Here is a 56,351-nt window from a genome sequence, read left to right as displayed (position 1 = left end):
AAAGCCGTCCTCGCCAAGACCCACGCCGGGACTCGCGCTGCGCTGCTGGCCAGGGTGGCTGGGACTGGTTGATGTACGTAAGGACAGGTAGTAGTCGGGTTGGCGGACGAGGGCTGAGCGGGGCTGAGTCGGACCTGGGTCGGATCCGGGGCCGGTGGGCGGACTACTACCTGTCCTTAGGTACGGCAATACTGTCTGGATGGCGTTGACGGATGAGGCGATCGTCAAGATCAAGGGGATGATCACCTCGGGGGAACTGGGTCCAGGGGATCGACTGCCCAAGGAGGCGGATCTCGCGGCGCGCCTCGGCCTGTCGCGGAACTCGCTGCGGGAGGCGGTGAAGGCACTGACACTGGTGAACGTGCTGGACGTCAAGCACGGCGACGGTACGTACGTCACCAGTCTCGACTCGGCGCATCTGCTCGACGCGCTGAACTTCATGGTCGATCTGCATCGCGACGACTCCGTGCTGCAGTTCTTCGAGGTACGCCGCCTGCTCGAGCCGGGGGTGGCTGCGTTGGCCGCCGTCCGGATCAGCAGGGAGCAGCTGACCGAGCTGCGGCTGCTCTGCAGTGACCTGACCCCGGACGCGGAGGTCGAGGCACTGGTCGCGAACGATCTCAGGTTCCACCGCGCGATCGCCGAGGCGACCGGCAACCAGGTCGTCTGCTCGCTGCTCGACGGCATCTCCGGCGCGACCCAGCGGGCGCGGATCTGGCGCGGCGTCACCCAGGCCGGTGCGGTCGAGCGGACCCTGGCCGAGCACGCCGCGATCCTGGACGCGATCGAGATCGGCGACGCCGAGGCGGCCCGGGCCTGGATGACCGCCCACATCGCCGGCGTCGAGACCTGGCTCCGGAAGGCGCCATGATCGTTGCCTGACGCAAGGGATCGGAAAATAGTTGATGCCGTGAACCGCAGGCTCTACTCTGTTTGACGTCCCATTCCCGACGTCAGGGGTCCGCGTTGTAGCTCCGAGATCTTCTTTCTGCCGTTGATCGCCACCTGTCTTGGTGTGCGGTCTGGTTCGAGATCTCGTCTGGAGCACACGCATATGTCTATTTCCCTGTCCTGTACGGACCTCTACTTCGCCTGGCCCGACGGCGACGTCCTGTTCGACGGGCTCAGCTTCGTCGCCGGGCCGACGCGCTCCGGGCTGGTCGGCCGCAACGGCGCCGGCAAGTCGACGCTGCTCCGGCTCATCGCCGGCCGGCTCAACCCGCAACGCGGCACGATCCGGGTGAGCGGCGAGCTCGGGTACCTGCCGCAGGACCTGACCCTCGACACCGGTCTGCGGGTCGATCAGGCGCTCGGTATCGAGGCCGTCCGCCGGGCCATCACCGCGATCGAGTCCGGCGACGCGTCCGAGGAGAACTTCGCGATCGTCGGCGACGACTGGGATGTCGACGAACGGGCCGAGGCCCTGCTCGGCAAACTCGGTCTCGGCGCGATCGACCTCGACCGCAACGTCGGCGCGCTGTCCGGCGGCGAGACGATCCTGCTCGGCCTGGCCGCGGAGCTGTTGCGGCGTCCCGACGTCCTGCTGCTGGATGAGCCGACCAACAACCTCGACCTGCGGGCACGGCGGCATCTGTACGACGCCGTCGACCAGTTCCGTGGTGCGCTGGTGATCGTCAGCCACGACCGGGAGTTGCTGGACCGGGTGGACCAGATCGGCGACCTGCGCAAGGGCGACGTCACTTGGTACGGCGGCAACCTGACCGCGTACGAGGAAGCGGTCGCGGTCGAGCAGGAGGCGGCCGAGCGAATGCTGCGGGCGGCCGAGGCCGACGTCAAGAAGCAGAAGAAGGACCTGGTCGAGGCGCGGATGAAGATGGATCAGCGCCGGGCCCGGGGGCAGAAGGCCTTCGAGCAGGGCGGGATCCCGAAGATCGTCGCCGGCAACCTGAAACGGAACGCGCAGGTGTCCGCGGGCAAGCACCTCGGGATGCAGTCCGAGCGGCTCGACTCGGCGCGGGACGCGCTGGCCGATGCGGAGGAGCTGGTCCACGACGACGACGCGATCCGGGTCGACCTGCCGAAGACCGCCGTACCCGCGGGACGCGTCGTACTGCGGCTGGAGGACCAGGTGCTGCGGACCGGGGCGCACGTCGATTTCGAGATCCGGGGGCCGGAGCGGATCGCGTTGACCGGACCGAACGGTGCGGGCAAGACGACGCTGTTGCAGGCGATCACGGGTGGCGAGTTGCCGGAGGTGCCGTTCCGGTATCTGCCGCAGCGGTTGGACCTGCTGCGCGATGACCTGTCGATCGTCGACAACCTCGCGTTGCTGGCGCCGGGTACGGAGAACCAGGAGCGGCGGTCGCGGTTGGCCCGGTTCCTGTTCCGTGGGCGGGCGGCCGATCAGTTCGTCAGCACCTTGTCGGGTGGTGAACGGTTCCGGGCGACGCTGGCCGCGTTGTTGCTGGCGGAGCCGCCGCCGCAGTTGCTGATGCTGGACGAGCCGACCAACAACCTGGACCTGGCCAGCGTGGCGCAGCTTCGCGACGCGCTTGCCTCGTACAACGGTGCGCTGATCATCGCCAGCCACGATCTGCCGTTCCTCCGGGAGATCGGGATCACCCGCTGGGTCGAGCTGACGCCGGAGACGCTGACCGAGATCGATCCGCTGTAGTCCGGCCCGTCGTGAGCCCCGTCACCCACCCGGGTGGCGGGGCTTTCGCATGCCTTGGCATTTATACCCCTAGGGGGTATCTTCCAGGGTATGGACGAGCATCACGGCGGTCATGGGGATCATGCGGCGCAGTTCAAGGACCGGTTCTGGATCAGCCTCGCGCTGGCTGTGCCGGTGGTGTTCTTCAGCGAGATGTTCGCCGACCTGCTCGGCTACACCCGGCCGGAGTTCCCCGGCTCGGAGCTGATCGCGCCGATCCTCGGCACGGTGATCTTCGGGTACGGCGGCCGGCCGTTCCTGACCGGTGGATGGAGCGAGCTGAAGTCCCGCCGGCCCGGGATGATGCTGCTGATCTCGATGGCGATCACGGTCGCGTTCGTGGCGTCGTGGATCACCACCCTCGGCATCGGCGGGTTCGACCTGGACTTCTGGTGGGAGCTCGCGCTGCTGATCGTGATCATGCTGCTCGGGCACTGGCTGGAGATGCGCGCACTCGGTGCCGCCTCCGGTGCGCTCGATGCCTTGGCCGCGCTCTTGCCGGACACGGCCGAGAAGGTGACCGACGAGGGTGTCGTCGAGGTGCCGCTGCACGCGCTGGAGGCGGGCGACGTCGTACTGGTCCGGTCGGGTGGGCGGGTGCCCGCGGACGGGACCGTGGTGGAAGGGCAGGCCGAGGTCGACGAGTCGATGATCACCGGTGAATCCCGTCCGGTATCGCGGGCGGTCGGAGATCCGGTGGTCGCCGGGACTGTTGCCACCGACAACGCTTTGCGGGTCGAGATCACCGCGGTCGGGGACGACACCGCGCTGGCCGGGATCCAGCGGTTGGTGGCGGAGGCGCAGGCGTCGTCGTCTCGCGCGCAGGCATTGGCCGACCGGGCGGCGGCGTTCCTGTTCTACTTCGCGTCGATCGCCGGGCTGATCACGTTCATTGTGTGGGCGCTCCTGGGGGAGTTCGACGAGGCTGTGACGCGGACCGTGACCGTGTTGGTGATCGCCTGCCCGCACGCCCTCGGGCTGGCCATCCCGCTGGTGATCGCGATCTCGACCGAACGTGCCGCGAGGGCCGGTGTGCTGGTGAAGAACCGGCTGGCCCTGGAGCGGATGCGCACCATCGACGTCGTCCTGTTCGACAAGACCGGCACGCTGACCAAGGGCGAGCCGGCGGTCACCGGGGTCGCCGCGGTCGGGTCGGTCTCGACCGACGAGCTGCTCGAACTGGCTGCTGCGGTTGAGTCCGACAGCGAACACCCGTTGGCGAAGGCGATCGTCCGGGCGCACTCGGATCGGGTTCCTGCCGGTCGTCCGCGTGCTGTGGTTGCGTCGGAGTTCCAGTCGCTGACCGGGCGCGGCGTACGGGCTGTGGTGGATGGTGCGCCGGTTGCCGTCGGTGGGCCTGCGCTGCTGCGGGAATACGACTTGGTCGAGCCGGCCGAGCTGGAGTCGGACGTTGAGTCGTGGAAGTCGCGGGGAGCCGCTGTGCTGCACGTGGTCCGAGATGGGCAGGTGGTCGGGGCGATCGCGTTGGAGGACGCGGTACGCACGGAGTCCAAGCAGGCCGTGGACGCGTTGCACCGGCGCGGCGTGAAGGTCGCGATGGTCACCGGCGACGCGCATCAGGTCGCGGCGGCGGTCGCCGCCGAACTCGGTATCGACGAGGTCTTCGCGGAGGTGCTGCCGCAGGACAAGGACGCCAAGGTTGCCGAGCTCCAGACTCGCGGTCTCAAGGTCGCCATGGTCGGTGACGGCGTCAACGACGCACCCGCGTTGGCGCGGGCGGAGGTCGGGATCGCGATCGGTGCCGGGACCGATGTCGCGATCGAATCGGCCGGCGTGGTGCTGGCCGCCGACGATCCGCGCGCGGTGTTGTCGGTGATCAAGCTGTCGAAGGCCAGCTACCGGAAGATGTGGCAAAACCTCACCTGGGCCACTGGCTACAACGCGATCACGGTCCCGTTGGCTGCCGGCGTACTGGCGTTCGCGGGCGTGGTGGTCTCGCCGGCCGTCGGCGCCCTGCTGATGTCGATCTCCACGATCGTGGTCGCCTTGAACGCCCAGCTCCTGCGCCGCCTCAACCTCAACCCTGCGGACTGATCCCGGCCACTGTCATCGCGACCAAGCGCCGCACCGCAGCCTTCGACGGTGCGGCGCTTGCTGCGGTCAGAGCGTGGACGCAGTACGTCGCGAGCTCCATCGGTGGCACGTCGTTGCGTCGATCGGTCAGGAGCTCCGCGATGAAGTCGATCAGGTGGGCTTGGGCGTGCGCGACATGTTCGCTGCGGTGGAGTGAGGCCGCCGCGTCTGCGTGCGGGTGCTCGTAGCAGATGAAGGCGTAGGCCTCGAGGACTGCTTCGAGGCTGCTGGTCCGCTCCCAGGTGTCGGCCAGGTGCTGGAGATGCTCGCCCACCTGCCGTTGATGCCACGCGACCATGATCGAGTCCACATCCGGGAAGTACTTGTACAGCGTTGCCCGCCCGAGCCCCGTCCGCTTCGCAACCTCCGACATGCTGACGCCCGTCAACCCGCGCTCGGCCACCAGCGCCGCCGCCGCGTCGAGCACGGCCGCCTGCACCGCGACCCGGTGCGACGCGATGCTCTCCTCCCACAACTTCGGCACGACGCAACCTTACCTTGACAGCCCGTCCCTTTGCGAGACACTCTGTCTTGAAAAAGGAGCCTCTGCATGCCGACCTGGGAAGCGCACGTCGAAACCACCAGAGCAGCGCGGTACCTGTCTCAACTAGCCGGCCATTTCACCCACCAGCCCGGTGGAATGACCATCGTCTCGAGCACCTCGGACGAGCTACACATCGACCTTCTCGGCCAAGCGACGTGGTCGCTGCACGCGACCCCGGAAGCTCTGGTGATGCGCCTACAAGGAGAGAACCTCAGCGGCATGAGCGCCAAGGTCGCCGGCCGAATCGAACAACTCGGCCGGCGCGATGGACTGCGCGTGCAGTGGCGACCGTCAGCTGGGAGTGGGGGCGTCCTCACGGAGGAGGCCGGCTGACTTGAGGTCTGACCAGAGCGCCGTGGGCACCGTCGTACGTGCCAGGGTTGCGTTGGTGTGGACCTCCTCGGGGGTGCGGCAGCCGACGGCGATGCCGGCGACCGCGGGGTGGGCGAGGGGGAAGGCGAGAGCGGCGGCCGGCAGTGTGGTGCCGTGGGTCTCGCAGAGGTCGGCGAGCTGGTTCGCCTTGTCCACCAGGGCTCCCGCGGCCGGCTCGTAGTTGAAGGTGGCGCCGGGGGCAGGGCGGGGCTGGGAGAGCAGTCCGGAGTTGAAGATGCCGACAGCAACCACCTGTACGTCGTTCTCGACACACGCGGGGAGGACGTCGTCGAGCCCGTCGGGGTCGATCAACGTGTACCGGCCGGCCAGCATGATCACGTCGATGTCGACCTCACGGACGAACCGGGTCAGCATCGCGGTCTGGTTCATACCGGAGCCGATCGCGCCGATCACGCCCTGATCCCGCAGTTCGATCAGCGTCGGGAAGGCAGTCGCGACCGCCTCGTCGAAATGATCGTCCGGGTCGTGCACGAAGACGACGTCGAGCCGGTCGGTCCCGATCCGTCGCAGCGAGTCTTCGATGCTCTGCAGTACGCCGTCCCGCGAGAAATCCCACCGCCGACGCCGCCGCGTGGTGACGAGGAAGCCCTCGTCATCGGGCGCAGCAGTGTCTGCCTCGTAGATGATCCGCCCGACCTTGGACGACAAGACATAGTCCGCGCGCGGTTTCCCCGCGAGCCCGGGAGCGAGCCGTTCCTCGGCCAGCCCGAGCCCGTAGTGCGGCGCGGTGTCGAAGAACCGCCACCCCTCGTCCCAGGCCGCGTTGACCGTCGCGACCGCGTCGGCGTCGCTGACCTCGCCGAGCATGCTGCCCAGCGGCGCACCGCCGAGCCCGATCCGCTGGTCCGCCGGAAAGAGCTTCATGAGCGGGCCGCCGGGAGTCGCAGGTTCTGCATTCCACCGTCGACGGCAACCGCCGTACCGGTCGTCGAACCGGACAACGGACTGGCCAGGTAGGCGATCGCATGGGCGACTTCGTCGGCCGAGACCAACCGGCCCATCGGCTGCCGGGCCTCCAGCGCCGCACGTTCCGCGGCCGGGTCGTCGGCGACGTCGAGCAAGCGCCCGACCCACGGGGTGTCCGCCGTACCGGGGTTCACGCAGTTGACCCGGATCCCTTCGCGTACGTGGTCGGCGGCCATTGCCATCGTCAACGCGAGTACGGCGCCCTTGCTCGCGGAGTACAGCGCCCGGTTCGGCAACCCCGCGGTGGCGGCGATCGAGCAGGTGTTGACAATCGCGGCGGCCTCGGACTTCCGCAGGTACGGCAGCGCGGCACGGGTCACCCGCGCGATGCCGACGACGTTGACGTCGAAGACGCGGTGCCACTCGTCGTCGTCGTTCGCGGCGACCGTGCCCTGGGCGCCGATGCCGGCGTTATTCACGACGATGTCGATCCCGCCCAGCTGCAACGCGGCCGCCGAGACGGCGTCCCGGACCGAACTGTCGTCGGTCACATCCGCGGCAATCCCGGTCAGCGGCGGGGCGACGTCGGGCTTGAGGTCGAACACGATCACCTGCGCTCCGCGCTCGGCGAGCAGCGTGGCGGCCGCGAGTCCGATACCCGAGGCGCCCCCGGTGACAACTGCGCGGAGGCCGGCGAAATCGGTCACTTCTTCTCCTTGGTGAGGTCGGTCCAGATCTTGCCCGTCGGGTACCGGAAGTCGGTCAGCGTCTCGGCATCCATCTCCGCGCCGAATCCGGGCCGCTCCGGCGCGACGTAGTGCCCGTCCCGGATCACGACCGGATCCAGGAAGTGCTCGTGCAGGTGGTCGACGTACTCGATGACGCGATCCTCGACCGACCCACTCACGGCAACGTAGTCGAACATCGACAGGTGCTGCACCAGCTCGCACAGCCCAACCCCGCCCGCGTGCGGACAGACCGGTACGCCGAACTTCGCGGCCAGCAGCAGGATCGCGATGTTCTCGTTCACCCCGGCGACCCGCGCCGAGTCGAGCTGTAGCACCGACAGCGCCTCGGCCTGGAGCAGTTGCTTGAACACGATCCGGTTCTGCACGTGTTCGCCGGTGGCGACCTTGATCGGCGCGATCGCGCGGGCGATCGCCGCGTGCCCGAGGATGTCGTCGGGGCTCGTCGGCTCCTCGACCCACCAGACGTCGTACGGCTCGAGGGCCTCGATCCAGGTGATCGCGTCGGCCACGTCCCAGCGCTGGTTGGCGTCGATCGCGATCCGGATGTCCGGGCCGACCGCCTCCCGGGCCAGCCGCATCCGGCGGATGTCGTCGTCGAGGTTCGCGCCGACCTTGAGCTTGACCTGGGTGAAACCTTCCGCGACCGCCTCGTGACACAGCCGGACGAGCTTGGCGTCGTCGTACCCGAGCCAGCCGGGCGTCGTCGTGTACGCCGGGTACCCGCGCTCGCGCAGCAGCGCCTCCCGCTCGGCCCGGCCCGCCTTCGCCGAGCGCAGGATCTCGAGCGCCTCGTCCGGTGTGAGCGCGTCGGTCAGGTAGCGGAAGTCGACCAGATCGACGATCTGCTCGGGCGTCAGGTCCGCCAGCAGCTTCCACAGCGGTACGCCGGCGCGCTTGGCGGCCAGGTCCCAGACCGCGTTGACGACCGCGCCGATCGCCATGTGCATGACGCCCTTCTCCGGGCCCAGCCAGCGCAGCTGCGAGTCGTGCACGAGCGACTTCCAGAACCCACCGAGATCGTCCAGTGTCGCGTCCAGGTCGAGTCCGATGACGTGGTCCCGCAGTGCCTCGATCGCCCCGGTCTGTACGTCGTTGCCCCGCCCGATCGTGAACGCGAATCCGTGGCCTTCCAGCCCGTCGGCGGCGTCGGTCCGCAGGATCAGGTACGCCGCCGAGTAGTCCGGGTCGGAGTTCATCGCGTCGGAGCCGTCCAGGTCCAGGGACGTGGGGAAGCGGACGTCGTACGTCTCTAACTCAGTGAATCGTGGCATCAGGACCCGATCTGCAGCTGTGGGCGAAGTGTCGAGGGAATCCTATAGGATATGGGCCGCCAGCGACACCGGTATGGATCGTCGGGGCCGGATCTGTGCCACTCATCAACTACGCCCGGCTTCCGCATCTCACGCTCAGCCGAGCGGCGCTCCGCCGGTCTCCGGCGGGTTGATGAGTGGTGCAGGTCCGCCGGTTACAGTCAGGGCGTGACTGAGCACCCCCGGAACCCCCTCCGCCTGGGCCGGCGGTCGTTCGGGCCGGACGAGTTCGCGGTGATGGCGATCGTCAACCGGACGCCGGACTCGTTCTTCGACGGCGGGGTGACGTACGTGACCGAGGCGGCGCTGACCGCGATCGACCAGGCGGTCGCCGACGGTGCGGACCTGGTCGACATCGGCGGCGTCAAGGCTGGGTACGGCGAACCCGTCGACGAGACCGAGGAACTCCGCCGTACCGTCGACTTCGTCGGCACCGTCCGAGCGCGGCACCCGGAGCTCCTGATCAGCGTCGACACGTTCCGCAGCGGCGTCGCCCGCCGGGTCGGCGAGGTCGGCGCGAACCTGATCAACGACACCTGGTCCGGCCACGACCCCGAACTTGCGGAGGCCGCCGCGGCCACCGGCGCCGGCCTGGTCTGCAGCCACGTCGGCGGCCTCAAGCCGCGCACCGACCCGCACCGGATGGCGTACGACGATGTCGTGGCCGACGTGATCCGGACGACCACCGCCCTGGCCGAGCGGGCGATTGCGGCCGGTGTCCGCCCGGACGGGATCGTGATCGACCCGACCCACGACTTCGGCAAGAACACGCTGCACTCCCTCGAGGTCACCCGCCGGGTCGACGAACTCGCGGCAACCGGCTGGCCGGTTCTCGTGGCGATGTCCAACAAGGATTTCCTCGGCGAGACCCTCGATCTGCCGTCCGGTCAGCGTGGTCCGGCGACGCTCGCCGCGGTCAGTGTCGCGGCGTGGCTCGGCGCCCGCGTGTTCCGGGTGCACGACGTGGCCGGCGTACGGCAAGCTCTCGACCTGATCGCCGTACTGCGGAAGTCGGCGACGCCTGCGTACACCCGAAGGAGCCTGGTGTGATCCGGAATGCTGCGAGCTGGACCGAGTTGACCGAGGACGAACTGATCGCCGCGTACACCGTGGCGGACCGTTCGGTACCGCGGCTCCGGGCCAACTTCGTCACCAGCCTCGACGGAGCGGTCACGCTCGAAGGCCTGTCCGGCGGCCTGTCCAGCAAGGACGACCAGAACATGCTCGGCCGGCTCCGGATGCTGTCCGACGTCGTACTGGTCGGCGCCGGCACGCTGCGCGCCGAGGGGTACGGCGGACTCCGGCTCGGCGCGAAACGCCGTACCTGGAGATCCGAGCAGGGGTGGGCGGAGAATCCCACCCTGGCCGTGGTCTCCAGCCGGCTCGAGCTGGCCGCGGACAGCCCGGTCTTCACCGCGGCGCCGGTGCGGCCGATCGTGATCACCTGCGCGTCGTCCCCGGCGGACCAGCGAGCGGCGTTGGCGGAGGTTGCCGACGTACTGGTGTGCGGTGACGAGGAGGTTGACCTGAAGCAGGCGATCGATGCGTTGGTCGAGCGTGGTCTGAACCAGATCCTGTGTGAGGGCGGTCCGCATCTGCTCGGCGCGCTGACCGGGGCGGATCTGGTCGACGAACTCTGCCTGACCGTGTCGCCTCTGCTCGCCGGGCCCGGGGCGCGCCGGATCACTGACGGTCTCGCGTCGACCGAGGCGCGATCGCTGGCCCAGCTGCATGTTCTCTGTGCCGATGACGGGTTCCTGTTCCTGCGGCACGGGCGAGGCCAGTAGTGCCCGTTGTCGCTGCTGTGGTCTGTCCGCATCCGCCGATCCTGGTCCCTGCGCTGGCATTTGGTGCGGCGGCCGAGCTCGATTCGCTTCGGTTTGCGTGCCTGAGCGCTCTCGACCTGCTCGGCGGTGTGGACCGGTTGGTGGTTGTCGGCTCCGGTCCGGCTGCTGGACGGTACGACGGCCCGGCGGCTGGGACCTTCGGGCCGTACGGCGCGCCCGACGTACGGATCGGGTCGGGTCCGGCTGTGCTGCCGTTGTCGTTGACCGTTGGTGGATGGTTGCTCGAGCAGTCCAAGTCGGCCGCGTTGCCACGGACCTACCTGGGCGTGCCGACTGACGAGACTCCTGCCCGTTGTCTGGAGCTGGGCCGCGAGATTGCTCAGGGCAACGAACAGATCGGCCTGCTGGTGATGGGAGACGGGTCCGCACGGCGCAGCGATCATGCGCCGGTCCATCTCCATCCACGCGCCGAAGTCTTCGACACCACCGTCGCCCAGGCCTTCCAGAACGTGGATCTGGAGGTCTTGGCCGCGCTCGATCCCGACCTGGCTTCGGAACTGCAGGCTGCTGGTCGTGCGCCCTGGCAGGTACTCGCGGGGGCGCTGGAGTCGACTGGGCTACGTGGTGAGGTCGCGTACGACGCAGCGCCGTACGGTGTCGGCTATTTCGTGGCCAGCTTCACTTAGCCTGCTCGAGTTGGTCCAGGCCCCACTGAGCCCAGTCGCGGACCGCGGGGAGGGTTCGCAGACCCCGTTCGGCGGCGAGGCGGCCGAACGCGAGCGGGTTGTCCTGCCATTCCTCGCCGGCCTCCTCCATCTGAGCCCGGAGTGCGGCGAGCCGTTCGTCGGCCTGATCGGCGTACTGCTGAAGGAACACCCGGGCCTCGTCCGGCTCGAGTGAGCCGACCAGGAACAGCCGGAGCGCAGCGGCGCTGCGGACCAGATCGTCGGCCGGTTCGAGCATCCAGCGGCGCAGCTCGTCGCGTCCGGCCGGCGTGATGCCGTACGTCTTCCGGCCGCGGGACTGCTCGTCGACGACCTCGATCAGGCCGGCCTCGGTCATCTTCCGCAGCTCCGGATAAATGTGGCTGTGCGAAGCGTGCCAGGCCCACTGGCCGATCTCCTCGAAGGACTTCGTCAGCTCGTAGCCCGTGGCCGGGTGCTGATCCAGCAGGCCGAGCAGGCCGTGACGCAGCGACATGTCGTGGACCGTACCATGACAGATGTACCGATTGACATGTACATCTTGACACTAAACTCGGGGTAGATCGGACGAGCGAGGAGTCGAGCGATGGTGGATGTGCTGGTGGTGGGCGCGGGACCGACCGGGCTGATCTTGGCCTTGCAGCTCAAGCAGTGGGGGATGTCGGTCCGGATCGTCGAACGGTCGCTGGGCCCGCAGGAGGGTTCGCGCGGGTTCGGGATCAAGCCGCGGACGCTGGAGATCTTCGATGCTCTCGGCATCGCCGATCAGTTCCTGGCGGCGGCCGGGACCGCGCAACGGACCAAGGTGCATCTTGGTGGTGCGCTGCTCGCCGACTTCACTCTGGCTGCCGATGCGCCGACCGCGGCCCGCCCGTACCCGAACTACGTGTCGATGCCGCAGTGGAAGACCGAGGAGATCCTCCGGACGTCGCTGTCGCGCGCGGGTGTCGAGGTGGAGTTCGGTACGGCGGTAGCCGGTTTCGTCGACGAGGGATCGTCGGTGCTGGCGACGTTCGAGGACGGTACGCAGGAGAGAGCGTCGTACCTGGTGGGGTGTGATGGTGGGCGCAGTACGGTCCGGAAGGCGCTGGGGGTCGAGTTCGAGGGCAGTACGACGGAGGATGCGCGGGCGTTGCTGGCCGACGTCGACGTGACCGGGCTGCCGGATCACGCCGTACATCTGTGGATGGGGGATCAGCAGATGCTCGCCCTACGGCCATATCGCGAAGGCGAGCCGTGGCAGGCGGTCGCCTCGATCGGGCCGGGGCAGGAGCCGTCGCTGGAGTTGTTGCAGCGGATCGTGGCCGAGCGCAGCGGGGTGGAGTCGCTGCGGGTGAGCAATCCGCGCTGGATGTCGGTGTGGCGGTACAGCCTGCGGATCGCCTCGCGCTACCGGGTCGGGCGGGTGTTCCTCGCCGGGGACGCGGCGCATGTGCACAGTCCGTTCGGGGCGTTCGGGTTGAACACTGGAGTGCAGGACGCCTTCAACCTCGGCTGGAAGCTGGCCCTGGTACGACGCGGTGCCGACGAGACGCTCCTGGACACCTACGAGGCCGAGCGACTGCCCGTGGGTCAGGCGATCCTGGCCGAGAGCGACCGGCGCTTCTCCGCCGCAACCGCGCCGCCACGGTTGCTGCGGCCGATCCTGCCGCACCTTGTGAAGCCGTTCCTGGTTCGCTTGAACAAGCGCGGCCGCACGGATCACCCTCGCTACCCGGCCTCGCCGCTCACGCTTCCGGCTCGTCGGCGCTTGCGTTGGGGTCGTGCGCTCGCACCCGGGGACACTGCGCCGGACGGGGTCGGACGTACTCCGGGCGGGCGGTCGGTGCGGTTGTTCGACCTCTTCCGCGGGCCGCACTTCACCGTGCTCGCCTTCGGCCGGGAGTTGCCTGCGGTCGATGGTGTTGAGCTGCGACCGCGTGAGCAGGTTGGCGGGCCGGTGCGGGGATTCGTGATCGGCCGGGATGTGATCGATGTCGACGGCACCATCCGGCGAAGCTATCCACGCTGCGCGTTCGCGGTGATCCGCCCGGACGGCTATGTTGCCGCGCTCATCGATGATGCGGCCGAGGCATCGGCGTACCTGGAACGCTGGGCTGGATACTGTCCTGATGACGGAGGAACGCGCGGGGTATCGACGGTCGGCGAAGTCGCCGCGGGGTGAGGCCCGGCGGCGCGAACTGCTCGACCGCGTCGCCGACGACCTGGGCGCCAACGGCCTCGTCGACTTCTCCCTCCGCCGAGCCGCCCGCGCCGCCGGTACGACGCACAAGGTGCTCCTGTATCACTTCGACGGCCCCGAGGACCTGCTCACCCAAGCCGTCCTCCAACTCCGCGAACGCCGCATCACCCGAGCCGTAGCCGCCTCCACCGACGGCCCACCCGACCGCCCATTGGCCGACCGCGTCCGCTCCATGTGGCCCGGCCTGATCAGCGAAGAGTCCTGGGTCCTCGACCAAGCCATCGGCCTGGCCATGTACGACGCCGGCCGTTACGCCGACCTGGCCAGATCAGCGTCCCAGCAGTACCTCCCCGCGTTGCTCTCGATCTGTCCGCCAGGGTGGTCCGACGACCGCAAACACGAGGTGGCCCACCTCATCCTCGCCACCCTCCGAGGCTTCCTCATCGAATACCGAACCAGCGCCAACCAACCAGCCATCAAAGCCGGCTTCAAAGCCCTACTCCGAGCCTTAGACCGAGAAGAAGCCGCCACCTAGCCGCCTGCCACGAAAGGCCACCGCTCCGCGGCGAGAGACTTGTGGGCCGCCTCCGGCGGCGCGCGGAGTGCGTTGCAGGGTGCACATCCTCGGCGAGCGAGGGTGTGACCACGGAGAGCCTCCGCGAAAGGTCACCGCTCCGCGGCGACAGCTTGTCGCCCGCTTGCGGCGGCGCGCGGGATGTGTTGCGGGTCAGCGTGCTCGGCAAGCGTGCTGTGTCCCGGGGATAGCTGGGCGCACAGTCGTTCGCCGATCGCGCCTGCTCGTGACACCTGTTGCGAATGCCGCCAGAGGCGGCCAATAGGCCTGTCGCCGCGGAGCGGTGTCCTTGCTTCGTAGGCATGTAGACAGGATGCGAACCGCGTGGTTCACTTTTGGTATGCGCGAGAAGGTTTGGTTTACGAGTTCGGGTGTGGAGTGCGCGGCCTGGTACTACGCCGGGTCCAACGGTGGGTGCGTGGTGATGACCGGTGGGTTCGGCGTCACCAAGGAACCGGGTACGGATCGGTTCGCGGAGCGGTTCAACGCGGCCGGCTTCAGCGTGCTGGCGTTCGATCACCGCTACCTCGGCGAGAGTGGCGGCGAACCACGGCAGGTGGCGCGGATCAGCGATCAGCTCGACGACTGGCGAGCCGCGATCGACCTCGCCGGGACGCTTCCTGAGGTGGACAAGGTCGCGATCTGGTCGTTCTCGCTGTGCGGCGGGTACATGGTCCAGCTCGCCGCGGAGCACCCAGGCGTCTCAGCCGCGATCGCCCAATCAGCAAACGTCGACGGCCCCGTGGTGACCCGCAACGCATCCCGCTACCAGTCGCCGCTGTCCGCCGTACGCCTGATGGGCCGAAGCATCGCCGACACGATCGGCGGGCTGTTCGGTCGCCCGGTGAAGATGGTCGACCTGTCCGGCCCCCGCGGGACTGTTGCCTTGCTCAACACACCGGACGCCCAACTGGGCAACGAGGCACTCAATCCCAATCACGAGTACGACGATTGGCAGCAAGCAATCGCCGCCCGCTCGGTGCTACCCGCGGTGTTCTACCGGGCCGCGAAGTACGCGCCCAAGGTCCGCTGCCCACTCCTGTACGTCGTCTGCGACAACGACACGTCGGCCCTCGCAGCTCCCACCTTGAAGGCTGCCGCCCAAACGCCCCACGCCGAGGTACTCCGCCTCCCCGGCAACCACTACGCCCCCTTCCTCGACTCCCACGAAACCGTCGTAGAAACCGAACTCGACTTCCTCCGACGCCACCTGGTCACCAACCCCGCGACTCCCAGCCAGCCAACACAAACCCATTCCGTCTAGCCGCAGCCGCCGTCGCCGAGTCGTGGATCCTGGTCGAGTAATCCGCCTGTCCTCGCCCCCACGACTCGTAGGCCGACGGGCGACTCCGCGGTATACGGGCGCGGGGCCCGAGGTCGCCATGCACACCGGTCTTCCTTCCATCAGCACGTCGACCAACTGCTCCCTTGCGTCTCCAGGGCCAGCCTTCGTGCAGTCACCCGGGTCCCGTTCACCTACTGGCGACGGCGACTCCCTCAACCCCCTGTCCACAGCCGATTCGCCGAGTGCACCCACTCGTGACACGATCTGCGGCGCCGCCGAAGGCGGCCGACACGACTGCCGCCGCGGAGCGGTGTCCTTGACGCGTGACTCTTCTGTCCACAGTCGAGTCGCGGAGTGCACGTGCCCGTCGTACTTCCCGCGGCGTCGCCGAAGGCGACCAAGGGACCGTCGCCGCGTAGCGGTGTCCTTTGGGTGCGGTGTTCTCACACCTCTACTGGGATGGGGGGCCAGCGGGAGGAGGTGGTGGCTAGGGCGGGGTTGGTTGTTTTTAGGTGGGTGGTTAGGGCGGCTCGGGCTTCTTGTACGGCGGCGGTCGCGGCCTCGGGTGTGTCGTGGGGGCCGGACCAGTTGCATGCGGCGTTGCCGGCGTACCAGTTGCCGGTGGGGGAGTGGCGTACGTGGGATGCGGCCAGGTGGGCCATTGGCAGGTCGCCGGTCGCTAGAGCGAGGACGGCTTCGATGGGGACGACCTCGGCGGTTAGGTCGAGGATGGGGCGGAGTTCGACCGCGTCGGTCAGCACGAACTCGTAGCCCGAAGGCGCCCGTTCGGCGATCCACGCGAAGGCCTGGTCAGCAACCTCCGCGAGAGCGGCGGCAAGCGACGCGTCGGTGAGGGTTTCGACGCCACACGGCCGGGGATCCGTGGGGCGCAACGCGGCCTGGCAGCGGCGGACGAGCATCTCTTCGGGGAGGGTTTGGCGGCGGCCGAGGATGCGGGACAAGCCGACGATGTCGAAGTTGAGTTCGTCGGGAGTACGTCGTACGCCGGGCTCGAACGGTTCACCCGGGAGCGTCGCGCGGGTGGTCCACGGGCCGACGTGCCATCGGGTCAGAGCCGTCATAGACCGCACCTTAAACGTCGTCACTCTGCGCTGTGGACGTGGTCACGGTTTTGGGCCATTGTGGTGCATCTCATCGGTGGCTGGGGGGCCGCCGAGTACGAACATGTCACGTGGGGGGAAACCACTGTGGTCCAAACGAAGACGCCTGCGCCTGCCGGAAAACCGGACGACGGAAGGCGGCAGTACGCCTGGCATCGGCATCCGGCGTTGATCGCGGCGATACCCGCGGTCTTCACGCTGATCGGCGGAATACTCACGGTCGTCCTCGGGCAGAACGACGTACTGCCGAACGCGATCAACCCGGCACCACCACCAACCACTGTGCTCGCAACCAGCACAGTGACAGCAACAACCACTGCCACCAGCACCGTGACCAACACAGTCACGGAGACCCCCACCGCGCCGGGGTCGACCGGCCCGACCGGAAGCACCACCCAGGCAGCCCCGGGCGCTCTCACGATCACCATCAAGATCGGGACCGGCGGCAAGATCGGGCCGACGGAGTGGCGGGCCGGCTCGACGCCCGGCGCCATCGCTGATGTGTTCGACGACACCGGGCGCCAACTCGACAACGGTTGTTACCCGACCTGGACGCTCAAGCGTGGGTCAACCACGGTCCAGAGCATTCGTGGCACCGCTTGCCAGAGCCACAGCTTCGGGATGTTCAACTTCAGATCGGACGCGCTGAAGACTCCGGGGAACTACCGCCTGAGCGTGGCGGTCGTCACCGACGGCGGTGCGAAGGGGACCGGCGTCACCGACTTCAAGGTGTCGTGATCAGGCCGACTTTGCCGGAGCCGGTACGTCGAAGGTCTTGGCCAGGTCGGTGAGGATTTCCCAGGCACCCTGGAGGCCTACGGCGGTCATCCAGGTGAGGTCGGGGACCTCGTGGACCTTCGGGGCGAGGGGCTTCCAGAGCGGGTTGGCCTTGAACTGGGCGGCGGTCTTCGCGCTCAGCCCCTTCTCGTCCGCGTACACGGTCACGAAGATCGCGTCGCCATCGGCGTCCTTGATCCGCTCGGGGCTGATCTCGAGGGCGAAGTCGTTGGCGTCCTGGGACTTCGGCCGCTTCAGGCCGGCGTCCTTCAGGACGATGCCGGAGAAGCTCGCGTTCTGGTAGAGCCGGGTCGGGCCGTCGACGAATCGGACCACCGAGATGCTCGGGGTGCCGGCCTTCGCGTTGATCGCGGCGCCGACGGTCTTGGCCGCGTTCTCGTACGACGAGAGCTCCTTCTCGGCCAGGTCCTCCGCGCCGAGCGCCTTCGCCTCCAGCCGGATGTTGTCCTTCCAGGTCGGCCCGGTCGTCTCCGACATGATCGTCGGCGCGATCGCGGACAGCTGGTCGTAGAGCTTCTCGTGCCGGACCTTCGCGGTGATGATCAGGTCCGGGTCGAGTTCCGCGATCTTCTCGAGGTTCGGCTCGGCCAGCGTGCCGACGGCCTGCGCCTCGGAGCCGTACGTCTTCGCGTCGTCGCCGAGGTAGTCCGGCAGCTTGCCGTTGATGCTGCGGTAGTCGGTGTACCCGACGACCGGCGTGTCCAGGATCAGCGTCGCGTCGACGAAGCTCGCGTCGAGGGCGACGACCCGCTTCGGCTTGGACTTGATCTCGGTCTTGCCCATCGCGTGCTCGACGGTGCGCGGGAACCCGGCCGACGAGGCGCCGGCCGCGTCGGCCGAGTCGTCGGAGTCCGACGAGCCGCACCCGGCGAGAGCGAGGGCGGCGACGGCGAGCAGAGCAGTCAGGCGGGGCAGGCGCACAGGTGTCTCCTGGTCAGGACCGGCACACGTCAGGACCGGCATCGGGTTAAGGTGGCTCACCACCTCAGAGGTAAGGCAACCCTAACCGCATGTCTGCACCGTCCGCACACCCGGCCGCGATTCCAGCGGTACGGCGTACCGCCACACTGCTCGCGTTGGTCGTAGTCCTCGTGCTGGCATTCGCGGCCAGCCTCGCGTTCGGCTCGCGGTGGCTCGGGCCCGGCGCGCTCTGGCACGCGCTGACCGCCAACGACGGCTCCGATCCGGATGTGATCGTCCGCAGCCTGCGCTTCCCGCGCACCGTGGTCGCCGTACTGATCGGCCTCTGCCTCGGCATCGCCGGGACGCTGATGCAGGGCCACACCCGCAACGCCTTGGCCGAACCGGGCATCTTCGGAGTGAGTTCGGGCGCCGCGTTCGCCGTCGTACTGGGTCTGCAGGTCGGTCTGGTCGAGTCGGTGTCGTCGACGGTCTGGGTCGCGCTGGTGGGCGCGCTGATCGCGACCTTCGGCGTACAGCGATTGGCGTCGCGGGGGAGTGGCGCGACGCCGGTCGGGCTGGCGTTGACGGGCGCAGCGGTGGCCGCGATGCTCGGCGCGCTGACGTCCGCGATCGTGTTGCTCGATGCGGACACCCTCGACGGCTATCGCTTCTGGGCGGTCGGTTCGGTGGCCGGTCGCGGACTGGATGTCGCCGGGCAGGTGCTGCCGTTCGCGGTCGTCGGTCTGTTGCTTGCCCTGGTCAACGCCCGGGATCTGGACTTGCTTGCCCTGGGCGACGATGTGGCCGCGGGTCTCGGATTGTCGATCCGCCGGGCTCGATTGGTCGGGCTGGTGGCGATCGGGCTTCTCACTGCGGCAGGGGTTGCGGCCTGCGGTCCGATCGGGTTCCTCGGGCTGCTCGCGGGTCACGTCGCGCGACGCATGTTCGGCGCCCGCAACAGTTGGCTGATCCCCGCGGCCGGGGTGATCGGTGCGACGGCGCTGGTACTCGCGGATCTTGTCGGCCGACTGGTCGGCGGCGCCGGTGAGGTCCAGGCCGGCGTGGTCCTCGGTATCGTCGGCGCGCCCTTGTTCGTGATCGTCGTACGGCGTCGGGCGGTGGCGCTGTGAAGTCACGGACGATCGTGCTGAGCGTGCTGTTCGCGGTCCTGGCGATCGTGGTTGCCCTGATCTCCCTCAGCGTCGGTACGACGAAGTTGCCGATCGCGGACGTGGTCGAGGTGTTGCTCGGTGGCGGTCGCCGCGGCACGCGTCTCGTCGTACTGGAGTTCCGACTGCCCCGCGTCGCGACCGGTCTGCTCGTCGGGATCGCGTTCGCCGTCTCGGGTGCACTCCTGCAGACCCTGTCTCGCAACCCACTCGCGAGCCCGGACATCGTCGGCGTGAACTCAGGCGCGTCCGCGGGTGCCGTCGCAGTGATCGTGCTGGCCGGGACCGGCGGTGGGAACATCTCCGGCGCCGCCGCGAAGATCGGCATCCCATTGGCCGCCGTCCTCGGCGGTCTGCTCGCCACACTCATCGTCGGTGCACTCTCGATCCGGCGCGGCGTGGTCGACGCGGGTCGCGTCGTACTGATCGGCGTCGGGATCGCGGCCGCGGCCAACTCGATGGTCGCCTGGCTGCTCGTGATCGGCGACGTCAACGACGCCGGCCGGGCCGCGGCCTGGTTGGCCGGGTCGCTCAACGCCCGCGCGTGGAGCGACGCGATCCCGGTCCTGATCGCGGTGGTGCTGTTGTTGCCAGTAGCAATGATGTTCAACCGGGACCTGTCCGCCCTGGTCCTCGGCGACGACGTCGCGTCGTCACTCGGTGTGCGGGTCGCCCGGATTCGCCTTGCGTTGCTGGTCATCGCGACCCTGCTGGCGGCGCTGGCGACCGCCGGCGCCGGACCGATCGCCTTCGTCGCGCTCGTTGCTCCACAAATCGCACAGCGGCTGACCCGAATGGAACGGCCGCCACTCCTCACCACTGCACTACTTGGCGCGCTGTTCGTCGTACTCGCGGATTTGCTGGCGCGGAACGGGTTGCAGTGGCTGCAGGTCGGGCCGTACGAGCTGCCCGTCGGCGTGATCACGGCTGCCTGCGGAGCGCCGTACCTGCTTCATCTCATCGGCCGTCAGCAGAAAGGGCGCTGAACCGTGCACGTGGAGAACCTGACACTCGCGTACGGCGCTGATGCGCCAGTGGTGACCGGATTGACCCTGGAGGTGCCGACTGGTCAGTTGACTGCAGTGGTCGGGCCGAACGGGTCCGGCAAGTCGACCCTGCTGCGTGGAATGAGCAGACTGCTCACCCCACAGAGCGGCCAGGTGTTGCTGGACGGCACGGACATCCACAAGCTCCCGGCACGTGAGCTGGCTCGGAAGCTCGGCGTACTGCCGCAGGGGCCGGTGACGCCGGAGGGCATCACCGCAGCCGAACTGGTGTCGCGTGGTCGGCATCCACACCGCGGTCTGTTCGGCCGGCTCACTGCCGAGGACGATGCGGCGATCGACGAGGCCCTGAACGCAGTGGAGCTGACGGAGCTGAGGGATCGCCCGGTTGACCAGCTGTCCGGAGGTCAGCGGCAGCGGGTGTGGATCGCGATGGTGCTGGCCCAGGGCACCCAGCACCTCCTGCTGGACGAGCCCACGACGTACCTGGACCTCGCGCACGCGGTCGACGTGATGAACGTGGTCCATGCCGCGGCGACGACCGGCCGGACTGTGGTGACGGTGCTGCACGACCTCACCCTGGCCGCGCAGTACGCCGATCACCTCGTGGTGATGGGGAACGGCCGGATCGCGGCCGAGGGCCGTCCGGTCGACGTACTGACCGAGGAGCTGCTCGACGAGGTGTTCGGGCTCAAGGCCACCGTGGTCGAGGTCGGGGGCGCGCCGGTCGTCGTACCGGACCGTAGGCTGGCTGGGTGACGTACACCCCGAGCCGCCTGGCGGACATCCTGGCCGAATCGGTCACCTGGATGTCTGTGCGTACGGCGGACTCCGTCCCCGGACCGGAGTGGATCTCGTGTGCGGCACTGCTCGCGGAGCAGCAGGCCGGCGGTGATCCGACGTACGACTGGCGCACCGCCGCGGCCGCCGACTACGCGCGGGATTACGCGATCGAGCCGCCCATTCAGGTCGCGGCGATGTTCACGCTGATGTGGTACGTCCAGGTCCCCGCACTGGTTGCCGGGGTCACCGCTGCAGTCACTGGGGTCTCACCAGAGGTGTCCCCGGCCGCACTGGCCTTCCGGCGGCACCCCACGGCGCACTACCCGACTGAGGTTGCGCTGTTGTCCGCAGAGACAGTGCCGCTCGCCGTTGCGGCAGACCAGCTCAAAGCGCACACATCGGCGTTCCTGGACTCCTATCGCCCCCCTGTGAAGATCGGCTCGCTCCAGCGCTTCGGTGCGGTCGAAGACGAGGTGCGGTCGGCGATCCGCCTGCCGGACGAGGCGCCGTACGCCGATCAAGCCGCCAAGGCGTTCGGGGTATCGCTGGAGCAGAAGCTGCGCACCTCTTGCTGCTACTTCTACGTCCTGCCGAACGTGAACGCCTGCACCACCTGCCCCCGATTCCGCTGATTGGTCTAGACAGCCTGCGTCGACAGGATTGCCGGACCGGGTTCTGGCGCGAAGGCTGGGCCGCATGCGCTGGATACGGGTAGTCGTGGCAGGTGGACTGTTGGTGACGTCGGCTGCACTAGCGCCAGTGGCGCAGGCACGTGAGGCCGTCGGGGTGAGACCGAGTGTGTGGACGGAGACGTCGTACAACTCGGTCTTCAAGGACAGTGGGCGATCGCCGGAGGCCCGTGCGGACATCCGGCTCGATACGGCGAAGAACGACTACGAGGCGGCGCAGATCGTGCTGCGCGCCCCGGCGTCCTTCACCGTCAACAAGGTGGACTTCACTCCACTGATCGGACGGTCGGACGCGATTCCGGCGCGTGAACTGAGCTACAACCCGGTCGGGTACGAGTACCTGAACCACAACTCGGTCTTCGGCGGCAACCAGGATGTCTACCCGACGACACATGCGGCCCCCGGCGACTTCCCGGACCGGCTGCTGAACCAGAAGAGCATCGCCGTACCGGCCAATCAGACGCAGTCACTATGGATCCGCGTGCACGTGCCCGCTACCGCGAAGGGCGGCCTGTACGCCGGCCTGGCAACCGTGCGTACGACGAAAGGCGACCTGCGGGTCCCGATCACGGTGAACGCGCGCAACGTGGTGATCCCGCCGGCGAACCAGAGCGAGTTCACCAACGTGATGTGGACGAACTTCCTCGGCCTCACCTCGTGGGATCCGGGCAAGGGTGACACGGTGAAGCTGTTCTACGGGCACGACCGGTACTCGCCGCAGTGGTGGCAGCTGATCGACAACTGGGCCGATCTGATGAAGCAGAACCGGCAGAACAGCCTGCAGTTGCCGCTGATCAACCTGCTCACCGACGGCGGCAGCTCGGTCGATGCCGCCGGCAAGTACACGTTCAACTTCAGCCGCTTCGACCAGGTCGTCCAGCGGTTCGTGGACAAGGGCACGGTGGACCGGCTGGAGGGATTCACCGGCGCCGGTTCGCAGAACGAGGCCCGCAACCCCGTCTACCCCAAGTGGCTGATCGAGGTCACGCCGAAGAACACCGGCTCGCAGATCCCCGACTACCTCCCGTGGGACTCGCCTGAGGCGGACAGCTGGTACTCCCAGTTCTACCCGGCACTGAAGGCACACCTGGACGCCAAGGGCTGGACCAGCATGTACTGGATGCACGTCGGTGACGAGGCCAACGGTCCGGCCGGCGAGGAAGGCTGGACCGGCATCGAGGCGCAGCTCCGCAAGTACTTCCCCGGTGTGAAGATCGGCGACACCTCCGTGAACGGCTCCGGCCCGCTCATCGCGCGGAACTCCGACATCGTGATCCCGAACCTGTTCAACTACACCCTCGACCCCGGCACGTACGACGCCGAGCGCGCCAAGGGCAAGCCGCTGTGGTTCTACAACTGCAACATCCCGGTCGGGAATCACCTGAACAGGTTCGTCGACCAGCCGGAGTGGAGTCAGCGCCAGACCATGTGGCTCGCGTACGGGCGTGGTGCGACGGGCTACCTGCACTGGGCCTACGGGAACTGGCAGTACGCGATGGACGACCAGGACGTGAAGGGCGACGGCTACATCGTTCGTCCGGACGTCGCCAACAACACCCTCGAGTCGTCACCACGGTACGAATCGCTGCGGGACGGCATGGAGGACTGGGAGGTCCTGAACAAGCTCGGTAAGACCAATCCGGATCTGGCCCACGATCTGGCGACCAGTCTGGTGCAGCGCAGCGACAAGTACTCACCGGACGTGTCGTACATGCAACGGATTCGGGCGATCGCGCTGGACGCGGCAGCCGGCCTGCCGATCAAGCCCATCGCACATGGGTCGCAGCGGCAGATCGATCTTGGCCGGCAGGCGCAAGTTGACGGCGTACTCCTGCACTGGGGGAGCACCCACGCGGACAAGTACCAGGTGCAGATCTCCTTCGACGGCATCAAGTGGGCAGACGTTGCACCGGGCACCGGCGACGGGGGTGATGACTTCGTCGGCGTGAACTCGAAGGCGCGGTACCTCCGGATCGACGCGACCGGCGGGCAGCTTCTCGACTTCCAGGTGATTGGCAACAGGTTGCCGCAGCAGAACCTCGCGGGTGGGAAGTCGTACGAGCGGACCGACCCGTCGGCACGTTTCCCGGACGCGAACAAGACCGAGGCGACCGACGGTGTGATCGGCGACGACTGGGGTGACGGCAAGAGCTTCGGCTACGAGCTCCTGAACGTCGGCGACAGCGTGCACCCGGAGGTGACGATCGACCTCGAGCACGCGCAGACCGTCGGCACGGTCCGTGTCCATGCCTACGAGGAGTACCCGGACTACCGGCCGGATCTGATCACGGTCTCGACCAGTACGGACGGGACCCACTTCACCGAGCGTGGCCACCTCAGCTCCGTGAACGGCGCCTCGCACATCTGGTACGACCTGGGCTTCGCGCCGGCCAAGGCCCGGTGGATCCGGGTGTCGTTCGACAAGACCAGGACGAACAACAAGAACACGGGCATGTTCATCGACGAGATCGAGGCCTACCAGCATTTCGCTCAGAGCGGAATGGCGACCGTGTCCTGATATGGCCGGAAACTGTCGGTGGTGCCGGGGAACATGGCGAGCATGACTTGTCCTGTATCTCCGGTGTCACCGACGGGTAATCCCAGGTCGGTTGTCCAGCCCCGGGTCGCGAGTTAGGTTCGCTGACGTGACCTCGCCCGGTGGTTCTGCGGCGACGACTCCGATCGGCTCCCGGGCCGAGGCGGAGGGGTTCGTCGCGATGGTCTGTTTCAAGCATGGTCCTCCCCGGCTGCACGGTGTCGAGCTCGAATGGACCGTGCATCATGCGGAGGATCCGCACCGGCCGCTCGACGCCGGCCGACTGAGAAAAGCCCTGGGCGTGCATGCGCCCCCGACCCTGGTCAGAGGCAGTCCGCAACTGCCACTCGGCCGGGGCTCTCTGGTCACTGTGGAGCCAGGTGGCCAGGTAGAGATCTCCGGCCCTGCGTTGGATTCGATCCCGCAGCTGATCGACGACACCGCCGCCGACGCGGCCGAGCTGACAGCTCTCCTCAACGATGTAGATCTCGTTCCGGGAGCGCACGGGATGGACGCGTTCCGCCCGCCCCGCCGCATCCTCACCGTCCCGCGGTACGCCGCGATGGAAGCCGCATTCCAGCGCCTCGGCCCGCACGGACCACGGATGATGTGCAGCACCGCCGGTCTGCAGGTCTGCCTCGACGCGGGTGAGGCGGATCAGACCGCTCAGCGCTGGCGCGCGCTGCACGATCTCGGCCCCGCTCTCGTCGCCCTGTTCGCGAACTCCCGTCGCCGGGCCGGTGCGGACACCGGCTGGGCCTCCGCCCGGACGGAGGCGACCTTCGGCACCTGCGCCCCCTTCACCGAGCCGCCACCACTCGACGGCGATCCGGCCGAAGCCTGGGCGCGGATGGCGATGGAGGCACCGGTGCTCTGCCTGCGCCGCGGCGACCGTTGGGACGCGCCGGACGGACTGACCTTCGGCGCCTGGGCGGACGGACAGCTGCCCGGCGACCGACCGACGTACGACGACCTCGAATACCACCTGTCCACGTTGTTCCCGCCGGTGCGGCCGCGCGGGTATCTCGAGGTGCGCTACCTCGATACGCAGTCCGGCGACGGGTGGATCGCCCCGACCCTGCTGCTCACCGCGCTGATGTCCGATCCGGCCCTGATCGACCGTGCACTGGCCGCGGCCGAGCCCGCGGCCGGGCGCTGGTTCCCGGCGGCTCGGGAGGGGCTCGAGGACAAGTTGGTCCTCCAGGCCGCCCGCGACGTAGTGGAGCTGGGCACCGCAGTACTGGACCGGACCGGCGTGGCCCCCGAACTCATCGCTGCGACCGAGACCCGGCTGCAGCGCATCGTCGACGACACCCAAGGAAGGCGAGCAGCCTCATGAGTCACCAATTGTCCGAACTCTCTCCCGAAGGGCTGCGAGCGTTCGTCGCCGAGCAGCTCGAGCGGTCCCGGGCGCGGACTGTGCAGCTGACCGACGCGGTCGACACCGACGACCTGGTCCGGCAGCACTCCAAACTGATGTCGCCGCTGGTCTGGGACTACGCGCATATCGGCAACCAGGAGGAGCTCTGGCTGGTCCGCGACGTCGGCGGACGAGATCCCGTCCGCCAGGACATCGACGAGTTGTACGACGCCTTCATGCACCCGCGGGCGGACCGGCCGGCCCTGCCGCTGCTCAGTCCCACCGAGACGCGGTCCTATGTCACCGAGGTCCGGGACAAGGTCATGGACGTGCTGGACCACGTGAAGTTCGACAACGGCCGCGAGCTGGTGGACAACGCGTTCGCGTTCGGCATGATCACGCAGCACGAGCAGCAGCACGACGAGACCATGCTGGCCACCCACCAGCTACGGACCGGCGGCGCAGTCCTTGACGCTCCGCCCCCACCGGCCGGGCGTCGGCTGCCCCAGCGCGAGGTGTTCGTGCCGGGTGGCGTGTTCGAGATGGGTACGTCGATCGAGCCGTGGGCGCTGGACAACGAGCGACCCGCGCACGCCGTCCGGGTGGCGCCGTACGTGATCGACACCGTGCCGGTGAGCAACGGGGACTACCTGGCCTTCGTGCTCGGCGGTGGGTACGACGATCCGCAGTGGTGGTCCGAGGCCGGCTGGGCGCACGTGCGGAAGGCGTCGCTGGCCGGGCCGCGGTTCTGGGAGCACGCGGACGGTGAGTGGTGGCGGCTGCGGTTCGGGCACCGGGAGAGGTTGCCGTTGGACGAACCCGTGATGCACGTGTGCTTCTACGAGGCCGAGGCGTACGCGAAATGGGCCGGGAAGCGGCTGCCGACCGAGGAGGAATGGGAGTTCGCGGCGCGGTTCGATCCGTCGACCGGGCGGACCCGGCGGTTCCCGTGGGGTGACGAGAGCCCGGGGACGCAGCACGCGAACCTCGGTCAGCGGCACCTCGCCCCGGCACCGGTCGGGGCGTATCCGGCAGGTGCGTCCCCGCTCGGGGTCGAGCAGCTGATCGGAGATGTCTGGGAGTGGACGTCGAGCGACTTCACGCCGTACCCGGGCTTCCGCGCCTGGCCGTACGACGAGTACTCGCTGGTGTTCTTCGGGCCGGACTACAAGATCCTCCGCGGTGGCTCCTTCGGCACCGACGAGGTCGTCGCCCGCACCACCTTCCGGAACTGGGACTACCCGATCCGAAGGCAGATCTTCGCCGGCTTCCGGTGCGCCCGTGACCCCCAGCCCGAGGAGCTGCGCGACTGATGTGCCGCCACCTGGCCTACCTCGGCCCCCCGGTCACACTCGCCTCGCTGGTCCTGGAACCGGCGCACTCACTGTTCGAACAGAGCTGGTCGCCGCAGGACATGCGCGGCGGCGGCTCGATCAACGCCGACGGTTTCGGCCTCGGGTGGTATCCCGAGGGCGATGCCGCCCTGCCCGGCGGCCCGGTCCGGTACCGGCGGCAGGTGCCGATCTGGACCGACGAGAACCTCCCCGGTCTGGCCGGCACGATCCGGTCCGGCGCGGTCATCGCCGCGATCCGGAACGGGACTCCCGGCATGCCGCACGGCCAGTCGGCGGTCGCGCCGTTCATGGCCGGGAACTGGTTGTTCAGCCACAACGGACGGATTCCCGGCTGGCCGGAATCGACGACGAAGCTGGCCGAGCGACTCCCGGTCGCCGATCTGCTCCGGCTCGATGCGCCGGTGGACTCCGCGCTGCTGTGGGCGCTCGTCGCCAACCGCCTGTCCGACGGGGTGCCACCGGCCGATGCGGTGGCGGCCGTCGTCCATGAAGTGGAAGCGGCGGCACCGGGATCACGGCTGAACGTCCTGCTCACCGACGGCGAGCAACTTGTCGCCACCTCCTGGACACACTCCCTGCGAGTCCGCCGGACCGGCGACTCGATCACCGTCAGCTCCGAACAGTTCGGCGCCGACGACTGGGAGGACGTCCCCGACCGTTCGTTGCTGGTGGCCACCGCCACGACGCTGCACATCACCCCGATGGAAGGACCAGAGTGACCCTCATCGACGTACATCTGACGCCGGACTATGCCTCGCGGGCGTTGCGGGAGGATGTTCGGGCGGGGCTGACGGCGGACGAGAAGTGGTTGCCGCCGAAGTGGTTCTACGACGCCCGGGGGAGTGAGCTGTTCGAGGAGATCACGCGGCTGCCGGAGTACTATCCGACCCGGGCCGAGCGGGAGATCCTGCAGAACCGGGCCGGTGACATCGCGGCGATCACGAAGGCGCACACGCTGGTCGAGCTCGGGTCCGGATCGTCGGAGAAGACCCGTTTGCTGCTCGACGGGCTGCGGGAACGCGGGACGTTGACGACGTTCGTACCGCTTGATGTGTCGGAGTCGGCGCTGCGAGAGGCGTCCGATGCGATCAACGCCGACTACCCGGAGCTCGACGTACATGGGGTGGTCGGTGACTTCACCGCGCACCTCGACAAGCTTCCGGGCGACCCGCCGCGCATCGTCGCGTTCTTGGGCGGCACGATCGGCAACCTGCTGCCGGCCGAGCGCGAGACGTTCTACGCCTCGATCCGTGACGTCCTCGAGCGGGGCGAGTGGTTGCTGCTCGGGACCGATCTGGTGAAGGACCCCGCGACTTTGGTGGCGGCGTACGACGACTCTGCCGGCGTCACCGCGGAGTTCAACCGCAACGTGCTGCGGGTGATCAACCGTCAGCTCGGCGCGGACTTCGACGTGGACGCGTTCAGTCACGTGGCGATCTGGGATGCCGAGAACGAGTGGATCGAGATGCGGCTGCGCGCCGATCGCGCGATGCGTGTCCTGATCCCGGAGGTCCATCTCGAGGTCGACTTCGCCGAGGGCGAGGAGCTGCACACCGAGATCTCCGCCAAGTTCAACCGCCAGCGAGTGGAGGGTGAACTGGACAAAGCGGGCTTCGCACCGGCCGCCTGGTGGACCGACTCCGAAGCCCGCTTCGCCCTGTCCCTCTGGCAAGCAGTCTGAAGAACTAGCCTGCTGACTTGATCAGGCCGTTGATCTTGTCGATGTAGGCCGGCAGGTCGGAGACCGGCTTCTTCCCGCTCAGGATGGGCTGGTAGTTGGCGGTGGTCAGGTCACCGACCTGCGAGGCCCACTGGGTGGTGAAGCGCACGCCGACCGTCTTCTCCATGGCCAGGTCCGCCTTGACCGTGTCGACGACCGTCGGCTGCTGCGCCTTCGTCAGCGCGTCGAAGTAGCTCGTCTGCGCCGGCGTGTAGGCGGGCGGCGCGACCGGCGAGGCCGGCAGCACGGCGTCCCACACCTTCGTGTTGAGGTACTCGAGCACCTTGAACGTCGCGTCCTGGTCCTTCGTGTACTGCGGGGTGCAGATACCGACCGAGTCGTACAGCGTCGCCGGAGTATCCACCTGCGGGAACGGCGCGAACCCGTACTTCACCTTCGGCTTGTCGGTCTGGAACCCGGCCGCCAGCCACTGACCACCGAACATCATCGGCACCTTGCCGGCGGAGAACAGCGACTGCACGTTCGAGGCGTCGTACCCGGGCGGGGAGACCGAGCCGTTCTTGATCGCGTCGACGAGCTTCTGCACGCCCTCGGTGTACTTCGCGTCGGCCTCGGCCTTGGTCGGGTGGTTCACGTTGTCGGTGAACGGTGCACCACCGGCGGAGACGGAGTACATGCCCATCGTGAACGGTCCGTCGGCGGAGGTCAGGTTGTCGGCGACCAGGCCGTACTTCGCGCCGTTCTTGCCGGCCAGCTTGGCGGCCGCGGCGTACATCTCGTCCCAGGTCCAGCCGGCCTTGGGCACCTGCAGACCCGCGGCGGTGAACGCGTCGGCGTTGTACCAGACGCCGTACGTGTTCATCAGCGACGGCAGGCCGCCCATCAGGCCGTCGGCGGTCTTCCAGTTCTCCATCGCGGACGGGACGAACTTGTCGGCCTTGAAGTCGCCGTCGCCGTCCTTGATCTTGCTGCTCCAGTCGACCAGCAGGCCCTGCGAGGTGTACTGCTGCTCGGTGTCGTTACCGCACCAGAACAGGTCCGGCAGCTTCTTCGCCTGGGTCAGCGAGGCGAGCTTGTCACCGAAGTTGCCGGCCGGGGTGTCGAGCAGCTGGACGGTGATGTTCTCCTCCTTGAAGTCGGCCAGCGCCTTCTTGATCGCGGCGTTGGTCTGGGCCGATTCCCAGGTCATCACCGTGACCGTGACCGGGCCGCTGCTCGACCCACCGGAGTCGTCCGACCCGCTACAGGCCGTTGCCGTCAGCAACCCCGCACAGGCCAGGGTGGTACCGAAGAGAATGCGTTTCACAGGAGATCCCCTCTATTTCTGCGTCGTGCTGCCGAGCGAGCCGAGGCCCTGAATGAAGTAGCGCTGCGCGGCGAAGAACACGATCAGCGGCGGCAGCATGTACAGCAGGTTGGTGGCCATGTAGTAGCTCCAGTCCGGCGTCTTCCCGGCGAACGGCGAGATGAATGAGGCCATCCCGACCGACAGTGGCCACTTGTTCGACGAGTACAGGTAGACCAGCGGGTTGAGGAAGTCGTTCCAGGACGCCTGGAAGGCCAGGATCGCCATCGTGATCCAGGCCGGCCGGGTCAGCGGCAGCATCACCTGGGTGAAGATCCGGAAGTGGCCGGCGCCGTCGATCTTGGCGGCCTCGTCGATCGAGTACGGGATGGCCAGGAAGTACTGCCGGGCCAGGAAGATGAACAGCGGGTTCCCGCCGAGGAAGGCCGGCACGATCAGCGGCAACCAGGTGTCGTACCAGCCGATGCTCTTGTACAGCTGGAACAACGGGATCAGCCCGACCACACCGGGCAGCAGCATGCTCCCGACGAACAGGTAGAACCACACCTTCCGGCCGGGGAACCGCAACCGGGCCAGCGCGTAGCCGGCCATCATCGCGGTCATCACCCCACCGAGCACGCTGAGTGCGGTGATGATGGTCGAGTTGAGCAGCAGCCGCGGGAAGTGGATCGCCTCCGGGCCGTGGATGAAGTTGCTCCAGGTGAACTCGTGCGGGAGCAGCCTCGGTGGGATGTCGAAGACCGCGGTCCGGCTCTTCAGGCCGATCGTGATCATCCACAGCAGCGGGACGATCATGACCGCGCTGACGAACAGGGCGACGACGTACCAGGACGTCGTGCCGAGCAGGCGGGGCTTCTTCTTCGCGGGCAGGCGCGGCTGCGGTGCCTGGTCGGCAGCGGCCAGCACGGTGGCTTCAGTCGGGAGTGTTGTCACTGTAAGTCCAGAGCGAGGTGAACTTCGCGGTCAGGGCAATCACGAGAATGATGAGGATGAACAGGACCCAGACCTGCGCCGACGCGTAGCCGAGCTGCGGGATCTGGCCCAGGTTCGGGAAGCCGTTCTTGTAGATCGACAGCATCAGCACGTTGGTGGTGAAGCCGGGGCCGCCGTTGGTCAGAACCTTCGGCTGGTTGAACGTCTGCAGTGCGGCCGTGGTCTGCAGGATCACCTGCAGCAACATGATCGGGCTGATCATCGGCAACGTGATCCGGACGAACACCGACCAGGGCCCGGCGCCGTCGACCCGGGCTGCCTCGTACAACTCGTTCGGAACCGCCTGCAACGCGGCCAGGAAGATGATCATCGTGCCGCCGACGCCCCACAGCATCACGATCACGACCGACGGCATCGACATCGCCGGGCTCTGCAGCCACAAACTCGTTGGCAACCCCAACCGGTCCAGGATCGTGTTCAGCAGGCCGACCTGTGGGTCGAGGATGAACTTCCACAACGTGATCGTCGCGATCGCCGGGAGTACGACGGGAAGGTACGCCAACGTCCGTACGACGCGGACGCCGGCGAACCGCTGGTTGCAGAACATCGCCAGCGCGAGTCCGAGGACCAGCGACAGCGGGACATAGAGGACCACCAGGTACCCCGTTGCCCGCAGCGACGGCCAGAACGCCGGGTCGACCGTGAACAGCCGGCGAAAGTTGCCCAGGCCAATGAACACCGGATCGGTCAGGCCGTTGTAGCGGGTCAGCGCCAGGTAGAACGAACGGATCAGCGGATACGCCACGAACACCAGGAACCCGATGATCGCCGGCGCGATGAACAGGTACGCCGCCTTCACGTCGGAACCCGCGTTCCGGCTCATCCCGCCCCGGCTCCGGCCACGTATTCCAGTCAGAGAACGAGTCATCCGGCCTCCTGGACGGTAACGTTTCCAAAGCTTACTGTTGGGTGACGATGCCGTGTCGGGAAAAGGAAGTCAAGCACGTGGCCGAAACGTTTCCACCCCCAGCGACCGCCCGCCCGACCATGATCGACGTGGCCCGCCGGGCCGGTGTCGGGTTGGGCACCGTGTCCCGGGTGGTCAACGGTGGTCACGGGGTCCGCGACGAGACCGCGCAGCGGGTCAGGACCGCGATCGACGAGCTCGGTTTCCAGCGCAACGAAGTGGCGCGTGCACTCCGGCCGGGGAAGAAGTCGTCGAGTCTGGCGCTCGTCCTCGGTGACCTGACCAACCCGTTCTACGCGAGCATCGCGAAGGCGTCACTCGAGGTGGCCGGGCAGTCCGGATTCGCAGTCGTCCTCGGCAGTGTGGACGAGGACCCGGAGGGTGAGAAGCGCGCGATTCAGGAGCTCGTCAGCCGGCAGGTCGCCGGGTTGATGATCGTGCCCGACCAAGGTGACCACTCGTTCCTCGCGGGTGCCGGCGTACCGGTGGTGTTCGTGGACCGGCCGGCCACCGGGATCGATGCCGACATCGTGATGGTCGACAACGAGGGTGGTGGCCGGCTCGCCACCGAACACCTGCTGGAGCAGGGGCATCGGCGGATCGCGATCCTGCTCGCGCCGTCGTACTACACGACCGGGCGACGGCTGCGCGGCTACCGGCGCGCGCACCGGGCTGCCGACGTCGACGTCGATGAGTCACTCGTCGTTCAGCTGCCTGAGGGCAACGCGGAGGCGGCGGAGAAGGCGACCCGGGAAGTGATGCTCCGGCCGGATCCGCCGACCGCGATCTTTGCCTCGACCAACTTCCTCACCGAGGGTGTACTGCGCGCCTTGCGCGAGCTCGATCGCGAGCCCGCCGTTGTCGGCTTCGACGACTTCCGGCTCGCCGACATGCTGCCGACGCCGGTCACGGTCGTTGCCTCCGACATCGCCGAGCTCGGCCGCAGCGCGGCGCGGCTGCTGCTGGACCGCGCCTCTGGTGCCGACACCCGTCCGCCGCAGCGGATCGTGTTGCCTTGTGCCCTGATCCAGCGTGGCTCGGGAGAGCGCACGCGGGATTCTGCCGCCAAGAGAAAGAGTCGGTGAGCTGACCCCGCGCTGACTAAGGTCGGTGCATGTACTACGAGTCCTTCGGTGCCGGCCGTCCGATCATCTTCCTGCCCGGCTGGGGTGGCGCCAACGGCGAAGGCCGCGACGTACACGAGCCGGTGTTCGAGAATCGTCCCGGCTGGCAGCGGATCTACATCGACCCACCGGGCACCGGCCAGACGCCGGCCGATCCGTCGATCACCGATCAGGACGGGATGCTGGCCGCGATCCTCGGACTGATCGACGAACTGGTCGGCGACGAACGCTTCGCGCTGGCGGGTACGTCGGCCGGCGGTCTGCACGCCCGTGGCATCGTCAAGCGCGATCCGGCCCGCGTCCTCGGCCTGATGCTGCGAGTCCCCGGCATCGTCGTCGACCGGACCAAGCGCACCCTGCCGTCCGGTGAGCACTTCGTCGAAACACCTGCCTGGCAGGAGAAGCAGCGCCGGTACTACGACCCCGCCGAAGCTCAGGCAGACCTCGAGTTCCTCGGGCGGATCCAGGGCTCCGTCGCCACCTATTCGTTGCGCGAGGACCCGTCCACCCGCTTCGATGGTCCGACGCTGATCGTGACCGGCCGCGAAGACACGATGACCGGGTACGCCGATGCCTGGTCCGTGCTCGACGACTACCCGCGCGCGACGTACGTCGTACTCGATCGGGAAGGGCACGATCTACCAGTGGAATCCGGCCTGGTCTACCGTGCCCTCGTCGCCGACTGGCTCGACCGGATGGCCTAGTGTCCCGTAAGCGATGTAGCTTGGCGCTATCGGCGCCCAGGCACGCACCTCGCGGCACTTGCCCAGCGCCCACGATGCTCCGCATCGAGGCCACTGACCAAGCACCCCGATGCACGCACCTGGACACCGCTATCGTTCAAGCTACATCGCTTACGGGACACTAGAAGTTCGGGTAGGCCCAGCCGAGGTAGCTGGAGAAGTACGGGAGCTTCGCCAGGCCGATCTTGCCGTTGACGCTGGTGGCCCAGAAGTAGCCGTCACCACGGGCCACGCCGACGTGTCCGTACGGTGCGGCGAGGTCCCAGAAGACCAGGGCACCCTTGGGTGGGTTCAGGTCGCCGCGGTGTGCGACGCCACGGGCAATGGCGTCGTTCCAGTCCGCTTTGGCTGAGGCCCAGATCGCGGTCTTGCCGTACGAGTTCTCGGCGGCCATCTCGCAGTACCCCTGGAAGGCTGTCGATCCGTTGCGGGCGGCGTACCAGGCGATGGCCTTGTCGGCGCGTGGATTGCTGGTGCACAACGGCGCGACCAGGCCGGAGCTGCCGGTGTTGACGTAGGAGTCGGAGATGTAGCCCTTGCCGGGAACGTGGTCCCAGACCAGGCTGCGGCCGAACTTGCCGGTGACCGGCTCACCGTAGATCTGGCAGTCGATCTCGACCGGTCCGTTCGGTTGAGTGCCGACCGAGCCGAAGCTGGTCGCGTTGCCGGACCGGATGGTGACTCCGGCCCCGCTGTCGGTGACCACTGTGCCGGTGGCGGCACTGGCGGTCAGGGTGCCGGTGCCGAAGGCGGCGGCGGTGGCCAGAACTGTGGTGAGGGTGATGCGCAGGAGGGCGGTACGCATGATGTTGGTCCTTTTCGCTGGGCGACTGGCGAAGTGACACTTATTTACAGAGAAGCAGCGTCGCCCGTCGTTGTCGCAGTGGACAACGACCCCCTCATCTGCGCAGGTGGGCCCGCTCGGCGATCTCCTCGGCGTCCAGGTACGTCATCATCGGCACATCGGGCGCGCAGAGCATGAACACGACGAACTTGCTGTCGATATCGGTGCGCAGGTTCGCGGCCTGGTAGTGCACGACGTCCCCGCCCGGCTCCCAGAAGGCCTCACCGGCCTTGATCGGGTACGGCGCCTCGCCCTCGAGCTCGAACAGGATCTCGCCCTCGAGCACGTACCCGAACACCGGCCCGGAGTGCCGGTGCGGGCCGGATCCCGGATCGCCCGGCGGGACGGTGACGGTGGCGACCATCGCGTGCGATCCGGGGGCGATCACAGGGGTCTGGGTGAGCAAGCTGTCGAAGGTGTTGGTCTTCGCCGGTCCGATGATTCCCATACTTCGACCCTAGGTTGCCGAGCGCCCCGGCCCTTGGGCCAGTTCGGGGCGGATTTCCTGGACCAGTTGAGATTCGGAGGGTTACGGTGTTGTCGCGGTACGCGACGATCGGAGTGCGGTGTGAGGCCTGCGCAGCTTCGTGTGGTGATCGGGTCGCGGATGCGTGAGCTCCGGGAAGCGGCCGGCGTACCGCTGAGCCGCGCGGCCGCGGAGTCCGGCTGGGACAAAGGTCATCTGTCCCGGGTCGAGCGCGGCCACACCAAACCCAGCCGCGAGCTGATCGAGTGGTACGACGCTTGCTTCGGCGCGGGTCAGGCCCTCGTCAACCAGTTGACGGAGCTGGATGCCGCCGTACGGGCCGGGCGGGACATGTCGCAGCGGGACATCCGGCGGCACGTGCAGCCCGTACTACTCGGGGGATCCGTGCCGATCGACCATCATCCGGAGGATCGCGCCGAGCTGGTGGGGGAGACGCTGCCGGACGGCACGCGGGTGTGCCGGGACCAGTCCTTCGAGAAGATCTGGGAGATCCGGAACAGCGGCGAACGGTCGTGGCACGATCGCTGGCTCACGCGGCAGGGGAGTGCCGGTGCGCCCGGCTGGCTGCGATCTCCCGCGCGCGAACGCGTGCCGGATGCCGAGCCGGGTGAGGTCGTGACGGTCTCGATGAGGTTGCAGGCACCATCGCAGGTCGGTGCGTCGACGGCGTACTTCAAGATCACCGACGAGGCGGGGCGCCTGTACTACCCCGGCCTCGAGTCACCGCCGATGTACTGCACGATCTTCACGGTCTACGAACTCTAGGGATTACCTCCTTGGCCCGGCCGGTGCGGGCCCTTAGGTTGCTGTCCATTCCTGCACCCCGCCCGGACAGACAGGAGATGCAGCGTGATCAGATTCCGCAAGATCGCACTGGCTCTCGCGGTGGCACTGGTCGTGCCGCCGCTGGCCACGACGACGGCAACGGCGGCGAAGCCGTCCACGGGCCCGGTGGATCCACCGGTCCCGTCCATCCCGCAGAAGTACCTCGACCAGCAGATCAACTGGTCGGTGTGCCCGTTCGACGCCCAGGTCAAGCAGCTCTACCCGCAGGCGCCGACCACGAACTGTGCCAAGGTGACCGTCCCGATGGACTGGGCGCACCCGGACGCGCACCCCGACGTCCAGGTCGCGATCGCCTACAGCCGGGCGACCGGTACGTCGAAGGGCCTGATGACGACGAACCCGGGGGGACCCGGTGGCGCCGGCCTGACCCTGTCGGTCTCGCTCGCGATCGACAAGACCCGGCTGTTCAGTGACTTCGACCTGCTCGGGTTCGACCCGCGCGGCTTCGGCCAGAGCACGCCACTGCAGTGCCTGACCACGACCGACAAGCTGAACGCGCTGCCGACCACGCCGGACTACAAGGAGCGCACCCGGCTGACCCATCAGGTCGAGGTGGCCGAGGCGAAGCTGACCGCCGAGGCCTGCTCGGCGACCGAGTTCGGCCAGTTCGTCAGCAGCCAGCAGACGGTCTACGACATGGAGTTCCTCCGGGTTCTGCTGAAGTCGCGGCAGCTGAACCTGATCGGCTACAGCTACGGCACCTGGCTCGGCGGCTGGTACGCCGACACCTATCCGTCGAAGGTCGGCCGGTTCGTGATCGACTCGAACATGGACTGGACCCACACCCAGTGGGACAACATGAACTTCGACCCGTTCTCCGGTCAGCGCCGGCGCAACACCCAGCTGTTCCCGTGGATCGCCAGGCATGCCGACCAGATCCAGGGCCTCGGATCGACGTACAAGCAGGTGAGTGCGAAGTACGACAAGGTCCGTGCGGACCTGGTCACGCTGGTCAAGGCCGGCACCAGCACCGTCCGCGGTGACTCCTTGGACAACACGATCTACAGCACCATCTACGGCAACGTCCGGTTCGTCCGGGCCACCCTCGACATCCTGGTGCACGACGAGTACGCCAAGGACCCGTCGGCCTCCGGCGCGGTCGAGCTCCGGCACGTAGACCGCGCCTGGGCCAGGATCTCCCCCGAACTGCAGGCGTACGACACCCTGGCCGCGATCCGGACCCGGTACGGCGTCACCGCGGCGGCCCCGGCCACCGTGGCGGCGCTGCGGGTCGACTCGACCCGGTCGATCCTGGCCGACGCCCGCGCGACGGCGGCCCGGTCCACCGGCGACGCCACCGTCGACCTCGGTCCGATCGGTACGACGGTGCGCTGCAACGACACCGCGTTCAGCCACGACCCGCAGTACTACCTGCGGGAGGCGGACAAGATGGCTCGCAAGTACACGTTCTTCGGATATATGAACGGCGTACCGATGTGTGCCTTCTGGAAGTACGCGCCGCAGGACCGGAAGCTGGACCTGAAGGGATCGCCGCGGTTCCTGATGATCCAGGGCGAGCTCGACCCGGCGACGGCGTACGAGGGTGCGCTGCGCACGCACAACGACACCGCGCGGGTGACCCGGTTCGTCGCCATCGACGACGAGGGCCAGCACGGTCAGTACGTCGGCTCGGCGTCGGCGTGTGCGGAGGAGATCGGTGATCGGTACGTGTTCACCGGTGAGCTCCCGGGCAAGGACCAGGTCTGCGGTACGTCGCCGTTGCCGGCCGAACTCTCGGTCTATCCGGTGGACGGTCCGGTCGACGGGAACGCCGTCCACCTGCCGCGGTCGAACTCCGCGCCGGGCAAGGTGAATCCGTTGCTGCAGCGAGCGCTCGACACGGTTGCCGCCGGCTCGCTTCGGTAGTGACTGTGGGCCTGGCGGATCCGTCCGCCGGGCCCACTCAGCCTTCGGGCATCCCGTACTGGGCGTCGATCTCCGCGTCGATCTCGGCCTTGCGCTTGATCCAGCGTTCGCTGAGGCCCTTGACCTCTTCGCCGATGAAGTCGATGAACTCGAGGGACACGCGGATCCGGCGGTGCGCGGGGGTGCCGTCGCCGGACGCGTCGAGGACCTTGCGCAGCGACTCCGACCAGCGGCCGAGGGACGCGTCCTCGGTCATCATCGTCTGGTACCAGGAGTCGTCCTGGACGACATAGACGTCGCGGCGGGTCCCGGGCTCGCGCTCGCGGGTGGCCAGGCGGAGGTTCAGCAGGTAGTTGACCGCGCCGGAGACCGCCGCCGGGCTCGCCTGCAGCTGGTCGGACAGTTCGGCCGACGTCATCCGCCCGTTCTCGCTGGACAGGATCGCGGCGAACACGCGACCCGCCATCCGCGGCCAGCCGGTGTCGGCCAGCAGATTCCCGAACTGTTCGGTGTACCGCCTGACCGCGTCGTCGTCTCGATGTGCACTCACCGCCCCATCATCCCCTCTAGGTCGCCGGTTTACCTGACGCGTGAGAAATGTGTTAGCAAGATTCACAATCTTCTGAATGAAGTGTACGTTATGAATCATGACATCAGCCATCGTGGTCTCTGGACTACACAAGTCGTACGGAAGTACGCACGCCCTCGACGGTCTCGACCTGGAGGTCGCGACCGGTGAGGTACACGGCTTCCTCGGGCCGAACGGTGCCGGGAAGTCCACGACCATTCGGGTGCTGCTGGGCCTGCTGCGCGGTGACGCCGGCGATGTCTCGCTGCTCGGTGGTGACCCGTGGGGCGATGCCGCGAAGCTGCACCGCCGGCTCGCCTACGTTCCCGGCGACGTGAACCTGTGGCCGAACCTGACCGGCGGCGAGGTGATCGACCTGATCGGCCGGCTCCGCGGCGGTCTGGACGAGAAGAAGCGGGACGACCTGCTCCGCCGGTTCGACCTCGACCCGACCAAGAAGGGCCGCACGTACTCGAAGGGCAACCGGCAGAAGGTCGCCCTGGTCGCGGCGCTGGCCTCGGACGTCGAGCTGTTGATCCTGGACGAGCCGACGTCAGGCCTGGACCCGCTGATGGAGGAGGTGTTCCGGCAGTGCATCGAGGAGGAGCGCCAGCGCGACCGCACTGTGCTCCTGTCGAGCCACATCCTCTCCGAGGTCGAGGCGCTGTGTGACCGGATCAGCATCATCCGCCGCGGCAAGGTGGTCGAGACCGGCACACTGTCCGACCTGCGCCACCTCACGCGTACGTCGATCCAGGCCGAACTCGCCGCCTCCCCGAACGGGCTGGCCCAGCTGCCCGGCGTACATCAGCTCGATGTCGAGGGCACCCGGGTGCGGTGCGAGGTGGACACCGCGCAGCTCGATGCGGTGATGCGGCAACTGTCCGCGAGTGGGATCAAGAGCCTGGTCGCGCAGCCGCCGACGCTGGAGGAGCTGTTCCTGCGGCACTACGAGGACGATGCTGCCGCCGACGAGCCTGTGGCGGCCGGACGATGAACGACTTCGTCGGTACCGGGACCATGGTGCGGCTCGCGCTGCGCCGGGACCGCATTGTCATCCCGGTGTGGATCCTGGTGTTCGTGATGTCGGCGGCCGGGTCGGCGAAGGCGTCGATCGACCTGTACACCGACCCCAAGGCGCTGGCCGAGGCCGCCCGGACGTCGAACGCGTCGCCGGCGCTCGTATCGCTGTACGGCCGGATCTTCGACGAGACCTCGCTCGGAGAGGTCTCGCTGTTCAAGTTCACCGCGTTCGGCGCGTTGCTGGTCGGCCTGCTGGCCGCGTTCCTCGTGGTCCGGCACACCCGGACCGAGGAGGAGAGCGGTCGCCTCGAGCTGCTCAGCGCCGGAGTGCTCGGCCGGTACGCCGCTGTGACCGCTGCACTGATCGTTTCGTCGGGGACTGTCATCCTGCTCGGCCTGTTGACCGCGCTGGCGCTGATCGGGTCCGACCTACCGGCTTCGGGGTCGTTCGCGTTCGGACTGATGTGGGCCGCGGCCGGTCTGTCGTTCGCAGGCGTGGGTGCGGTGGCCGCACAGGTCACCGAGAGCGCCCGGGCCGCGAACGGGATCAGTGCGGTGGTTCTGGGCGTGGCGTACGTACTGCGGGCGATCGGCGACTCGTCGTCGAACGGCAGCTCGGAGTGGGTGTCGTGGCTGTCGCCGATCGGGTGGTCGCAACAAGTCCGTGCGTACGCCGGTGATCGGTTTGCCGTGCTCCTGATTCCGCTGGTGTTCCTGGCGGTGCTGGTTGTGGCTGCGATCGCGCTGATCCGGCGACGTGATGTCGGTGCGGGTCTGGTGCGGCCGCGTCCGGGGCCTGCCCGGGCCTCGGCTACGCTGCGGTCGCCGTTGGCCCTGGCGTGGCGGTTGCACCGCGGGTCCTTGTACGGCTGGGGTTTCGCGTTCCTCTTGCTGGGACTGCTGGTCGGAAACATCGCCAGCAACGTGGACGGGTTCGTCAGCAGTGACAGCGCTCGCGAGATGGTGCAGAAGCTGGGTGGCGTCGAGGGAATCACCGATGCGTTCCTCGCGACCGAGATGGGCATCATCGGGCTACTCGCGTCGGCGTTCGGCATCCAGGCGGCACTGCGGCTTCGCTCCGAGGAGACTGCGCTCAGGGCCGAGCCGCTGCTCGCCACGGACGTCACCCGGGCTCGGTGGCTTGCCAGCCACGTGCTCGTGGCGCTGCTCGGCACCGGTGCGTTGATTCTGGTCGCCGGCCTGGGCTCCGGGATCTCGAGTGGCGCGTCGCTGGGCAACATGGGCCATCAGGTACCGCGGATGCTGGCGGCGGCCGCCGTACAGCTGCCGGCGATCTGGATCGTGACCGGCCTTGTCGTCATCCTGTTCGGGCTCGCGCCCAAGCTGGTGACCGGTGGCTGGGTCCTGTACGGCGCGTTCTTGCTGGTCGGGCAGTTCGGTGCGGTGTTCAACCTGCCGCAGTCGGTCATCGACCTCAGCCCGTACGGCCACACTCCGCGTCTGCCGGGTGGCGACTTCTCGCTGCTGCCAGTCGTCTGGCTGACCGCGATCGCTGCCGCTTTGACCCTGGCTGGGTTCGCCGGCTTCCGGCGTCGGGACATCGGTTAGTGCTTCCTCTGACAGCGCTGGTCTGAGGGGTCCAGCGCCCGCGGCCCGCCCGGCACCTCACCGGGCGGGCCGTCTTGTCTACGATCGCTAGGTGTTGAGTGAGCGTCTTGCGGAGTTCTGGACCGAGCGGCATCTGTGTGTGTTGAGCACCGTCCGAGCAGACGGGACAGTGCACGCGACGCCGGTGGGCGCGACGCTGGACGTCGAGGCGGGTCTTGCGCGGGTGATCTGCTCGGGTGACTCGTACAAGGCCCGGACGATCCGCGCGGCCGGTGCTGCGGGTGCCGCGGTCGCGGTGACGCAGGTGGACGGGCGTCGCTGGAGCACCCTGGAGGGCCGTGCCATCGTCAGCGACGACCCTGCCCGCGTGGAGGACGCCGTACGTCGCTATGCCAAGCGCTACCGGGAACCCCGCGTCAACCCCCGGCGGGTAGTCCTCGAAATCACCATCACCAAGGTCCTCGGCAATGGCGGCTGAACTCACGGTCGTGGGAATAGGCGCCGACGGCTGGGAAGGCCTCTCGCCCTCCGCGCGGAGTGTGATCGAGTCAGCTGAAGTCCTCATGGGCAGCCCCAGACAACTGGCCCTCGTCCCGGCTTCGTCCGTCGTGCGGGTTGCGTGGCCATCGCCTCTGTCCGAAGCGCTCCCCGCATTGCTCTCGGAGTACTCCGGCCGCCGGATCTGCGTACTGGCCAGCGGCGACCCCACCTTCCACGGCATCGGCACCACACTGACCCGGCTGCTCGGCGGGGACGCCGTACGGGTAATCCCGCATCCATCAAGCGTGTCCCTGGCCTGCGCACGACTCGGCTGGTCCCAAGACCAGGTCCAGGTCGTCAGCCTGGTCGGCCACCCCGTAGAGAGGGTTCACCCCCACCTCCAGCCAGGCCGACGCCTCCTGATCCTCAGTTGGGGCGCACACACCCCCGCCGAGGTAGCCGCCCTTCTCACCGACCGCGGCTACGGCTCCAGCGACCTAACCGTCCTAGAACTGCTCGGCGGCCCATCCGAGCGCGTACGAACCACCCAAGCCTCCGACTGGTCCCACGACGTAGAAGCCCTGAACGTCATCGCCGTCCACTGCCGGCCCGACCCGGACACACCCCTGCTCCCCACCACCCCCGGTCTCCCCGACGACACCTACGAAAGCGACGGCCAGCTCACCAAACGCGAGGTACGCGCGGTCACCATGTCCCGCCTCGCCCCCATCCCCGGCCAACTGCTCTGGGACATCGGCGGCGGCGCAGGCAGCATCGCGATCGAGTGGTCCCGTCATCACCCAACCTGCCGAGCCATCGCCATCGAACGCGACCCAGACCGCGCCAAACGCCTGGAACGCAACGCGTCCGCCCTAGGTGTTCCGGTCGACCTGGTCCAGGGCGCGGCCCCCGAGGCGTTGGCCGGCCTGCAAGCACCCGACGCCATCTTCATCGGCGGGGGAGCGACCGCCCCCGGCATGTTCGACGCCTGCTGGAACGCTCTCCGCCCCGGCGGCCGCCTGGTCGCCAACGGTGTGACGCTGGAGACGGAGTCCCTCATCGTCCAGTGGTACGCCGCCCACGGTGGCGACCTGATCCGCCTCGACGTCCAGCGCGCATCCAAGATCGGCACGATGACCGGCTGGCGTCCCGCGATGCCCGTGACCATCTGGAGCCTGACCAAATGACCGTGCACTTCATCGGCGCAGGTCCGGGCGCGGCCGATCTCATCACCGTCCGCGGCCGCGACCTGATCGCCGCCTCCCCGGTCTGCCTGTACGCCGGCGCCCTCGTACCGGTCGAACTCCTCGACCACTGCCCACCCGGCGCCCACAAGGTCGACACCGCCGACCTCAACCTCGACGAGATCATCGCCGAACTCGCCGCCGCCCACACCGCTGGCCAGGACGTCGCCCGCCTGCACTCCGGCGACCCCTCCGTCTTCAGCGCCATGGCCGAGCAGATGCGCCGCCTCGATGTACTCGACATCCCGTACGACGTAACTCCCGGCGTACCCGCCTACGCCGCAGCCGCCGCCACCCTCGGCCGCGAATTGACCGTGCCGGAAGTGGGTCAAACCGTCATCCTCACCCGCATCAGCGGCCGTGCCAGCGCGATGCCGGCCGGCGAGGACCTGGCCACCCTCGGTGCGAGCCGGGCGACGCTCGTACTCCACCTCGCGGTCCAGCAGATCGATCGGGTAGTCGAGGAGCTCACCCCGAACTACGGTGCCGACTGTCCGGTCGCTGTCGTCGCTCGGGCATCCCGGGAGGACGAGCTGATCCTGCGCGGGACGCTTGCGGACATCGCGGACCAGGTGCGGGCCGCGGACATCCGCCGTACTGCGGTCATCATCATCGGGAAGGTGCTCACGGCAACGACCTTCCGCGACAGCCACCTGTATTCGGTTCTGCGATCGCGGTGAAGGTTCTACTGCTGGGCGGTACAGGGGAGGCCCGCGCGCTCGCACAGCTTCTGGTGTCGGCTGGTGTCGAGGTTGTGTCGTCTCTTGCCGGCCGTACTGCCGACGCGCGATTGCCCGTTGGTGGGGTCCGCACCGGTGGCTTCGGTGGTGTCGACGGGCTGTCGGCCTGGCTACTTGCTCATCCTGTTGACGCGGTTGTCGACGCGACGCATCCCTTCGCGGCCACCATGACCGCGCACGCGGTAGCGGCTGCTGGGGAAGTCGGCGTACCGCTCCTCATCCTCCGCCGCCCCGGCTGGACCGCCGCACCCGACGACACCTGGCACTGGGTAGACACCCCATCGGCCGCAGCCGAACTCCTACCCACGCTAGGTTCCCGCCCTTTCCTGACCATCGGCCGCCAGGGCCTCCCCGCCTTCGCCCCCCTCGGCCTGCAAGGTCCCTCCGCCGTCGCTCCTCTCGGCCTTGTGAACCTGCCCAGCATCCTCGCCCGCTGTGTCGACGCGCCGGAGCCACTGCCTACCTGGTGCACCCTGCTGCTCGCCCGCGGACCGTTCGACCTGACCGCCGAGCTCGACCTCATGCGCCTCCACCAAATCGACGTCCTGGTCACCAAGGACAGCGGCGGCCCAGCAACTTCCGCCAAGCTCACAGCCGCCCGTGAACTGCACATCCCGGTCATCGTGATCCGTCGCCCACCCCTCCCCGCCGGGGTGGAAGTAGTCACCTCAGCCGACGAAGCGCTGGCCTGGACTCTCAAGAGGTAATGCGCGTCAGCCACTCATCGAGCACATGCCGCTCGCCGTCAGTCAGCACGGTGACGTCAGGCAACTGAGCCCGCAGAGCATTGGCAGCCGGCCCAGGTCCGACGTTCCGAGTGGTGACCCGATCAGTGCTGATCGCCGCAACCAGCGCCTCGAACATCGCATCCGACAACCGCGGATCCCGTTGCTCGGCAGGAACGGCAAGCAGCGCGAGTACGGCGCCACACCCGGCCGCATGCACCATCTCCACCGCCAGATCCTCAGCCATCCGCAACCGCCCCACCGCCGCGATGTTCCGGATCCGCGTCCGCAGAATCGCGAACCCCGCCTCGGCTGCAGCGGACCGCCGTCCCGGCTGCGGCTCGGCGTACATCAGCATGAACAGCGCCGGATTGGCCAACCCAAACCCGAGATGCAACTCCCACCCCGCACGCAGATCCGCGATCGGATCCGCACTCGGCTCCGGCGCTGGCTTGTCGGCCAGGTACGCCGCGAACCCGTACTCGCTCACCGCCGCAAGCAGCCCGTCCTTGTCTCCAAACAGCCGGTAAATCGTCGGCCCCTGCGTCCCCGCAGCCGCCGCCACCGCCCGCGTGGACACCGCATCGCGACCGCCGCTCGCAAGCAGCCCCGCCGCAACCTCGACGATATGAGCCCGCACCCGCTCCCGATCGGCCCCCCGCTCTCCATCCTCCACGCCCCCAACCGTAACGGCTTGCCCTTTTTGTTAACAGTGCTAACGTAAAAACGTAATCATCGATAACAAGCGGCAGGAGAGCCCTCACACATGATCATCGTTACTGGAGCGACTGGGCGGCTCGGCCGGGCGATCGTGGAGCGTCTCGCGGACAGCGTGCCGGCTGACCAGCTCGGCGTCAGTGTGCGGGCGCCGGAGCAGGCCGAGGACCTCCGCGCCCGCGGCATTCGCGTACGCCGCGGAGACTTCGACGACCCCGAATCCCTCACGACCGCGTTCGAAGGCGCGACCCAGGTGCTCGTCGTATCCGGCCCCGCCGACCCGGCCCCACACCGCGTAGCCATCGACGCAGCCAAGGCGGCAGGCGCCGAGCGCATCCTCTACACCAGCCACCAGGCGGCCAACCCAGACTCGTTGTTCGCCGCGACCCGGTCCCACGCAGCGACCGAACAGGACCTCGAGGATTCCGGCATCGCGTACACCGCCCTCCGCAACGGCTTCTACGCCAGCACCACCGTCTGGATGCTCCGCTCCGCTCTCGAGTCCGGCGAACTGGTCCTCCCCGAAGACGGTCCTGTCTCCTGGACCGCCCACACCGACCTGGTCGACGCGGCCGTACTAGCGCTCACCGACCCCACCCGCCTATCCGGCATCACCCCCGCCCTGACCGGCCCGGAAGCCCTCGACTACGCCGACGCGGCCGCGATCGCCTCGGACCTGATCGGCCGCAAGATCACCCGCATCACCGTCCCCGACGAGGTCTGGAAACAAGCAGCCCTCGACCGCGGCATGCCGCCGTACGCCGTAGACCTCACCCTCGAGATCTTCGCCGCCAGCCGCCACGGCGAATTCACCCCAGTCGACCCCGCCCTCCAACACCTCCTAGCCCGCACCCCCACCCCCCTCCAAGCCGTCCTGGCCGCGGAACTACCCACCTCCACACACCGCCCCGAGCCCACCCCCTAAACCCACCTCCGCCACGACACACCGCCTCCGAGCCCACCCCTAACCTCCACCTCCACGCACGAGCCACCCCCTAACCCCACCTCCACGCACGAGCCCACCCCCTAACCCCACTCGACGCACGACACACCGCCCCCGAGCCCACCCCTAACCCCACCTTCACCACGGTGTGCGGGTCGATGGGCTTACCACCTGGTCGGGAGGCGAACTGGCGTCGGTAGATTGATGCCTATGGGGATTCAGATTGCGCCGAGCATCTTGGCTGCTGACTTTTCTCGGCTGGCGGATGAGGCGGCGGCTGTGTCGAACGCCGACTGGCTGCATGTCGACGTGATGGACAACCACTTCGTCCCGAACCTCAGCCTCGGCATGCCCGTGGTCGAGTCACTGGCGAAGGCAACCGACATCCCGCTCGACTGTCACCTGATGATCGAGGACCCGGACCGCTGGGCGCCCGGGTACGTCGAGGCCGGCGCCTCCAGCGTCACCTTCCACGTCGAGGCCTGCAGGGCACCGATCCGCACGGCCCGCGAGATCCGCGCCAAGAGCGCCCGCGCCGGGATGGCCCTCCGGCCCGCCACCCCGATCGAGCCGTACGAGGACATGCTGGCCGAGCTCGACATGATCCTGATCATGACCGTCGAGCCCGGCTTCGGCGGCCAGAAGTTCCTGGACGTCTGCGTACCGAAGATCCGCCGTACCCGCGAACTCGTGAAGAAGCACGGCCTCGACCTGTGGATCGAGATCGACGGCGGCGTCTCGCTGGACACGATCGAGCAGTGCGCCGAAGCGGGCGCCGACGTGTTCGTGGCCGGCTCGGCCGTCTACGCCGCCGACAACCCGAACGCGATGGTCGAGCAGCTACGCGGTCTCGCCGACCAGGCCACCCGCAGCTAACGACGGCTCGGCCTCAGCCGGGATCCGCAGCAACAGCACCAGCGAGGTCCCCGCGAGTACGGCGGCCAACAGCCAGACGTACCGCACGCCGAAGCTCTCGATCACCGTGCCCGACACCGCCGCCCCGATCGCGGCACCACCCATTGCCGCAGCGCCCATCCACCCGAACACCTCGGTCCGGACCGTATCCGGAGTCAACGCGCCCAGCCGTTCGTACAGCGCCCCGATCGCCGGAGCCAACGTCAGCCCCGACACCGCGAGCGCTATCCCGAGCGACACCGCCGACCAGGTCGCGAAGACACACAGCAGCATCCCCGCCGTGACCAGAGCCGCCCGGCGCCACAAGTACGACGTACGCCGGCCGGGCAACGCGCCCGCGACCGCACCGCCGACCAGACTTCCGAAAGCCCAGACGGCCTCGAAGATGCCCGCGATCAGCCGCTGACCGTGCTCGTCCGCGAACGCGACGATGCCGAGCGAGATCCCGTTGAACGCCATGATCCACAGGCCGAACGACAGGATCAGCGGCAACCGATGCCGGTGCCAGAGCAATTGACGCGTGCTCAGCGGCACCTCGCTGTGATGATCGCGGGCGAGCGGTTTGGGTTGTCGGAGCGCGTACCACCAGATGAAGACGGCCGACGCCGATCCCGCGAGCAGTACGCCGAGCCGCGGGCTCGCAACACTCACCGCCGTTGCCCCGAGCATCGGCCCGACCATGAACAGCAATTCCTGAGCCGTCGCATCCACCGCGTACGCCGTCCGCAACGCCGGACCCTGGACCACCCGAGGCCATGCAGCCCGCAGCGTCTGCATCACCGGTGGCACGAGCGCCCCACAGACCAGCGTGAACAGCGGCATCGCCCGATACAGACCAGCCGGCAACAGCGCCAGGCTGACACACACCACGCTCCAGGCGATCCCGGTGATCAGCAGCACGCCACGGGGACCGCGACGGTCGGCCGTCCGGGACCACAGCGGCCCGGCGATCGCCGTACCGATCGAATAGGCACCCGCGACCACGCCGGCCCAGCGGAATGATCCGCTGAGGTCTTTGGCGAGGAACGCGAGCGGCACCATCGTGGTGAGCATCGGCAACCGCGCCAGCAGCGAAGACGCCAGCAGCGCCATCACGCCGTGTGTTCGCCACAACTCGCGGTAGCCAGACAACTCCATGCCCGCATTCTCACTCCACCCACCGACACTTTTCCGCGCTCGGTCCGCCGCGCCGGTTCGGCCCCTACGATGAGTCCGTGACCGAGCACAAACCGGTAGAGACCTGGCTGACCGACATGGACGGCGTGCTCGTGCACGAAGAGCGCGCCATCCCCGGAGCCAGTGAGTTCATCGCAGCCCTGCAGGAGTCCGGCAAGAAGTTCCTGGTCCTCACGAACAACTCGATCTTCACCCCGCGTGACCTGCGGGCGCGGCTGCTTGCCGCGGGCATCGACATCCCGGAGCAGGCGATCTGGACGAGCGCCCTCGCCACGGCGCAGTTCCTCGACGACCAGCGTGCGGGCGGTACGGCGTACGTGATCGGGGAGGCCGGTCTGACCACGGCGCTGCACGAGATCGGGTACGTGCTGACCGAGCGAGCGCCCGACTACGTCGTCCTTGGGGAGACCCGCACGTACTCGTTCGAGGCGATCACGAAGGCGATCCGGCTGATCGCCGGCGGCGCGCGGTTCCTCGCGACCAACCCGGATCCGACCGGACCGTCCACAGAGGGTCCGCTGCCCGCGACCGGCTCGGTCGCCGCGCTGATCACCCGCGCCACCGGAGTCGAGCCGTACTTCGTCGGCAAGCCGAACCCGCTGATGATGCGCAGCGCGCTCAACCGGATCGAAGGGCACTCGGAGACCACGGTCATGATCGGCGACCGGATGGACACCGACATCATCAGCGGTCTCGAAGCGGGACTCCGGAGCATTCTCGTTCTGTCCGGCTCCACCGGGGAGCACGAGGTGGACCGCTTCCCCTACCGCCCGACCCGCATCGTCGAGTCGATCGCTGACGTCGTACCGCTCGTTGCTGCCTTCTCCTAGCAGGTGAGGGTGCGGAACCCGTAGCCCTGGGCCTTGAGCGACTTCAGGATCGTCGGCAGTGCAGCGACGGTCTGACTGCGGTTGCCGCCGCCGTCATGCATCAGGATCACCGATCCGCTGTGGACGCTCGTCAGCACGCGCTTGACGATCGCCGTCGTACCCGGCTTGGTCCAGTCGCGCGAGTCGATGGTCCACACCACCAGGTCCTTGCCGAGCGCCTTCGCCCGTTGCCGGACGGTCGCATTCACACCGCCGTACGGCGGACGCAGGCAGGCCGGCGTACTTCCGAGTTGCGCCCGGATCGCCTGATCCGTCGACGAGACCTCCTGCCGGAACGCGGTCGCGGACAGCTTGCGGAGATCCGCATGCGTCCAGGTGTGGTTCTCGACGCTGTGACCGGCCGCGTGGATGCGCTTGGTCAGTTCGGGATGCTTCACCACGTTCTTGCCGACCTCGAAGAACGTGGCCTTGGCGTCGTACTTCGCCAGGATGTCGAGGATCTTCGGCGTGTACGCCACGTCAGGTCCGTCGTCGAAGGTCAGGACGACGTACTTGGTCGGAAGCGGCGGCTTGGTGGGTGCGGCCGCCGCGGCCGCAGGCGGGCTCGGCGTCGGCCGGCTGGGGGTGCGGGCGGCTGCGACAACGACAGTACCGATCACCGCGCTGACCACCATCATCATGGCCAGTCCGATGATCCGATTGCCGGCACGCGTCAAGCGAACATCCATGCGTCCCCCAGGGCGGTGGGTGGCTCACTTCCTCACCCGTCCACCATCGGTTCGACACAGCCGAAAGCCAGCCCCCACGCCGCTGCCGTATCAACAACCACGCATACCGGACGCTATTGGCACCACAGGGGATAGAACAGGTAACCCCTCGCCTTGAGCGTCTTCAGGATCGTCGGGAGCGCGGCGACGGTCTGGCTGCGGTTCCCACCCCCGTCGTGCATGAGGATCACCGAGCCGGTGTGGACCTTCGACAGCACCCGGCGCACGATCACCGACGTACCAGGACGGCTCCAGTCCGCGGGGTCGACGGACCACAGTTGGATCTTCTTGCCGAGCATGGCAGCCCGCTTGGCGACCACCCGGTTCGTCGCACCGTACGGCGGCCGCAGGCAGCGCGGGGTGTAGCCGGTCTGGGCCCGGAGGTAACGGTCCGTGGTCCGGACCTGGTACTTGAACGTCGACCAGTTGGCCTTGGTGAGATTCGGGTGCGACCAACTGTGGTTCTGCACGCTGTGGCCGAGCTGATCGACCCGACGGGTGAGAGCCGGGTACCGCTTGACGTTCTGCCCGACCTCGAAGAACGTCGCCCGCACGTGGTAGGCCTGAAGAATCCTCAGGATCTGCGCCGTGTACTTCGCACTCGGCCCGTCATCGAAGGTGAGATAGACCCACTTGGCCGTGGACACCGCAGTTGTGGCGGCAGGAGCTGCGCCGACCTGCGGCGCCGCAGTGGCTGTGCTCCCGCGTCCCGGTGGTGCGGCACTCGCCGCCAGGCCGAGCGCCACACATACTCCGATCGCGAGGACGAACCGAAGATCTTTCACCACAACCATCCCCCAGCCAGGGTCGATCCGGCGTCGTCTCCATAGTGGCCCTCAGCAACCAATTGCGCCAGGGGTCCTTCTCTTAGAGCACTTGGGACAGAAACTGCCGCAGCCGCGGCGACTCTGCCGCAGTGAAGACCTGCTCCGGTACGCCGGACTCGACCACGACCCCGTGATCCATGAACGCGACCTGGTCGGCGACCTCGCGGGCGAACCCCATCTCATGGGTGACGACGACCATCGTCATCCCCGCCTGCGCGAGGTCGGCCATCAGTCCGAGCACTCCCTTGACCAGCTCCGGGTCGAGCGCCGACGTCGCCTCGTCGAACAGCATCACCTCAGGCTTCATCGCCAACGCCCGGGCGATCGCGACCCGTTGCTGCTGGCCACCGGACAACGTGCCCGGCCGCGCATCCGCCTTCTGGGCGAGCCCGACGAGCTCCAGTTGCGTGAGGGCCTGGACCCGTGCCTGCTCGGCATCGAGCTTCTTGATCTTGCGCAGGGGGAGTGTGATGTTCTCGACGACGGACTTGTGCGGGAACAGGTTGAAGTGCTGGAACACCATCCCGATCCGGCGTCGCAACTCATCCGGGTTGCCGTTCAGTACCGACGTACCGGCCAGCTTCACGTCGCCGGCATTGGGCTCGAGCAGGCGGTTGATGGCCCGCAGCAGCGTCGACTTCCCGGATCCCGACGGGCCGATGACACACGCCGTACGCCCGGCCGGTACGGCGAGATCCACGCCTCGCAGGACCTTGTTGCTGCCGAACGCGAGCTCGACGCCGGACACCTCGAGACTGGCCGCCTCAACGGTTTGCATGCGCCAGCTCCCCTTGTACGACGTCGTCCGCCTCGGTCGGCCGGCCTTCGCGGAGACGCTTGTCGAAGTAGTTGACCAGGTGGGTCAGCGGGACCGTGATCACCAGGTAGAAGATGCCCGCGAGCAGCAACGGGGACAGGTTGCCGTTGGTCGCGGCCGCGTCCTGCCCGATCCGGAACAGTTCACGCTGACTCGCGAGCAGGCCGAGGAAGTAGACCAGGCTCGACTCCTTCACCAGCGCGATGAATTGATTCACCAGCGCGGGCAGGACCCGTCGTACTCCTTGCGGAATGATGACCAACCGCATCCCGTCCGGGTAGCTGAACCCGAGTGCCCGGGCTGCTTCCAGCTGTCCCTTCTCCACGCTCTGGATGCCGGAGCGGAAGATCTCGCCGATGTAGGCGGCTGCGATCAGGGAGAGCGCGAGGATGCCGAGCGGGTACGGGTTCGGGCCCCACCAGTGCCTGGTGATGGGGGAGAGGCCCTGGCCGATCAGCAGGATCGTGAGGATGGCGGGCAGGCCGCGGAAGATGTCGGTGTAGATCTTCGCCGGCCAGCGCAGCCAGCGCTTCGAGGACAGGGCGAGGACCGCCACGATCATGCCGAGCACAGTGCCCAGCACGACCGAGGCGGCCGCCAGGATCAGGGTGTTGACCAGTCCCACCTTGAGCATCTCGGGCAGGACGTCCTTCATCGACCCCCAGTCGAGGAAGGTGTCGTTCAGCGTGGACCAGATATCCATCAGCCGGCTGCTGCGGGAGTCGTGCTCGCTGTCGGCTCAGTGTTCGCCTTGGACGTGGTGCTCGCCTCGGGCTTGGTGCCCGGCTTGGGCGTGGTGCCGGGCTTGGGGGCGGCGACGGTGCCGCTGCCGGGCTTGAAGTTCGGCGGTACGGCGCGACCCGGGTAGTACTGCTCGACCAGCTTGGTCCAGGTGCCGTCGGCGATCACCTCGTCGAGCGCCTTGTTCACCGCGTCCCGCAGCTTGTCGTTGCTCTTGGCCACCGCGAACGCCATCGGCGCGTCACTCAGCTCCTTCGCGGCCAGGATCACGGTGCCGCCACCCTGCTCCTTGGCCATCTTCTCGCCGATCTCGGCCGGCGAGACCCACGCATCCGCCGTACCGGCCTTGAGCTGACCGAGGGCAGCGTTGTAGTTCGGCACCCGGACCGGGTTGAGGTTCTTGCCGGTGGCGTAGTCGTCCTGGACGGTGCCCTGGACCACGACCACCCGCTTGCCCTGCAACTGGTCGAAGGACTTGATGCCGGAATCCTTGGTGGTGTTCAGCCCGAGGTAGCCGAAGTCGTACCCATTGCTGAAGGCAACCGTCTTCTTGCGCGCCTCGGTGACCGTGATCGACGAGCTGCCGAGGTCGTACTGACCGCCGTTGACCTGCGACAACAGCGCGGAGAAGTCGGTCCCGACGAACTCCGGCTTCAGATTCAGCTTGGCCGCCACCGCGGTGATCAGGTCGTTGTCGAACCCGGTGAACTTGCCGTCCTGCACGTACACGTTCGGCGGTGCGTCGGTCAGCGTCCCGATCCGCAACGTCCCGGACTTGATCAACCCAAGATCCGGCCCATCACCCGCCGCCGAATCCTGATCGCTGCCACAGGCAACCATCGCCAGAGCCAGTGAAACCACAACCCCTACGCCAACAATCCGCCGCAAGGCTCCAGACGCGCGCACAACATCTCCTCAGCTCAATCCACGCGGGACACGTCGCCCCGCCGCGCGGGGCACATCACCCCACCGCGCCAACCCAACACGCGCCACCCGCCCGGCATTCCACCCGCGACAGCCCGTGAGACAGCCCGAAATGTCTACTTCGGCTGTGCTATATAGACGCCTGATTCGCCTGTGTGGACAGCGATCGGGGCGGACAAAACCAGGCTCGGCTCCTGGGCATGCCGGTCCACGGTCAGCACACCGCGGCCGGGCGAGGGTGAGTCGGGCCTGGTGACCGCTCAGCCGTGGTGTTTCTCATAGTGGGCCAAGGCGTCGGCGGTCCGGCCGGTGCCATAGGCAAGGAGCAACTCGGCGACCGCTGGGGACTCCTTGGCGGCTGCCGCGGCGGCCCGTTGGATCTCGTCGGCGGAGGCGATCTCGCGGAACAGATCCTGGATCTCGCGGACAACGGCGCGCGCGGTGTTCGCTATCAGGTCCGGTGGGGTGGCCGGCGGCCACGCTTGACTCGCCGGTGCCTGCAGTCCGGCTGGCGACGCGAAGGCCGCGGCCGGGTCCGCGGGCTGACCGGGCGCGTGAGCCTGCGAATGGCCCGATTGGTGACCCAGTGGATGGCCCGATGCATGGCCCGATGCATGGCCCGATGCATGGCCTGGTGGAAAGGCCACTGATCGCGGCACGTGCACGGTGTTCGGGCCGGTGCTGGGGAAGGCGCCGGTGGTGCCGCGGATCCGGTCGAGCTCGAGCGGGATCTCGTCGGGATCGATCTCGCTCGCGATGGCCAGGTCGGCGAGTTGGGAGACCGCCCGGAGGCGGGACACCACGGCAGGGTTACCGATTTTCACGCGTTGCGCGCTCATCAGTTGTGACAGCATCGGGGCCGACAACCCGATTACCTGTGCGAGCGCGCTCTGGGTCAGGCCGAGCGCCGGCGCGACCCGGCGAACCACGTCTCCGAGCGTCTCGCCGTACAGCTCGACCTGCTGCTGGAGGTTCTGCGCTGTCTGGTCCATCCGTGTGATCCCCTCTCTGGGTGATCCGCTCCGTGACGTGCGCTCGGAGTGGTCTCCCTCGGGTCGGTCGCCGTTCGTGACCGACTGCAAACATCTTCGCAGTTGCGAAGCAAATTGCCAACCCGGACGTTTGCATCTGTGGAGAAGAGGCTCGATCGAGGCGTGACTTGACATTTGCGATCGCAAACTGTCAAGGTTTGCGACAGCGAATCTCACTGGAGGAAACGATGACGGCTCTGCAAGGACACCGCCGCCCCGCGGTGTGGGCGCTCCTCGCCATCACACTGACCGCGGTCCTGGCCGGACTGACGACCGGGTCCGCACTCGCCGACCCCGAGCCGGGTGACACCGGCAAGCTCGTGATGGTGCTGGACTCGTCCGGCTCGATGAAGGAGCCGGCCGGCGACGGCAAGACCAAGATCGTCGCGGCCCGCACCGCGCTGACCCAGGTGGTGAGCAAGCTCCCCGAGACGGCCCAGGTCGGCCTGAGGGTGTACGGCGCGACCGTCTTCAAGAAGGGTCAGCCGGGCGCCTGCACCGACACCCAGTTGACGGTTCCGATCGGCACCGCCAACCGGCCGCAGTTGCAGGCAGCGATCGCCAAGTACAAGCCGTACGGCGAGACCCCGATCGGCTACGCGCTGCAGCAGGCCGCGAAGGATCTCGGTCCGACCGGGCAGCGCACGATCGTGCTGGTGTCCGACGGTGAGGCGACCTGCGCACCGGACCCGTGTGAGGTGGCGCGCTCGATCGCCAAGCAGGGCATCGATCTGAAGATCGACGTGGTCGGGTTCCGTGTCGGCGGGAAGGCGCGCAGCCAGCTGCAATGCGTTGCCCGGGAGGGGCGCGGCGACTACTACGACGCCGACTCGACCATCGATCTCGAGGCTGGGCTCGACAAGCTGTCCACCCGAGCGTTCCGACCGTTCCGCATCTCCGGGACGCCGGTCCAGGGTGGGCCACAGCAAGAAGGGGCGCCGGTGCTTGCCCCGGGCCACTACTCGGACACCTTCGGCAACGACCAGACCGCGAAGTACTACGTGATCAAGCGGACCATGGCGAAGTCGACCCTCCGGGCCGGCGTCAGCTTCCGGCGGCCGTCGGGTGGCAGTTTCGTCCTCAAGGCCGAGGTCAAGCTGAAGACGATCGGCGCGGAGAACTGCGGCTGGAGCTACCCGCTCGCGTTCGACGGGGATCAGGGCATCGCGACCGGTGCGGCGTCGAGCTGGACCGGTGACTACCCCAAGGGCTGCGCGGACGATGACCAGTTGGTGCTGACGGTCTCCGCCGGCGCGGCGTTCCGCGAGATGAAGGGCGTTCCGTACGAGCTGCGGATCGACGAGGAGCCGCCGGTCGACTCCACCACCAATCTGCCGGCCAAGGCCGATACCCCGACCTGGACGCCGATGCCTGGTTCGACCCCACGCGAGATCGTGCCGGGTTCGAGTTTCCCGGACGCCCCGTTGCTGGAGCCGGGTAGCTACAAGACGACGCTGATGCCGGGCGAGGTCCAGCTCTACAAGGTCAAGGCCGACTGGGGCCAGCGCATCCAGGCCCAGGCCACGGTGCCGAAGCTCGGCGCGGCGACCGCCAAGGCAATCGACGGCATCCGGTACCTGGATATGGGGATGATCTCCCCGATCGGTGAAGAGGTGTACGCCGTCTTCGCGAAGAACGTCCCGGGTCCGGGTGGGGCAGGCCGGCGTGCGGTGCTGACCAAGGACGGTGTGGTGAACGCGAACACCACCAAGGAGATCCGCTACCTCAACCGCGACGGCGCGAACAACCAGGACAAGGGCACGTCGATGCCCGGCGAGTACTACATCGCGATCTCGTTGACCCGCAAGGACAACGACAAGGCCTTCGCGATCCCGATGACGCTGACCGTCGGGTTGGAAGGCACTGCGGGCAACGGCAAGCCTGAGTACGTCGACGGCGCGACTCCGGTCGACGGCACCTCCACGACGCCGACTCCGACGCCGACCGAGGAGTCATCCACCCCGGGCACCGGCAATGAGAACGAGAACAAGAACGAAGCCGGAGGCCCGGTCCAGGGCAGCAGCAACGACTCGGACGACGGTACGCCGGTCGCCCTGGTCGCCGGCCTCGGTGGCGGCGGCGTCCTGCTCCTGCTCGTCGGAGTGCTCGCCGCCCTCCGCCTCCGCAAGAAGCCAGCCATCGCCCAACCCAGCGCCACCCCCTGGCACTCCGGAGCCCCCAACTACCCAACCCAGCCGGGCCAGCAACACCCCAACGGCCCTCAACCTCCGAACCACGGCGGCCCCCAACCACCCCACCACTAACCGCCCAGCCCGCCGGGCCTAGGGATCCGGTGGTACGCGGTCGGCAGCCGTCCTGTCGCCTACGGGGCAGCGCGATGGGCCAGGATTCCGGACCACGAGGGTTGGCATCCGTCTGATCGCTTTCGGGCAGCCCAAGGGGCCCCAGGTGCCCGGTCTGCGACGGTCAGTGACCGCCCCGCCCGCTGACCGGGCACAAGGCCCCAGGCGCCCGGACCGGGGCGGCTAGCAACAACTCGCCGCAGACCGGGCAACCCTGAGGACCTGCCAGGCCCGGGCCACCGCAATCGGTGGTCCGGGCCTCTCCCTCTCTCCGAACCGGTGCCCAAGGCCCTC

56 protein-coding genes (1 of these 56 only partly in view) are annotated in these 56,351 nt (G+C 68.0%); 35 read left to right on the top strand and 21 right to left on the bottom strand.

Translation table 11 applies throughout. The features are described 5' to 3' along the window. The 4 genes from AB0L70_RS19350 to AB0L70_RS19335 all read left to right on the top strand — a co-directional run. A protein-coding gene (locus tag AB0L70_RS19350) for a LuxR C-terminal-related transcriptional regulator (RefSeq protein WP_363685812.1) crosses the window boundary here: on the top strand, positions 1-72 show its final stretch. 909 nt of this gene lie to the left of the window's left edge; the window shows 72 of its 981 coding nt (coding positions 910-981); its start codon lies off the left edge, out of view; the stop codon is at positions 70-72. A 127-nt stretch (positions 73-199) separates the two neighbouring features. Further along, positions 200-871 (top strand): FadR/GntR family transcriptional regulator, encoded by a 672-nt coding sequence (locus AB0L70_RS19345; RefSeq protein WP_363685810.1) that lies wholly within the window; start codon positions 200-202, stop codon positions 869-871. 183 nt (positions 872-1,054) lie between these two features. Next, on the top strand, positions 1,055-2,635 hold the full coding sequence (locus tag AB0L70_RS19340) for an ABC-F family ATP-binding cassette domain-containing protein (protein WP_363685808.1): 1,581 nt from the start codon (positions 1,055-1,057) through the stop codon (positions 2,633-2,635). Positions 2,636-2,725: 90 nt separating this feature from the next. After that, positions 2,726-4,729 (top strand): heavy metal translocating P-type ATPase, encoded by a 2,004-nt coding sequence (locus AB0L70_RS19335; RefSeq protein WP_363685806.1) that lies wholly within the window; start codon positions 2,726-2,728, stop codon positions 4,727-4,729. Here AB0L70_RS19335 and AB0L70_RS19330 read toward each other — a convergent pair. Then, complete coding sequence (locus tag AB0L70_RS19330) at positions 4,713-5,252, bottom strand: TetR/AcrR family transcriptional regulator (protein WP_363685804.1); 540 nt, start codon at positions 5,250-5,252, stop codon at positions 4,713-4,715. The genes AB0L70_RS19335 and AB0L70_RS19330 overlap by 17 nt on opposite strands. Positions 5,253-5,318: 66 nt before the next feature. On the opposite strand from AB0L70_RS19330, the gene AB0L70_RS19325 reads away from it, so the two are divergent. Then, positions 5,319-5,645 carry a DUF2218 domain-containing protein gene (locus tag AB0L70_RS19325; RefSeq protein WP_363685802.1) on the top strand — a complete coding sequence of 109 codons (327 nt, stop codon included), beginning with the start codon at positions 5,319-5,321 and terminating at the stop codon, positions 5,643-5,645. Here the strand turns inward: AB0L70_RS19325 and AB0L70_RS19320 are convergent. From AB0L70_RS19320 to AB0L70_RS19310, 3 genes are read right to left on the bottom strand one after another with little or no spacing between them, the layout of a single operon-like run. Then, complete coding sequence (locus AB0L70_RS19320) at positions 5,604-6,569, bottom strand: aldo/keto reductase (RefSeq protein ID WP_363685800.1); 966 nt, start codon at positions 6,567-6,569, stop codon at positions 5,604-5,606. The genes AB0L70_RS19325 and AB0L70_RS19320 overlap by 42 nt on opposite strands. Continuing rightward, positions 6,566-7,318 carry an SDR family oxidoreductase gene (locus AB0L70_RS19315; protein WP_363685798.1) on the bottom strand — a complete coding sequence of 251 codons (753 nt, stop codon included), beginning with the start codon at positions 7,316-7,318 and terminating at the stop codon, positions 6,566-6,568. Before AB0L70_RS19315 ends, AB0L70_RS19320 begins: the two co-directional genes overlap by 4 nt. Further along, the gene (locus AB0L70_RS19310) at positions 7,315-8,631 is read right to left on the bottom strand and encodes an enolase C-terminal domain-like protein (RefSeq protein ID WP_363685796.1); all 1,317 of its coding nucleotides are present in this window, start codon (positions 8,629-8,631) and stop codon (positions 7,315-7,317) included. The genes AB0L70_RS19315 and AB0L70_RS19310 overlap by 4 nt, the downstream gene beginning before the upstream one ends. Positions 8,632-8,907: 276 nt before the next feature. Here AB0L70_RS19310 and folP point away from each other — a divergent pair, with 276 nt between their 5' ends. Genes folP through AB0L70_RS19295 form a run of 3 tightly spaced genes read left to right on the top strand, consistent with a single transcriptional unit; the run spans position 8,908 to position 11,143 of the window. After that, a complete protein-coding gene (gene folP, locus AB0L70_RS19305) occupies positions 8,908-9,720 on the top strand; it encodes a dihydropteroate synthase (RefSeq protein ID WP_363685900.1) in 813 nt (270 codons plus the stop codon). Further along, complete coding sequence (locus AB0L70_RS19300) at positions 9,717-10,457, top strand: pyrimidine reductase family protein (RefSeq protein WP_363685794.1); 741 nt, start codon at positions 9,717-9,719, stop codon at positions 10,455-10,457. Before folP ends, AB0L70_RS19300 begins: the two co-directional genes overlap by 4 nt. After that, positions 10,457-11,143, top strand: coding sequence for a class III extradiol dioxygenase subunit B-like domain-containing protein (locus AB0L70_RS19295; RefSeq protein ID WP_363685792.1), 687 nt, complete (start codon positions 10,457-10,459; stop codon positions 11,141-11,143). Before AB0L70_RS19300 ends, AB0L70_RS19295 begins: the two co-directional genes overlap by 1 nt. Here the strand turns inward: AB0L70_RS19295 and AB0L70_RS19290 are convergent. After that, a complete protein-coding gene (locus AB0L70_RS19290) occupies positions 11,136-11,657 on the bottom strand; it encodes a PadR family transcriptional regulator (protein ID WP_363685790.1) in 522 nt (173 codons plus the stop codon). The genes AB0L70_RS19295 and AB0L70_RS19290 overlap by 8 nt on opposite strands. Before the next feature lie 90 nt (positions 11,658-11,747). Between AB0L70_RS19290 and AB0L70_RS19285 the strand changes: the two genes are divergently transcribed. The 3 genes from AB0L70_RS19285 (at position 11,748) to AB0L70_RS19275 (ending at position 15,181) form a co-directional block, all read left to right on the top strand. Further along, entirely contained in the window at positions 11,748-13,325 is a 1,578-nt protein-coding gene (locus AB0L70_RS19285; RefSeq protein WP_363685788.1) for an FAD-dependent monooxygenase, read from the top strand. Beyond that, complete coding sequence (locus tag AB0L70_RS19280) at positions 13,273-13,878, top strand: TetR/AcrR family transcriptional regulator (protein WP_363685786.1); 606 nt, start codon at positions 13,273-13,275, stop codon at positions 13,876-13,878. The genes AB0L70_RS19285 and AB0L70_RS19280 overlap by 53 nt, the downstream gene beginning before the upstream one ends. 379 nt (positions 13,879-14,257) lie before the next feature. After that, on the top strand, positions 14,258-15,181 hold the full coding sequence (locus AB0L70_RS19275) for an alpha/beta fold hydrolase (protein WP_363685784.1): 924 nt from the start codon (positions 14,258-14,260) through the stop codon (positions 15,179-15,181). A 464-nt stretch (positions 15,182-15,645) separates the two neighbouring features. On the opposite strand, the gene AB0L70_RS19270 is transcribed toward AB0L70_RS19275, so the two are convergent. After that, positions 15,646-16,284: a hypothetical protein gene (locus AB0L70_RS19270; protein ID WP_363685782.1), complete on the bottom strand. Its 639-nt coding sequence runs from the start codon at positions 16,282-16,284 to the stop codon at positions 15,646-15,648. A gap of 126 nt (positions 16,285-16,410) precedes the next feature. Between AB0L70_RS19270 and AB0L70_RS19265 the strand changes: the two genes are divergently transcribed. Beyond that, positions 16,411-17,061 (top strand): hypothetical protein, encoded by a 651-nt coding sequence (locus AB0L70_RS19265; RefSeq protein ID WP_363685780.1) that lies wholly within the window; start codon positions 16,411-16,413, stop codon positions 17,059-17,061. Here AB0L70_RS19265 and AB0L70_RS19260 read toward each other — a convergent pair whose 3' ends face one another. Then, complete coding sequence (locus tag AB0L70_RS19260) at positions 17,062-18,042, bottom strand: iron-siderophore ABC transporter substrate-binding protein (RefSeq protein ID WP_363685778.1); 981 nt, start codon at positions 18,040-18,042, stop codon at positions 17,062-17,064. It abuts the gene before it with no gap. Positions 18,043-18,131: 89 nt separating this feature from the next. On the opposite strand from AB0L70_RS19260, the gene AB0L70_RS19255 reads away from it, so the two are divergent. The 9 genes from AB0L70_RS19255 (at position 18,132) to egtD (ending at position 28,601) form a co-directional block, all read left to right on the top strand. Beyond that, positions 18,132-19,154, top strand: coding sequence for an iron ABC transporter permease (locus tag AB0L70_RS19255; RefSeq protein ID WP_363685776.1), 1,023 nt, complete (start codon positions 18,132-18,134; stop codon positions 19,152-19,154). Beyond that, on the top strand, positions 19,151-20,179 hold the full coding sequence (locus AB0L70_RS19250) for an iron chelate uptake ABC transporter family permease subunit (RefSeq protein WP_363685774.1): 1,029 nt from the start codon (positions 19,151-19,153) through the stop codon (positions 20,177-20,179). The genes AB0L70_RS19255 and AB0L70_RS19250 overlap by 4 nt, the downstream gene beginning before the upstream one ends. Positions 20,180-20,182: 3 nt before the next feature. Further along, on the top strand, positions 20,183-20,956 hold the full coding sequence (locus AB0L70_RS19245) for an ABC transporter ATP-binding protein (protein WP_363685772.1): 774 nt from the start codon (positions 20,183-20,185) through the stop codon (positions 20,954-20,956). Continuing rightward, on the top strand, positions 20,953-21,612 hold the full coding sequence (locus AB0L70_RS19240) for a (2Fe-2S)-binding protein (protein ID WP_363685770.1): 660 nt from the start codon (positions 20,953-20,955) through the stop codon (positions 21,610-21,612). The genes AB0L70_RS19245 and AB0L70_RS19240 overlap by 4 nt, the downstream gene beginning before the upstream one ends. 154 nt (positions 21,613-21,766) lie before the next feature. Beyond that, positions 21,767-24,187, top strand: coding sequence for a glycoside hydrolase domain-containing protein (locus AB0L70_RS19235; RefSeq protein WP_363685768.1), 2,421 nt, complete (start codon positions 21,767-21,769; stop codon positions 24,185-24,187). Positions 24,188-24,314: 127 nt separating this feature from the next. Then, positions 24,315-25,544, top strand: coding sequence for a glutamate-cysteine ligase family protein (locus AB0L70_RS19230; protein ID WP_363685766.1), 1,230 nt, complete (start codon positions 24,315-24,317; stop codon positions 25,542-25,544). Further along, positions 25,541-26,878 (top strand): ergothioneine biosynthesis protein EgtB, encoded by a 1,338-nt coding sequence (egtB, locus tag AB0L70_RS19225; RefSeq protein ID WP_363685764.1) that lies wholly within the window; start codon positions 25,541-25,543, stop codon positions 26,876-26,878. Before AB0L70_RS19230 ends, egtB begins: the two co-directional genes overlap by 4 nt. Next, positions 26,878-27,639: an ergothioneine biosynthesis protein EgtC gene (gene egtC / locus AB0L70_RS19220; protein WP_363685763.1), complete on the top strand. Its 762-nt coding sequence runs from the start codon at positions 26,878-26,880 to the stop codon at positions 27,637-27,639. The genes egtB and egtC overlap by 1 nt, the downstream gene beginning before the upstream one ends. Then, on the top strand, positions 27,636-28,601 hold the full coding sequence (egtD, locus tag AB0L70_RS19215; RefSeq protein WP_363685761.1) for an L-histidine N(alpha)-methyltransferase: 966 nt from the start codon (positions 27,636-27,638) through the stop codon (positions 28,599-28,601). Before egtC ends, egtD begins: the two co-directional genes overlap by 4 nt. A gap of 4 nt (positions 28,602-28,605) precedes the next feature. Here the strand turns inward: egtD and AB0L70_RS19210 are convergent, their stop codons facing one another. The 3 genes from AB0L70_RS19210 to AB0L70_RS19200 are packed head-to-tail and all read right to left on the bottom strand — an operon-like array spanning position 28,606 to position 31,723. After that, positions 28,606-29,907, bottom strand: a complete 1,302-nt coding sequence (locus AB0L70_RS19210; RefSeq protein ID WP_363685759.1) for a sugar ABC transporter substrate-binding protein — start codon at positions 29,905-29,907, stop codon at positions 28,606-28,608. Positions 29,908-29,919: 12 nt separating this feature from the next. Continuing rightward, positions 29,920-30,840 (bottom strand): carbohydrate ABC transporter permease, encoded by a 921-nt coding sequence (locus AB0L70_RS19205; RefSeq protein WP_363685756.1) that lies wholly within the window; start codon positions 30,838-30,840, stop codon positions 29,920-29,922. Beyond that, a complete protein-coding gene (locus tag AB0L70_RS19200) occupies positions 30,821-31,723 on the bottom strand; it encodes a sugar ABC transporter permease (RefSeq protein WP_363685754.1) in 903 nt (300 codons plus the stop codon). Before AB0L70_RS19200 ends, AB0L70_RS19205 begins: the two co-directional genes overlap by 20 nt. Positions 31,724-31,845: 122 nt before the next feature. On the opposite strand from AB0L70_RS19200, the gene AB0L70_RS19195 reads away from it, so the two are divergent. After that, complete coding sequence (locus AB0L70_RS19195) at positions 31,846-32,892, top strand: LacI family DNA-binding transcriptional regulator (protein WP_363685752.1); 1,047 nt, start codon at positions 31,846-31,848, stop codon at positions 32,890-32,892. 29 nt (positions 32,893-32,921) lie between these two features. Further along, positions 32,922-33,635, top strand: coding sequence for an alpha/beta hydrolase (locus tag AB0L70_RS19190; protein WP_363685750.1), 714 nt, complete (start codon positions 32,922-32,924; stop codon positions 33,633-33,635). A 160-nt stretch (positions 33,636-33,795) separates the two neighbouring features. On the opposite strand, the gene AB0L70_RS19185 is transcribed toward AB0L70_RS19190, so the two are convergent. Both AB0L70_RS19185 and AB0L70_RS19180 read right to left on the bottom strand, forming a co-directional pair. Then, positions 33,796-34,479, bottom strand: coding sequence for a CHAP domain-containing protein (locus AB0L70_RS19185; protein ID WP_363685748.1), 684 nt, complete (start codon positions 34,477-34,479; stop codon positions 33,796-33,798). A 94-nt stretch (positions 34,480-34,573) separates the two neighbouring features. Next, the gene (locus tag AB0L70_RS19180) at positions 34,574-34,966 is read right to left on the bottom strand and encodes a cupin domain-containing protein (protein WP_363685746.1); all 393 of its coding nucleotides are present in this window, start codon (positions 34,964-34,966) and stop codon (positions 34,574-34,576) included. Positions 34,967-35,086: 120 nt separating this feature from the next. On the opposite strand from AB0L70_RS19180, the gene AB0L70_RS19175 reads away from it, so the two are divergent. Both AB0L70_RS19175 and AB0L70_RS19170 read left to right on the top strand, forming a co-directional pair. Continuing rightward, positions 35,087-35,770, top strand: coding sequence for an NBR1-Ig-like domain-containing protein (locus AB0L70_RS19175; protein ID WP_363685744.1), 684 nt, complete (start codon positions 35,087-35,089; stop codon positions 35,768-35,770). 84 nt (positions 35,771-35,854) lie between these two features. Beyond that, complete coding sequence (locus tag AB0L70_RS19170; RefSeq protein ID WP_363685742.1) at positions 35,855-37,717, top strand: alpha/beta fold hydrolase; 1,863 nt, start codon at positions 35,855-35,857, stop codon at positions 37,715-37,717. A gap of 37 nt (positions 37,718-37,754) precedes the next feature. On the opposite strand, the gene AB0L70_RS19165 is transcribed toward AB0L70_RS19170, so the two are convergent. After that, complete coding sequence (locus AB0L70_RS19165) at positions 37,755-38,267, bottom strand: MarR family transcriptional regulator (protein WP_363685740.1); 513 nt, start codon at positions 38,265-38,267, stop codon at positions 37,755-37,757. Positions 38,268-38,364: 97 nt separating this feature from the next. Between AB0L70_RS19165 and AB0L70_RS19160 the strand changes: the two genes are divergently transcribed. From AB0L70_RS19160 to AB0L70_RS19135, 6 genes are all read left to right on the top strand, one after another. Further along, positions 38,365-39,282, top strand: coding sequence for an ABC transporter ATP-binding protein (locus tag AB0L70_RS19160; RefSeq protein WP_363685738.1), 918 nt, complete (start codon positions 38,365-38,367; stop codon positions 39,280-39,282). Continuing rightward, entirely contained in the window at positions 39,279-40,877 is a 1,599-nt protein-coding gene (locus AB0L70_RS19155; protein WP_363685736.1) for an ABC transporter permease, read from the top strand. Before AB0L70_RS19160 ends, AB0L70_RS19155 begins: the two co-directional genes overlap by 4 nt. A gap of 91 nt (positions 40,878-40,968) precedes the next feature. After that, a complete protein-coding gene (locus AB0L70_RS19150; protein ID WP_363685734.1) occupies positions 40,969-41,355 on the top strand; it encodes a TIGR03618 family F420-dependent PPOX class oxidoreductase in 387 nt (128 codons plus the stop codon). Beyond that, on the top strand, positions 41,345-42,544 hold the full coding sequence (gene cbiE / locus AB0L70_RS19145) for a precorrin-6y C5,15-methyltransferase (decarboxylating) subunit CbiE (protein WP_363685732.1): 1,200 nt from the start codon (positions 41,345-41,347) through the stop codon (positions 42,542-42,544). The genes AB0L70_RS19150 and cbiE overlap by 11 nt, the downstream gene beginning before the upstream one ends. Then, positions 42,541-43,281 (top strand): precorrin-4 C(11)-methyltransferase, encoded by a 741-nt coding sequence (gene cobM, locus AB0L70_RS19140; protein ID WP_363685730.1) that lies wholly within the window; start codon positions 42,541-42,543, stop codon positions 43,279-43,281. The genes cbiE and cobM overlap by 4 nt, the downstream gene beginning before the upstream one ends. Continuing rightward, positions 43,278-44,048: a cobalt-precorrin-6A reductase gene (locus tag AB0L70_RS19135; protein ID WP_363685728.1), complete on the top strand. Its 771-nt coding sequence runs from the start codon at positions 43,278-43,280 to the stop codon at positions 44,046-44,048. Before cobM ends, AB0L70_RS19135 begins: the two co-directional genes overlap by 4 nt. Here the strand turns inward: AB0L70_RS19135 and AB0L70_RS19130 are convergent. Continuing rightward, positions 44,038-44,742, bottom strand: coding sequence for a TetR/AcrR family transcriptional regulator (locus AB0L70_RS19130; RefSeq protein WP_363685726.1), 705 nt, complete (start codon positions 44,740-44,742; stop codon positions 44,038-44,040). The genes AB0L70_RS19135 and AB0L70_RS19130 overlap by 11 nt on opposite strands. Positions 44,743-44,832: 90 nt before the next feature. Between AB0L70_RS19130 and AB0L70_RS19125 the strand changes: the two genes are divergently transcribed. Both AB0L70_RS19125 and rpe read left to right on the top strand, forming a co-directional pair. Next, entirely contained in the window at positions 44,833-45,708 is an 876-nt protein-coding gene (locus tag AB0L70_RS19125) for an NAD(P)H-binding protein (RefSeq protein WP_363685723.1), read from the top strand. Positions 45,709-45,936: 228 nt separating this feature from the next. Next, positions 45,937-46,602 (top strand): ribulose-phosphate 3-epimerase, encoded by a 666-nt coding sequence (gene rpe / locus AB0L70_RS19120; protein WP_363685721.1) that lies wholly within the window; start codon positions 45,937-45,939, stop codon positions 46,600-46,602. Here the strand turns inward: rpe and AB0L70_RS19115 are convergent. Further along, positions 46,567-47,778: an MFS transporter gene (locus AB0L70_RS19115; RefSeq protein WP_363685719.1), complete on the bottom strand. Its 1,212-nt coding sequence runs from the start codon at positions 47,776-47,778 to the stop codon at positions 46,567-46,569. The genes rpe and AB0L70_RS19115 overlap by 36 nt on opposite strands. A 116-nt stretch (positions 47,779-47,894) precedes the next feature. On the opposite strand from AB0L70_RS19115, the gene AB0L70_RS19110 reads away from it, so the two are divergent. Then, positions 47,895-48,647, top strand: a complete 753-nt coding sequence (locus AB0L70_RS19110) for an HAD-IIA family hydrolase (protein WP_363685898.1) — start codon at positions 47,895-47,897, stop codon at positions 48,645-48,647. Here the strand turns inward: AB0L70_RS19110 and AB0L70_RS19105 are convergent. The 6 genes from AB0L70_RS19105 to AB0L70_RS19080 all read right to left on the bottom strand — a co-directional run bounded on the left by AB0L70_RS19105 (position 48,644) and on the right by AB0L70_RS19080 (position 53,715). Beyond that, the gene (locus tag AB0L70_RS19105; protein WP_363685717.1) at positions 48,644-49,375 is read right to left on the bottom strand and encodes a polysaccharide deacetylase family protein; all 732 of its coding nucleotides are present in this window, start codon (positions 49,373-49,375) and stop codon (positions 48,644-48,646) included. The genes AB0L70_RS19110 and AB0L70_RS19105 overlap by 4 nt on opposite strands. Positions 49,376-49,488: 113 nt before the next feature. Further along, positions 49,489-50,199, bottom strand: coding sequence for a polysaccharide deacetylase family protein (locus AB0L70_RS19100; RefSeq protein WP_363685715.1), 711 nt, complete (start codon positions 50,197-50,199; stop codon positions 49,489-49,491). Between the two features lie 82 nt (positions 50,200-50,281). Continuing rightward, a complete protein-coding gene (locus tag AB0L70_RS19095; protein ID WP_363685713.1) occupies positions 50,282-51,019 on the bottom strand; it encodes an amino acid ABC transporter ATP-binding protein in 738 nt (245 codons plus the stop codon). Continuing rightward, positions 51,006-51,761, bottom strand: coding sequence for an amino acid ABC transporter permease (locus tag AB0L70_RS19090; RefSeq protein WP_363685711.1), 756 nt, complete (start codon positions 51,759-51,761; stop codon positions 51,006-51,008). The genes AB0L70_RS19095 and AB0L70_RS19090 overlap by 14 nt, the downstream gene beginning before the upstream one ends. Next, positions 51,761-52,660, bottom strand: coding sequence for a transporter substrate-binding domain-containing protein (locus AB0L70_RS19085; RefSeq protein WP_363685709.1), 900 nt, complete (start codon positions 52,658-52,660; stop codon positions 51,761-51,763). Before AB0L70_RS19085 ends, AB0L70_RS19090 begins: the two co-directional genes overlap by 1 nt. Positions 52,661-52,983: 323 nt before the next feature. Beyond that, positions 52,984-53,715, bottom strand: a complete 732-nt coding sequence (locus AB0L70_RS19080; RefSeq protein ID WP_363685707.1) for a DNA-binding protein — start codon at positions 53,713-53,715, stop codon at positions 52,984-52,986. Between the two features lie 227 nt (positions 53,716-53,942). Here AB0L70_RS19080 and AB0L70_RS19075 point away from each other — a divergent pair, with 227 nt between their 5' ends. Continuing rightward, positions 53,943-56,018, top strand: a complete 2,076-nt coding sequence (locus AB0L70_RS19075; protein WP_363685705.1) for a VWA domain-containing protein — start codon at positions 53,943-53,945, stop codon at positions 56,016-56,018. The last annotated feature ends 333 nt before the right edge of the window (positions 56,019-56,351 follow it).

Source organism: Kribbella sp. NPDC051952 (assembly GCF_040680855.1).
GTDB lineage: Bacteria > Actinomycetota > Actinomycetes > Propionibacteriales > Kribbellaceae > Kribbella.
The sequence above is the reverse complement of the archived record's forward strand: the minus strand, read 5'-3'. Positions and strand labels throughout refer to the sequence as shown.

What these genes read in the sequence shown, in the direction of transcription:
- AB0L70_RS19105 (WP_363685717.1), bottom strand. Translation starts at nt 49,375, where the DNA reads ATGGATGTTCGCTTGACGCGTGCCGGCAATCGGATCATCGGACTGGCC.
- AB0L70_RS19200 (WP_363685754.1), bottom strand. Translation starts at nt 31,723, where the DNA reads ATGAGCCGGAACGCGGGTTCCGACGTGAAGGCGGCGTACCTGTTCATC.
- folP (WP_363685900.1), top strand. Translation starts at nt 8,908, where the DNA reads ATGGCGATCGTCAACCGGACGCCGGACTCGTTCTTCGACGGCGGGGTG.
- AB0L70_RS19155 (WP_363685736.1), top strand. Translation starts at nt 39,279, where the DNA reads ATGAACGACTTCGTCGGTACCGGGACCATGGTGCGGCTCGCGCTGCGC.
- AB0L70_RS19255 (WP_363685776.1), top strand. Translation starts at nt 18,132, where the DNA reads ATGTCTGCACCGTCCGCACACCCGGCCGCGATTCCAGCGGTACGGCGT.
- AB0L70_RS19285 (WP_363685788.1), top strand. Translation starts at nt 11,748, where the DNA reads ATGGTGGATGTGCTGGTGGTGGGCGCGGGACCGACCGGGCTGATCTTG.
- AB0L70_RS19310 (WP_363685796.1), bottom strand. Translation starts at nt 8,631, where the DNA reads ATGCCACGATTCACTGAGTTAGAGACGTACGACGTCCGCTTCCCCACG.
- AB0L70_RS19075 (WP_363685705.1), top strand. Translation starts at nt 53,943, where the DNA reads ATGACGGCTCTGCAAGGACACCGCCGCCCCGCGGTGTGGGCGCTCCTC.
- AB0L70_RS19290 (WP_363685790.1), bottom strand. Translation starts at nt 11,657, where the DNA reads ATGTCGCTGCGTCACGGCCTGCTCGGCCTGCTGGATCAGCACCCGGCC.
- AB0L70_RS19180 (WP_363685746.1), bottom strand. Translation starts at nt 34,966, where the DNA reads ATGGGAATCATCGGACCGGCGAAGACCAACACCTTCGACAGCTTGCTC.
- AB0L70_RS19275 (WP_363685784.1), top strand. Translation starts at nt 14,258, where the DNA reads ATGCGCGAGAAGGTTTGGTTTACGAGTTCGGGTGTGGAGTGCGCGGCC.
- AB0L70_RS19345 (WP_363685810.1), top strand. Translation starts at nt 200, where the DNA reads ATGGCGTTGACGGATGAGGCGATCGTCAAGATCAAGGGGATGATCACC.
- AB0L70_RS19125 (WP_363685723.1), top strand. Translation starts at nt 44,833, where the DNA reads ATGATCATCGTTACTGGAGCGACTGGGCGGCTCGGCCGGGCGATCGTG.
- AB0L70_RS19110 (WP_363685898.1), top strand. Translation starts at nt 47,895, where the DNA reads ATGGACGGCGTGCTCGTGCACGAAGAGCGCGCCATCCCCGGAGCCAGT.
- AB0L70_RS19160 (WP_363685738.1), top strand. Translation starts at nt 38,365, where the DNA reads ATGACATCAGCCATCGTGGTCTCTGGACTACACAAGTCGTACGGAAGT.
- AB0L70_RS19340 (WP_363685808.1), top strand. Translation starts at nt 1,055, where the DNA reads ATGTCTATTTCCCTGTCCTGTACGGACCTCTACTTCGCCTGGCCCGAC.
- rpe (WP_363685721.1), top strand. Translation starts at nt 45,937, where the DNA reads ATGGGGATTCAGATTGCGCCGAGCATCTTGGCTGCTGACTTTTCTCGG.
- AB0L70_RS19090 (WP_363685711.1), bottom strand. Translation starts at nt 51,761, where the DNA reads ATGGATATCTGGTCCACGCTGAACGACACCTTCCTCGACTGGGGGTCG.
- AB0L70_RS19080 (WP_363685707.1), bottom strand. Translation starts at nt 53,715, where the DNA reads ATGGACCAGACAGCGCAGAACCTCCAGCAGCAGGTCGAGCTGTACGGC.
- AB0L70_RS19335 (WP_363685806.1), top strand. Translation starts at nt 2,726, where the DNA reads ATGGACGAGCATCACGGCGGTCATGGGGATCATGCGGCGCAGTTCAAG.
- egtC (WP_363685763.1), top strand. Translation starts at nt 26,878, where the DNA reads ATGTGCCGCCACCTGGCCTACCTCGGCCCCCCGGTCACACTCGCCTCG.
- cbiE (WP_363685732.1), top strand. Translation starts at nt 41,345, where the DNA reads ATGGCGGCTGAACTCACGGTCGTGGGAATAGGCGCCGACGGCTGGGAA.
- AB0L70_RS19115 (WP_363685719.1), bottom strand. Translation starts at nt 47,778, where the DNA reads ATGGAGTTGTCTGGCTACCGCGAGTTGTGGCGAACACACGGCGTGATG.
- AB0L70_RS19270 (WP_363685782.1), bottom strand. Translation starts at nt 16,284, where the DNA reads ATGACGGCTCTGACCCGATGGCACGTCGGCCCGTGGACCACCCGCGCG.
- AB0L70_RS19185 (WP_363685748.1), bottom strand. Translation starts at nt 34,479, where the DNA reads ATGCGTACCGCCCTCCTGCGCATCACCCTCACCACAGTTCTGGCCACC.
- AB0L70_RS19280 (WP_363685786.1), top strand. Translation starts at nt 13,273, where the DNA reads ATGACGGAGGAACGCGCGGGGTATCGACGGTCGGCGAAGTCGCCGCGG.
- AB0L70_RS19320 (WP_363685800.1), bottom strand. Translation starts at nt 6,569, where the DNA reads ATGAAGCTCTTTCCGGCGGACCAGCGGATCGGGCTCGGCGGTGCGCCG.
- cobM (WP_363685730.1), top strand. Translation starts at nt 42,541, where the DNA reads ATGACCGTGCACTTCATCGGCGCAGGTCCGGGCGCGGCCGATCTCATC.
- egtB (WP_363685764.1), top strand. Translation starts at nt 25,541, where the DNA reads ATGAGTCACCAATTGTCCGAACTCTCTCCCGAAGGGCTGCGAGCGTTC.
- AB0L70_RS19190 (WP_363685750.1), top strand. Translation starts at nt 32,922, where the DNA reads ATGTACTACGAGTCCTTCGGTGCCGGCCGTCCGATCATCTTCCTGCCC.
- AB0L70_RS19325 (WP_363685802.1), top strand. Translation starts at nt 5,319, where the DNA reads ATGCCGACCTGGGAAGCGCACGTCGAAACCACCAGAGCAGCGCGGTAC.
- AB0L70_RS19095 (WP_363685713.1), bottom strand. Translation starts at nt 51,019, where the DNA reads ATGCAAACCGTTGAGGCGGCCAGTCTCGAGGTGTCCGGCGTCGAGCTC.